The sequence below is a fragment of the Stenotrophomonas sp. ATs4 genome (assembly GCF_051861585.1).
GTDB lineage: Bacteria > Pseudomonadota > Gammaproteobacteria > Xanthomonadales > Xanthomonadaceae > Stenotrophomonas > Stenotrophomonas maltophilia_AS.
This window is the reverse complement of the sequence record NZ_JBLYPK010000009.1, coordinates 1-55978: the sequence shown is the minus strand read 5'-3', so window position 1 is coordinate 55978 and position 55978 is coordinate 1. Positions and strand designations below refer to the sequence as shown.

53 protein-coding genes (1 of these 53 cut by a window edge) are annotated in these 55978 nt (G+C 66.4%); 27 read left to right on the top strand and 26 right to left on the bottom strand.

Annotation, left to right across the window (positions count from 1 at the left end; all coding sequences use genetic code 11):
- A protein-coding gene (locus ABR323_RS16350) for a hybrid sensor histidine kinase/response regulator (protein WP_439450058.1) crosses the window boundary here: on the top strand, positions 1-2600 show its 3' portion. 49 nt of this gene lie to the left of the window's left edge; only the last 2600 of its 2649 coding nucleotides appear in the window; the start codon falls outside the window, past its left edge; the stop codon is at positions 2598-2600.
- Between the two features lie 91 nt (positions 2601-2691).
- The gene (locus ABR323_RS16345) at positions 2692-3528 is read left to right on the top strand and encodes an ankyrin repeat domain-containing protein (RefSeq protein WP_439450057.1); all 837 of its coding nucleotides are present in this window, start codon (positions 2692-2694) and stop codon (positions 3526-3528) included.
- A gap of 99 nt (positions 3529-3627) precedes the next feature.
- Here ABR323_RS16345 and imm9 (ABR323_RS16340) read toward each other — a convergent pair whose 3' ends face one another.
- Positions 3628-4134: an Imm9 family immunity protein gene (gene imm9 / locus ABR323_RS16340; RefSeq protein ID WP_439450056.1), complete on the bottom strand. Its 507-nt coding sequence runs from the start codon at positions 4132-4134 to the stop codon at positions 3628-3630.
- A 308-nt stretch (positions 4135-4442) separates the two neighbouring features.
- On the opposite strand from imm9 (ABR323_RS16340), the gene ABR323_RS16335 reads away from it, so the two are divergent.
- The gene (locus ABR323_RS16335) at positions 4443-4658 is read left to right on the top strand and encodes a DUF6891 domain-containing protein (protein WP_439450166.1); all 216 of its coding nucleotides are present in this window, start codon (positions 4443-4445) and stop codon (positions 4656-4658) included.
- Positions 4659-4756: 98 nt separating this feature from the next.
- On the opposite strand, the gene imm9 (ABR323_RS16330) is transcribed toward ABR323_RS16335, so the two are convergent.
- The 6 genes from imm9 (ABR323_RS16330) to ABR323_RS16305 form a co-directional block, all read right to left on the bottom strand.
- Positions 4757-5278: an Imm9 family immunity protein gene (gene imm9, locus ABR323_RS16330; RefSeq protein ID WP_439450055.1), complete on the bottom strand. Its 522-nt coding sequence runs from the start codon at positions 5276-5278 to the stop codon at positions 4757-4759.
- A 520-nt stretch (positions 5279-5798) separates the two neighbouring features.
- The gene (locus ABR323_RS16325) at positions 5799-6251 is read right to left on the bottom strand and encodes a DUF695 domain-containing protein (RefSeq protein WP_439450054.1); all 453 of its coding nucleotides are present in this window, start codon (positions 6249-6251) and stop codon (positions 5799-5801) included.
- A gap of 3 nt (positions 6252-6254) precedes the next feature.
- Positions 6255-6902 (bottom strand): response regulator, encoded by a 648-nt coding sequence (locus ABR323_RS16320; protein ID WP_439450053.1) that lies wholly within the window; start codon positions 6900-6902, stop codon positions 6255-6257.
- Positions 6903-6930: 28 nt separating this feature from the next.
- Positions 6931-7986, bottom strand: a complete 1056-nt coding sequence (locus ABR323_RS16315; protein WP_439450052.1) for an ABC transporter substrate-binding protein — start codon at positions 7984-7986, stop codon at positions 6931-6933.
- Entirely contained in the window at positions 7983-9374 is a 1392-nt protein-coding gene (locus tag ABR323_RS16310) for a sensor histidine kinase N-terminal domain-containing protein (protein WP_439450051.1), read from the bottom strand. The genes ABR323_RS16315 and ABR323_RS16310 overlap by 4 nt, the downstream gene beginning before the upstream one ends.
- Complete coding sequence (locus ABR323_RS16305) at positions 9367-10056, bottom strand: response regulator (RefSeq protein ID WP_439450050.1); 690 nt, start codon at positions 10054-10056, stop codon at positions 9367-9369. The genes ABR323_RS16310 and ABR323_RS16305 overlap by 8 nt, the downstream gene beginning before the upstream one ends.
- 335 nt (positions 10057-10391) lie before the next feature.
- On the opposite strand from ABR323_RS16305, the gene ABR323_RS16300 reads away from it, so the two are divergent.
- From ABR323_RS16300 to ABR323_RS16280, 5 genes are all read left to right on the top strand, one after another.
- Entirely contained in the window at positions 10392-11531 is a 1140-nt protein-coding gene (locus tag ABR323_RS16300; protein WP_439450049.1) for an OprO/OprP family phosphate-selective porin, read from the top strand.
- A 75-nt stretch (positions 11532-11606) separates the two neighbouring features.
- Positions 11607-12935 carry a CitMHS family transporter gene (locus tag ABR323_RS16295; RefSeq protein ID WP_439450165.1) on the top strand — a complete coding sequence of 443 codons (1329 nt, stop codon included), beginning with the start codon at positions 11607-11609 and terminating at the stop codon, positions 12933-12935.
- A gap of 24 nt (positions 12936-12959) precedes the next feature.
- Positions 12960-13700, top strand: a complete 741-nt coding sequence (gene phbB, locus ABR323_RS16290) for an acetoacetyl-CoA reductase (protein WP_012481221.1) — start codon at positions 12960-12962, stop codon at positions 13698-13700.
- 208 nt (positions 13701-13908) lie between these two features.
- Positions 13909-14433 (top strand): hypothetical protein, encoded by a 525-nt coding sequence (locus ABR323_RS16285; RefSeq protein WP_439450048.1) that lies wholly within the window; start codon positions 13909-13911, stop codon positions 14431-14433.
- Positions 14434-14593: 160 nt separating this feature from the next.
- Entirely contained in the window at positions 14594-16891 is a 2298-nt protein-coding gene (locus ABR323_RS16280) for a TonB-dependent receptor (protein ID WP_135275042.1), read from the top strand.
- Between the two features lie 439 nt (positions 16892-17330).
- Here ABR323_RS16280 and ABR323_RS16275 read toward each other — a convergent pair whose 3' ends face one another.
- Together ABR323_RS16275 and rsgA are read right to left on the bottom strand one after the other, a co-directional pair.
- Positions 17331-18584 carry a flavohemoglobin expression-modulating QEGLA motif protein gene (locus ABR323_RS16275; protein WP_439450047.1) on the bottom strand — a complete coding sequence of 418 codons (1254 nt, stop codon included), beginning with the start codon at positions 18582-18584 and terminating at the stop codon, positions 17331-17333.
- Between the two features lie 172 nt (positions 18585-18756).
- Complete coding sequence (rsgA, locus tag ABR323_RS16270) at positions 18757-19866, bottom strand: ribosome small subunit-dependent GTPase A (protein WP_135275047.1); 1110 nt, start codon at positions 19864-19866, stop codon at positions 18757-18759.
- 114 nt (positions 19867-19980) lie between these two features.
- Between rsgA and ABR323_RS16265 the strand changes: the two genes are divergently transcribed.
- From ABR323_RS16265 to grxD, 3 genes are all read left to right on the top strand, one after another.
- Positions 19981-21255 carry a pyridoxal phosphate-dependent aminotransferase gene (locus tag ABR323_RS16265; protein WP_032972151.1) on the top strand — a complete coding sequence of 425 codons (1275 nt, stop codon included), beginning with the start codon at positions 19981-19983 and terminating at the stop codon, positions 21253-21255.
- Positions 21256-21258: 3 nt separating this feature from the next.
- Complete coding sequence (locus ABR323_RS16260; protein ID WP_439450046.1) at positions 21259-21876, top strand: SGNH/GDSL hydrolase family protein; 618 nt, start codon at positions 21259-21261, stop codon at positions 21874-21876.
- Positions 21877-22050: 174 nt separating this feature from the next.
- Positions 22051-22977 carry a Grx4 family monothiol glutaredoxin gene (grxD, locus tag ABR323_RS16255; protein ID WP_439450045.1) on the top strand — a complete coding sequence of 309 codons (927 nt, stop codon included), beginning with the start codon at positions 22051-22053 and terminating at the stop codon, positions 22975-22977.
- Between the two features lie 111 nt (positions 22978-23088).
- On the opposite strand, the gene ABR323_RS16250 is transcribed toward grxD, so the two are convergent.
- Complete coding sequence (locus ABR323_RS16250; protein WP_135275052.1) at positions 23089-23628, bottom strand: DUF924 family protein; 540 nt, start codon at positions 23626-23628, stop codon at positions 23089-23091.
- Positions 23629-23671: 43 nt separating this feature from the next.
- Positions 23672-24448 (bottom strand): AMP nucleosidase, encoded by a 777-nt coding sequence (locus tag ABR323_RS16245; RefSeq protein ID WP_135275053.1) that lies wholly within the window; start codon positions 24446-24448, stop codon positions 23672-23674.
- 153 nt (positions 24449-24601) lie between these two features.
- Between ABR323_RS16245 and ABR323_RS16240 the strand changes: the two genes are divergently transcribed.
- From ABR323_RS16240 to ABR323_RS16220, 5 genes are all read left to right on the top strand, one after another.
- Complete coding sequence (locus tag ABR323_RS16240) at positions 24602-26011, top strand: amidohydrolase (RefSeq protein WP_439450044.1); 1410 nt, start codon at positions 24602-24604, stop codon at positions 26009-26011.
- A complete protein-coding gene (locus ABR323_RS16235) occupies positions 26011-27273 on the top strand; it encodes an amidohydrolase family protein (protein ID WP_439450043.1) in 1263 nt (420 codons plus the stop codon). Before ABR323_RS16240 ends, ABR323_RS16235 begins: the two co-directional genes overlap by 1 nt.
- Positions 27274-27293: 20 nt before the next feature.
- Positions 27294-27926 (top strand): 2-hydroxychromene-2-carboxylate isomerase, encoded by a 633-nt coding sequence (locus tag ABR323_RS16230; protein ID WP_439450042.1) that lies wholly within the window; start codon positions 27294-27296, stop codon positions 27924-27926.
- Between the two features lie 95 nt (positions 27927-28021).
- Entirely contained in the window at positions 28022-28963 is a 942-nt protein-coding gene (locus ABR323_RS16225; RefSeq protein WP_439450041.1) for a DegV family protein, read from the top strand.
- Between the two features lie 77 nt (positions 28964-29040).
- The gene (locus ABR323_RS16220) at positions 29041-29379 is read left to right on the top strand and encodes a hypothetical protein (protein ID WP_439450040.1); all 339 of its coding nucleotides are present in this window, start codon (positions 29041-29043) and stop codon (positions 29377-29379) included.
- Between the two features lie 174 nt (positions 29380-29553).
- Here the strand turns inward: ABR323_RS16220 and ABR323_RS16215 are convergent, their stop codons facing one another.
- The 4 genes from ABR323_RS16215 to ABR323_RS16200 form a co-directional block, all read right to left on the bottom strand.
- A complete protein-coding gene (locus ABR323_RS16215; protein WP_439450039.1) occupies positions 29554-30966 on the bottom strand; it encodes an efflux transporter outer membrane subunit in 1413 nt (470 codons plus the stop codon).
- On the bottom strand, positions 30963-32045 hold the full coding sequence (locus ABR323_RS16210; protein ID WP_439450038.1) for an HlyD family secretion protein: 1083 nt from the start codon (positions 32043-32045) through the stop codon (positions 30963-30965). Before ABR323_RS16210 ends, ABR323_RS16215 begins: the two co-directional genes overlap by 4 nt.
- 21 nt (positions 32046-32066) lie before the next feature.
- A complete protein-coding gene (locus ABR323_RS16205; RefSeq protein ID WP_439450037.1) occupies positions 32067-33596 on the bottom strand; it encodes an MFS transporter in 1530 nt (509 codons plus the stop codon).
- A gap of 154 nt (positions 33597-33750) precedes the next feature.
- Positions 33751-34668, bottom strand: coding sequence for a LysR family transcriptional regulator (locus tag ABR323_RS16200; RefSeq protein ID WP_135275063.1), 918 nt, complete (start codon positions 34666-34668; stop codon positions 33751-33753).
- A 141-nt stretch (positions 34669-34809) separates the two neighbouring features.
- Between ABR323_RS16200 and ABR323_RS16195 the strand changes: the two genes are divergently transcribed.
- Both ABR323_RS16195 and ABR323_RS16190 read left to right on the top strand, forming a co-directional pair.
- Positions 34810-35256, top strand: a complete 447-nt coding sequence (locus tag ABR323_RS16195) for a universal stress protein (RefSeq protein WP_439450036.1) — start codon at positions 34810-34812, stop codon at positions 35254-35256.
- A 5-nt stretch (positions 35257-35261) separates the two neighbouring features.
- The gene (locus tag ABR323_RS16190) at positions 35262-35732 is read left to right on the top strand and encodes a hypothetical protein (RefSeq protein ID WP_439450035.1); all 471 of its coding nucleotides are present in this window, start codon (positions 35262-35264) and stop codon (positions 35730-35732) included.
- Positions 35733-35784: 52 nt separating this feature from the next.
- Here ABR323_RS16190 and ABR323_RS16185 read toward each other — a convergent pair whose 3' ends face one another.
- From ABR323_RS16185 to frmR, 5 genes are all read right to left on the bottom strand, one after another.
- The gene (locus ABR323_RS16185) at positions 35785-37230 is read right to left on the bottom strand and encodes a GGDEF domain-containing protein (protein ID WP_439450034.1); all 1446 of its coding nucleotides are present in this window, start codon (positions 37228-37230) and stop codon (positions 35785-35787) included.
- A gap of 148 nt (positions 37231-37378) precedes the next feature.
- Positions 37379-38209 (bottom strand): S-formylglutathione hydrolase, encoded by an 831-nt coding sequence (gene fghA, locus ABR323_RS16180; protein WP_439450033.1) that lies wholly within the window; start codon positions 38207-38209, stop codon positions 37379-37381.
- A gap of 63 nt (positions 38210-38272) precedes the next feature.
- Positions 38273-38632 carry a YqcC family protein gene (locus ABR323_RS16175; protein ID WP_439450032.1) on the bottom strand — a complete coding sequence of 120 codons (360 nt, stop codon included), beginning with the start codon at positions 38630-38632 and terminating at the stop codon, positions 38273-38275.
- A gap of 8 nt (positions 38633-38640) precedes the next feature.
- Entirely contained in the window at positions 38641-39750 is a 1110-nt protein-coding gene (locus ABR323_RS16170) for an S-(hydroxymethyl)glutathione dehydrogenase/class III alcohol dehydrogenase (RefSeq protein ID WP_439450031.1), read from the bottom strand.
- Between the two features lie 59 nt (positions 39751-39809).
- Positions 39810-40085 (bottom strand): formaldehyde-responsive transcriptional repressor FrmR, encoded by a 276-nt coding sequence (frmR, locus tag ABR323_RS16165; protein ID WP_005411009.1) that lies wholly within the window; start codon positions 40083-40085, stop codon positions 39810-39812.
- A 210-nt stretch (positions 40086-40295) separates the two neighbouring features.
- Between frmR and ABR323_RS16160 the strand changes: the two genes are divergently transcribed.
- Both ABR323_RS16160 and ABR323_RS16155 read left to right on the top strand, forming a co-directional pair.
- Positions 40296-43385 (top strand): TonB-dependent receptor domain-containing protein, encoded by a 3090-nt coding sequence (locus ABR323_RS16160; RefSeq protein WP_439450030.1) that lies wholly within the window; start codon positions 40296-40298, stop codon positions 43383-43385.
- A 212-nt stretch (positions 43386-43597) separates the two neighbouring features.
- Positions 43598-44017 carry an Imm70 family immunity protein gene (locus ABR323_RS16155; RefSeq protein ID WP_439450029.1) on the top strand — a complete coding sequence of 140 codons (420 nt, stop codon included), beginning with the start codon at positions 43598-43600 and terminating at the stop codon, positions 44015-44017.
- Positions 44018-44027: 10 nt separating this feature from the next.
- On the opposite strand, the gene ABR323_RS16150 is transcribed toward ABR323_RS16155, so the two are convergent.
- Positions 44028-44933, bottom strand: coding sequence for a LysR family transcriptional regulator (locus ABR323_RS16150; protein WP_439450028.1), 906 nt, complete (start codon positions 44931-44933; stop codon positions 44028-44030).
- A gap of 128 nt (positions 44934-45061) precedes the next feature.
- Here ABR323_RS16150 and ABR323_RS16145 point away from each other — a divergent pair, with 128 nt between their 5' ends.
- Positions 45062-46165, top strand: a complete 1104-nt coding sequence (locus ABR323_RS16145) for an alkene reductase (RefSeq protein WP_439450027.1) — start codon at positions 45062-45064, stop codon at positions 46163-46165.
- Between the two features lie 46 nt (positions 46166-46211).
- Here the strand turns inward: ABR323_RS16145 and ABR323_RS16140 are convergent, their stop codons facing one another.
- The gene (locus tag ABR323_RS16140) at positions 46212-46781 is read right to left on the bottom strand and encodes a hypothetical protein (protein WP_439450026.1); all 570 of its coding nucleotides are present in this window, start codon (positions 46779-46781) and stop codon (positions 46212-46214) included.
- 34 nt (positions 46782-46815) lie between these two features.
- Positions 46816-47346, bottom strand: a complete 531-nt coding sequence (locus ABR323_RS16135) for a hypothetical protein (RefSeq protein ID WP_439450025.1) — start codon at positions 47344-47346, stop codon at positions 46816-46818.
- A gap of 135 nt (positions 47347-47481) precedes the next feature.
- On the opposite strand from ABR323_RS16135, the gene ABR323_RS16130 reads away from it, so the two are divergent.
- Positions 47482-47898 carry a VOC family protein gene (locus ABR323_RS16130; RefSeq protein WP_439450024.1) on the top strand — a complete coding sequence of 139 codons (417 nt, stop codon included), beginning with the start codon at positions 47482-47484 and terminating at the stop codon, positions 47896-47898.
- Between the two features lie 12 nt (positions 47899-47910).
- On the opposite strand, the gene ABR323_RS16125 is transcribed toward ABR323_RS16130, so the two are convergent.
- A complete protein-coding gene (locus tag ABR323_RS16125) occupies positions 47911-48606 on the bottom strand; it encodes a DAPG hydrolase family protein (RefSeq protein ID WP_439450023.1) in 696 nt (231 codons plus the stop codon).
- Between the two features lie 76 nt (positions 48607-48682).
- Here ABR323_RS16125 and ABR323_RS16120 point away from each other — a divergent pair, with 76 nt between their 5' ends.
- On the top strand, positions 48683-49345 hold the full coding sequence (locus tag ABR323_RS16120; RefSeq protein ID WP_439450022.1) for a TetR/AcrR family transcriptional regulator: 663 nt from the start codon (positions 48683-48685) through the stop codon (positions 49343-49345).
- A 72-nt stretch (positions 49346-49417) separates the two neighbouring features.
- On the opposite strand, the gene ABR323_RS16115 is transcribed toward ABR323_RS16120, so the two are convergent.
- On the bottom strand, positions 49418-50302 hold the full coding sequence (locus ABR323_RS16115) for a LysR family transcriptional regulator (RefSeq protein ID WP_135275078.1): 885 nt from the start codon (positions 50300-50302) through the stop codon (positions 49418-49420).
- 107 nt (positions 50303-50409) lie between these two features.
- Between ABR323_RS16115 and ABR323_RS16110 the strand changes: the two genes are divergently transcribed.
- The gene (locus ABR323_RS16110) at positions 50410-51468 is read left to right on the top strand and encodes an NAD(P)-dependent alcohol dehydrogenase (protein ID WP_439450021.1); all 1059 of its coding nucleotides are present in this window, start codon (positions 50410-50412) and stop codon (positions 51466-51468) included.
- Positions 51469-51559: 91 nt separating this feature from the next.
- A complete protein-coding gene (locus tag ABR323_RS16105) occupies positions 51560-52816 on the top strand; it encodes an NnrS family protein (protein ID WP_439450020.1) in 1257 nt (418 codons plus the stop codon).
- Positions 52817-52883: 67 nt separating this feature from the next.
- Here ABR323_RS16105 and ABR323_RS16100 read toward each other — a convergent pair whose 3' ends face one another.
- Entirely contained in the window at positions 52884-54248 is a 1365-nt protein-coding gene (locus ABR323_RS16100; protein ID WP_135275081.1) for a glutamate--cysteine ligase, read from the bottom strand.
- A 151-nt stretch (positions 54249-54399) separates the two neighbouring features.
- Between ABR323_RS16100 and ABR323_RS16095 the strand changes: the two genes are divergently transcribed.
- Positions 54400-55104 (top strand): VIT1/CCC1 transporter family protein, encoded by a 705-nt coding sequence (locus ABR323_RS16095; protein WP_439450019.1) that lies wholly within the window; start codon positions 54400-54402, stop codon positions 55102-55104.
- The gene (locus ABR323_RS16090) at positions 55101-55925 is read left to right on the top strand and encodes a helix-turn-helix transcriptional regulator (protein ID WP_439450018.1); all 825 of its coding nucleotides are present in this window, start codon (positions 55101-55103) and stop codon (positions 55923-55925) included. The genes ABR323_RS16095 and ABR323_RS16090 overlap by 4 nt, the downstream gene beginning before the upstream one ends.
- Positions 55926-55978: the final 53 nt, after the last annotated feature.

Below are 55978 nucleotides of genomic sequence, written 5' to 3'. Positions count from 1 at the left end.
TGGTGGGTGGCACCGTGCTGTGCGCGGTCGCCGCCGGCCACTACGCCTGGCGGCGCGCCCTCGGCGAGGAAAGCAGCCAGGTGCAACGCCAGCTGCAGTTGTATGGCCAGGGCCTGCAGCAGCGCATCGACCGCTTCGGCACGTTGCCGCAGGTGCTGGCGCTGGATCCGGATCTGCTGCACGCGCTGCGCGTGCCGCCCTCGCCCACCGAACGGCAGCGGCTGAACCTCAAGCTGCAACGCGCCAATGAAGTCACCCGTGCCTCGACCCTGACCCTGGTCGGCCACGACGGTGTGGCGGTGGCAGCCAGCAATTGGGACCAGCCAACCACCAACGTCGGCGAGAACTACAGCTACCGCCCCTACTACCGCCAGGCGCTGGCGCAGGGCCGTGGCCGCTTCTACGGCATCGGCATGACCACCGGCGTGCCCGGTTACTACCTGTCGCAGGCCATCGAGGAAGACGGCAAGCGGCTCGGCGTGGTGGTGATCAAGGTCGAGCTGTCGGCGCTGGAACAGGAATGGCTGAGCAGCCCGGACGTGGTGCTGGCCAGCGACGACCACGACGTGGTGTTCCTGGCCAACCGTGACAGCTGGCGCTACCGGCTGCTGCGTCCGCTGGGCGCCGATGAGCGCCGCGAGATGCTCGATGCCCGCCAATACGCCGACCGCGCATTGCAGCCATTGCGCGCGCGTACCGAAGACGTGCTGGCCGATGGTGGCCGCATGGTGCGCCTGCTGGATCCGGCACTGCCGCAGCCGATGCTGTGGCAGAGCCTGCCCTTGCCCGCCGAAGGCTGGAACCTGCATCTGCTGCACGACGCCAGTGCCGCCACCGCCGCCGGCCGTGCAGCCGCGCTTACCGGAGGTGCCGCGTGGTTGGCGCTGGGCTTCCTGGTGCTGTTCGTGCAGCAGCGCCGACGCTTGGCCAAACATCGCCTGCGCAGCCGCCGCGAACTGGAAACCCTGCTCAAGCAGCACGCACAGGAACTGCGCACTGCACAGGATGGCCTGCTGCAGGCGGCCACCGACGCCGACAGCGGCCTCAGCCGCAGCCTCGAACACCTGCCACAAGGTGTGGTGGTGATCGACCGGGAACTGCGACTGGTCGCGTGGAATTCGCGCTACCTGGAACTGTTCCGTTTTCCGCTGGACCTGGTGCGCGTGGGCCGGCCGATCGAGGAGCTGTTCCGCTTCAACGCACGCCGTGGCCTGCTGGGTCCCGGCCCGGTGGACGAGGCCATCGAGCGCCGCCTGAACCACCTGCGCAGCGGTCGCCCGCACATGCGCGAGAGCGAGAAGGACGACGGCACCGTGCTGGAGATTCGTGGCAACCCACTGCCCGACGGCGGCTTCGTCACCAGCTACGCCGACATCACCAGCTACAAGAACGCTGCGCGCGAACTGCGCTCGCTGGCCGACGCGCTGGAACACCGCATCGCCGAACGTACCCACGACCTGGACGAAGCTCGCCGCGAAGCCGAGCAGGCCAACCGCTACAAGACCCGCTTCGTCGCCTCGGCCGTGCACGACCTGCTGCAGCCGCTGAATGCCGCGCGCATGTTCGTCTCGGTGCTGCGCGGCAAGCTGAGCGACCCGGCGCAGCAGCAGACCAGCGACCATATCGATGCCGCGTTGGCTGCGCAGGATGCAATTCTCAACAGCCTGCTGGATATCTCGCGGCTGGAGTCAGGATCGTTGCAGCTACGTGTGCGCGCTTTTGCGATTTCGCCACTACTGGAAATCCTGGCGCGTGAGTTCGGCATCGCCGCACAGAGCCGTGGCCTGCAACTTGACTGGGTGGACACCCGCGCAGTGGTGGTCAGTGACGAAGCGCTGCTGCGCCGTATCCTGCAGAACTTCCTGTCCAACGCGCTGCGCTACACACCACAGGGACGCGTACTGATCGGCTGCCGGCGTGCAGGCGACCAGCTGCGCATCGAGGTGCATGACCAGGGCCCGGGCGTTCCGGAAAGCCTGCAGGGTGAGATCTTCGAAGAGTTTCGCCGCCTGAACGATGGCGTGGAGCAGGAACGTGGCGCCGGCCTGGGCCTGGCCATCGTCGAACGCATCGGCCGCTTGCTCGGCCACCGCATCAGCCTGCGTTCCACCCTGGGCAAGGGCAGCGTATTCGCCGTGAGCGTGGCACTCGGGCGCGCCGACGATGTGATCGCACCTGCCGCAGCGCCGATCATCGCGAGCGAACCCGCCGACGACAGCCCGCTACGACAATGCTGTGTGTGGAGCATCGACGATGATCCCCACGTCTGTGCGGCGACCCGTGCGCTGCTGGAGCGCTGGGGTTGCCAGGTGGACCTTGCCGATGGCCCGCAGGGTGCGTTGGAAATCGCCAGTGCGTTGAACGTACCGCAGTTGCTGCTGCTGGACGTGCGTATGGGGCAATGGCACGGACCGGACCTGTATGAAGCGCTGTGCACGCTGTGGAAGGCGCGACCGCCTGTGATCCTGGTGACCGCCGAGCGCGATGAGGCGCTGAAGACGCATGCCGCCGAGAACGGCTGGGGCTTCCTGCTCAAGCCCGTGCGGCCGCCTGCGTTACGGGCATTGATGACACAGATGTTGTTGCGACATAGGGGGTAACGGAAATTGACGTTGCTCGTTGTAGAGCCGAGCCCATGCTCGGCTGCCTTGTCTACAATCGACAGCCTTCCCTGTGCCAGGATGGCGGACCATGCCGAAATCCCCGAAGACGGAAATCCCTGCTGATCTGTCTACCGCTGCGTGGGCCGCCGATGCGCGGGCCACGGCGGCGTTCCTCGCTGCAGGTGCGGATGTACACGCAGTGGATGCCTTTGGATTCACTGCGCTGGAAAGAGCCGCATCCAGCCAGGACTGTGCGCCAATGGAAGACACCCTGGCCACCCTGCGCCTGCTGATCGATGCCGGCAGCCCGCTGGAACACGTAGGCGCCGGCGGACGCACAGCGTTGTACCTGGCGGCAGAGTTCTCGCCCGATGGCCCCGAGGCGGTGCAACTGCTGATCGATGCCGGCGCACAGCCGGATGTCTGCGACGCGCATGGCAACCACATCGTGGAGAACGCCTGGTCGCCGCAGGTGAAGGCCTTGCTGGCCGCGCTGACCGGCCACGCCATTCCCGCAGTTATCGTGCGCAAGCCGGAGCGGAAGATGTCCGCCGCTGTGTGGAAGCTGGCGCGAGCGAAGATTGATGCGGCTTTCGCAGTTCTGGAAGCCGCAGGCATCGTCACCGCCCACGCGCAGGGCGATACCCAGGACGACGGCCATGACGACACCCATGAGCACTTCGTCGAACGCGGCGGCACCGCTGCCGGCCTGAAGGGTTTCTGTTTCTATTCCGGCGATGACATGAAGCGCGCCAGGCGCACCAGTGATCTGGCGATTGGCTTCTGGGGTCCGCCCGACAGCGCCGCCATGGAGCGGATCGGCCAGGCCATCGTCGACGCCTTCGCCAGCGTGGGTCTGCCTGCCGAGTGGGATGGCACGGAGCGCATGCGGCCCTGCATCGACCTGCGTTCGCTCAGCGCCTGACGGGAATCAGCCGAGCGTGGGCTCGGCTCTACAGCACCTTGAGTGCTTTGGCATCGACCTTTCCGAGCGGACCAGCGGTGGAGCGAGACCCTTCACCGCTCAACCATCTACTTGCCTGAATCGAACTTTCCGGCCGTGGCACGTAATTCCGACTTCGAACAGCCTGTCTATAGCAACCTTGATGCTTTCGACGAAATACTCCTTGATGTCACCATACCGCGAGTATTCTGGGATGATGACATGAAATTTTTCTTCACTCACGGGAAGGAAAAAGCCGGAATTTTCCCTACACAATCCGTATGGCGCCACTCCCTCCTCCGGAGCCGGCACCGAAATAGAAAACTCAAACTCTTTATCTGACGGGTATCGCGTTGCTCGTTTGAATACTCCGATATTGTCAGTATTCCTGACTACCACCACTATCAGAATATTCCACCCATCGAGATGATCAATGTCTATTTCGGGGATTATATGTTCGACATAGCTGTTAACCAATCGACTGACCTCGAACAGATCAACCACACCGTTTACATTTGGCGATTCATTTGAGACCGAACATCTTACTGGCGGGTGCACTACGTTCCTCCCGAAGAATGGATTTTGCATACGTGTTCCGCCTCAACGTCGATTGATCCGGCATCAGTGGAAGTGCGTGGACGCATTTGGAAACAGAGCTGCAGCGAACAAACTGGCGGCGACGCGATTGCCCGTCAAGCTCAACCCAAGCAAGTTCACGCCGATGATGCATTTATTTGCACGACCGGGCACTGGAATTAGCGCAGAGAACCAGCCGCACACCACGATTGGGCGGCCACTTGACGAACACCCGTCTTCAAACAGGAGGCGAGCCAAATGCGACAACAATGCAACTGACTTGAGCACCTGCCGCAGGACATGGCGGTACCGCTGCCGGCCTGAAGGGTTTCTGTTTCTATTCCGGCGATGACATGAAGCGCGCCAGGCGCACCAGTGATCTGGCGATTGGCTTCTGGGGCCCGCCCGACAGCGCTGCCATGGAGCGGATCGGCCAGGCCATCGTCGACGCCTTCGCCAGCGTGGGTCTGCCTGCCGAGTGGGATGGCACGGAGCGTATGCGTCCCTGCATTGATCTGCGTTCGCTCGTCGCCTGACAGGAATCGGCCGAGCGTGGGCTCGGCGCTACAACACCTGACGTTTCTTGGGATCTACCTTTCCCAGGAACAGCGCCGGAGCACCCTCCCTTCACCGCTCAACCATCTATTTTCCTGAATCGAACTTTCCGGCCGTGGCAAGTAATTCCGACCTCGAACAGCCTCTCAATAGCAATCTTGATGCTTTCGACGAAATACTCCTTGATGTCACCATAGCGCGAGTATTCCGGGATCATGACATGAGACCATTCCTCATTCACAGGAAAGAAGAAGCCCGAACCCTCCTGAGACAATCCATATGGCACCACTTCCTCGTTCGGGACTGGCACCGAAATTGAAAATTCAAACTCCTTGTCTGACGGGTATCGCCCCGCTCGCTTGAATATCCCAATCTGGTTGGTGTTCCTGATTGTCACAAGTATCAGAATACGCCACCCATTGAGATGATCAATGTCCACCTCAGGAATTCGATACGCGATATGGCTGTTAACCACGAGCGTCAGCTCGTTCAAATCAACTGCGCCATTTACGTTTGGCGACTCATTTGAAATTATGCACCTTACCGGCGAATACATTACCCCTCCTAAATCATCAACTTGGCGCACATGAATGCCAGCCATAGCCTCATCCCATTGCCCGGCGCAGTTTGACGTCCCTTCTCTGCCGCCAGCCTGCGCACCCGCTCAACTTCGATTTATCTGACATCACTGGGAGAGCATGGACGGAATGGGAAACAGAACTGCAGCGAACAAACTGACGACGACACGATCACCCGTCAAGCTCAACCCAAGCAAGTCCACGGGCAATTAAGTTTTTATTTGCACGGCAGGCCACTGAAATCAGCGCAGAGAACCAGCCGCACTCGACGACTGGGAGGCCACCTGCCGGACACCCGCCTTAAAACAGTGGGCGAGCCAAATGCGACATCAATGCCACTAACTCGAGTCCCTGCCGCAGGGCGTCGTCACCATGGCCCCCAAACTGCGCCTGGCAATGGAACCGGCGATCTGTTGAGTGCATGTGAACCGGGGGCCGATACACGCGGCCAGTAGTGCAATGACAATCCACGCCTCGCATCGACCTGCGCTTGATCGGCGACGGATGAAGAATCAGCCGAGCGTGGGCTCGGCTCTACACGGATCACTTGACCCGGGGATCCTGCAGCGGCAGGTCAAGCTCGGGCTGAGCCAGAGCCCAGTCGAGGTCATATTCCATCTGGAACGCCCATTCCCGCAGCTGTGCGGGTGCAGCGAGCAGCCGCTGCAGGCGGTCATTCGCCTGTTCGGGATCATCTACCCGATACAGCAGCACGCGCTCGCCACGGGCGGTGATGCGCGCAAGGAAAACGGCATTACCGTCCGCTCCAATGCTTGATTCGAGCTGCCCTTCCAGGCGCGTGACCACCTCCAGTTCCTCCGGGGTGGGCATGCCGTTGTCACCCAACTCTCTGCACCTGATGCCGATCCGCAGGTGCCAGGGAAATGCGTCCCGGCCTGCAAAGCTCCGCAGCGCCGTGTTGACCACCACCACCGCAGGAGCCTCGCCGAGGGTCGTGTTGATGAGGGCGTAGAACGGCGCCGGGGTTTCCCGCATCGGTCAGATCCCGCCGGCGTCGCCTTCCGGCTCCAGCGCCTTCACCAGCACTGCGGCCTGTGTGCGGCTATGGCACTCAAGCTTCTTCAGGATGGCGGTCACGTGCACCTTCACCGTGTTCTCGGCCAGGCCAAGTTCGTAGGCGATCTGCTTGTTGAGCAGGCCATCTGCCAGGCACAGCAGCACGCGGAACTGCTGCGGGGTGAGCTGGGCCAGACGTGCGGCCAGCAGCGCGTCGGACTCGCTGCGCTCCGGCGCCATCGCCGGGAACCACAGTCCACCATCGAGCACCGCCTGCACTGCCTCGCCGATGGTCTCGGCCGGGGCCGACTTCGGGATGAAACCGGCCGCGCCGAACTGCTGGGCACGACGGATCACCCGCGGATGGTCGTTGGACGAGAGAATCACCACCGGGATGTCCGGATGCGAGCCGCGCACGTGCAGTAGCGCGGAAAAACCGTGTGCGCCGGGCATGGTCAGGTCGAGCAGCACCAGGTCCACGTCCGGGTGCGCGTCGAGTGCTTCGGCCAATGCCTCGGCGCTGGCGACCTCGCGCACCTGCGCCAGCCGCAGGCTCTGCCGCAGTGATTGCACCACCGCCGAACGCAGCAGCGGGTGGTCATCGGCGATCAGGATGGTGTATTCGCTCATGCCGCCATTGTACGGGCAGGCCGCCGCATCAGCGCCCTGCCGGCTCCACGCTGCTGCGCCAGGCATCGAGGAACTGGCGGCGCTTGAGCGCGTCCAGATACACCAGCAGGCCCGGGCCGAGCTGGATCGGACGGCGGCTGCGGCCGGGCGCATCGTCGCCACGTGCGTTGCCGGTCACGATCGGCATCAGCCGCGCCTCGCGCGACAGGACCTGCTGGCCTCGCGGTGACAGCAGGTAATCGAGGAAGCGCCGGGCTTCTTCCGGGTGTGGGCCGGTGCGCGGGATCACCGCGGTGCGCAGCACCACCAGCGTGTAGTCCTCGGGTTCGACAATCGCCAGCGGTGCACCGGCATCGACACGTGCCTGCGCATAGGAGCCGAGCACGTTGTAGACCAGCGACAGCTGGCCGCTGGCCACCTTGTCCAGCAGTACACCGGTGCGCTCCTCGCGCACCACGTCGTTGTCGCCCAGCGCGCCCAGCAACGCACCCGCGATGCTGCCACGCTGCGCATCCTGGGTCGCCAGCAGGTAGCCGACGCTGCTGCGCTCGATGTCATAAGTGCCGACCCTGCCGCGCAAGGGTGCACCTTCGGCGCGCAAACGGTCCAGCAGCTGCCGGCGCGTGTGCGGCACCTTCGCAGCCGACAGTACGCGGGTGTTGTAGACCATCACCACCGGCTCGTAGCTGATGCCGAATGCCTCGTTGCGCCACTGTGCCCAGGCCGGCAGTGCGGCGGTCTGCGCCGAACGATGCGGCAGCGCGTGGCCGTCATTGACCAGTTTGGTCTGCAGGTCCATGCCGCTGGAGATCAGCAGGTCCGGCGATGCCGGTCCGCCGCGGTCGTGCAGGTAACGTGCGTACAGATCCTGGGTGATGATGTCCTCGTACACCACTTCAGTGCCGGGGTGCAGCCGCTGGTAATCGGCAATCACTACCGCGAACACTTCGATGTCGGTGGTGCCGTGGATGCGCAGCTGCGCGGTGACCGCTCCCTGTGCGGGAAAACGGCGCACGTCGCCCGGCGCGGCCTGCACCGGCAGGGCCAGCAGCAAGGCAACGGCAGCAGCGAACAGGCGGATCATGAACTGCTCCGTGGCAGGCGGATGGTGGCGACCAACCCGCCCTGCGGGCGGTTGCTGAGGTCGATGCGGCCGCCATGGCTGTCGACCACGCGCTTGACGATGGCCAGGCCCAGCCCGGCGCCTCCCGAGGGCGCACCCTCGCCACGGGCGAAGCGCTCGAATACGCGTTCCGCGTCAGCAGGCGCGATGCCGGCGCCATGGTCGGCAATGGTCAGCACTGCCTGCCCGCCGTCCACGGTCAGCGCGATCTGCAACGGGCCGTCACCGCCGTACTTCAGTGCGTTGTCGACCAGGTTCTTGATCGCCTCGCGCAGCAGCAGTGCATCGCCGTGCACCTGCACCGGTTCGGCGGTCATCGCCAGTTGTACGCGCGGCGCCGGGCTGGCCTGCGGCAGCGCTTCATGCAGGGCTTGGTGCACGGTCTCGGCCAGGTCCACCGCCGCAAAGCGCTGCAGATGCGAACGATGGATCACGCTGGCATCGCTGAGCAGCTGGTTGAGCAGCCGGCTCATATGCGTGGCGTTGCGCTCGATCGCCTGCAGGCTGCGCCGCATGTCTTCGGGGTCGTCGTCATCCAGCGCCAGCTGTGCCTGCGCGCGCAGGGCAGCCAACGGTGTGCGCATCTGGTGGGCAGCTTCAGCCATGAATGCACGCAGGGTTTCATTGCTGCTGGACAGGCGTTCCATAAAGCGGTTCAAGGCCGCCACCATCTGGTCCATCTCGCGCGGCACGCGCGCATCCAGTGGCTTCAGGTCGGACGGCTCGCGGCGCGACAGCTCGCGTTCCACCCGCACCAATGGCCGGAACGCGCGATGTACGCCAAACGCCACCAACGCCAGCAGCAGCCCGGACAGCACACCGATCGCCAGCAATGCACGGTTGACCAGGTCCTGCGCGACGGCTTCGCGCGCGCGCCGGGTCTGGCCGACCTGCACCTGTACTTCACCCAGTGCCGAGGCGGCAGCGAAGCTACGGCCGACCACCACGAAGCGCACGGTCTCATCGCTGTACGCCGCATCAAACAGCTGCGGTTGCGTGCCGGGCCGGCGCGGCGGTGCCGGCAGGTCGCTGTAGCCGGTGATCAGCGTGCCGCGGCTGTCGGCCACCCTGTAGAACACGCGGTCTTCCGGTGCCATTGCCAGCAGGTCCAACGCGGCATAGGGCAGATCGACCTGCCACTGGCCATCGACCAGGGCGACCGAATCGGCGATGGACAGCGCCGAAGACACCAGCAGATGGTCGTAGGATCGGTTCGCGGCCCGCTGGCCATAGTCGCGTGCGGCAAACAGCAGGGCCACCGCGAACACTGCCAGCAGCGCGCCGAGATAGAGCAGCAGCGTGCGCCGCAATGAACCCGGTGCGGCGTTCGCAGCGCGTGCGTCAGCCATCGGTGTCGCTGCCGCCATCGCAGGCTTCCAGCAGGTAGCCGACGCCGCGCACCGTGGTGATGCGCAACGGCGCACTGGCCAGTTTTTTTCTCAAGCGACCGACATACAGCTCGATGGCATTCGGGCCAGCCTCATCGTCAAAGCCGAACAGGCCATTGCCGATCTCGTCCTTGCCGACCACCTGGCCGAGGCGCCCGACCAGAATCTCCAACAGCCGGTATTCGCGGTTGGGCAGTTCGATCGGTTCACCGTCGAGACTCACCCGATGCGCGGCATTGTCGAACTGGAACCCGCCAATCTGCACCACTTCGCTGGCCTGGCCACGCGCACGCCGTAGCAGCACGCGGCAGCGCGCCTCGAATTCGCGGAAGTCGAACGGCTTGCCGAGATAGTCGTCGGCGCCGACATCCAGCGCCTGCACACGGTCTTCAATGCCATCGCGCGCGGTCAGCATCAGTACCGGCGTGCTGTCGCCGCGCTCGCGCATGCCGGCCAGCACGCGCAGACCATCGAGCTTGGGCAGGCCGATATCCAGCACCACCAGGTCGAAGCTCTGGTAGCGCAGCACGCTGGCAGCGGCCAGGCCATCGGCCTGCCAGTCCACGGCGTGCCCGCTGCGGCGCATGCGGCGGATGATCGCATCGGCCAGATCCGGGTTGTCTTCGACCAGCAGCAGGCGCATGGGCACGGGGGTGGGAGGGGAACCGAATGCTACCGCATGCCGCTGCCGCGCTCGCCGGGCACGGCCCGGCGCTACCGGGCGCTGCGGCGTCGATGCATCCGCCGGGCATGGGCCCACACCAACGGGGGCACCGTCGCAGGGTAGCGCCGGGCCATTGCCCGGCGAGCGCAGCGGCCCGCTTTACGCTGCACCGCACAATCCGTTGACAGGACGATGACAGCTTGCCCGACCCAGACTGCGGCCGCGCACCGTCCGGTGCCCACGATTGCCGCGCGCCCGGCGCGCACCTGGGAGGGTTTGTGGAATTCACGTTTGCCTGGCGGCGTCCTGCCGCCATGATGGCTCTGGCCGCCCTGTCGGCGCCGGCCTTTGCCGCCGAAGATGACCGTCCGGTCACGGCCTCCCTCGGGGGCCGCCTGCACCTGGACTTCGCCACCTTCGACAACGACAACCGCGGTACGCCGAACAAGGACGACACCGAGATCCGTCGCGCCTGGCTGGATGTGTCGGGCAAGTTCTTCGTGGTCGACTACAAGCTGGAAGCCGATTTCTCCGGCGACCGCGTCGAGGCCAAGGACGTGTACCTGGCACGCAGCTTCGGCAAGGCCGGCAAGCTGACCGTGGGCCAGTTCAAGCAGTACTTCTCGCTGGATGACCGCACCAGTTCCAACTACGGCAGCTTCCTGGAGCGCGGCAACGCTGGTACCACGCTGGCGCCGCTGTACCGCCTGGGTGCGTCATGGCAGGCCAACCCCGGTGACTTCACCTGGGCGGCCAGCATCTACAGCCTGGAGAGCATCGACGCCTGGCAGGTGAAGGGTCGCGCCGCCGGTGGCCGCGTCACCTGGGCACCCTCGCCCAGCGACGGTGACGTGCTGCACCTGGGCCTGTCGCTGGCCCGCGAGGCCTACGACAACCCGGGCAGCAACGGCACCCCCGGCCTGAAGATCCGCCCGCGCCCGGCCGGCCACCTGTCCGACGAAAGCCGCCTGACCCTGGTCGACTTCTCCGCCGGTCGCGATACCGACGTCAACAAGTGGTCGCTGGAGTACGCGCAGGTGCGCGGCCCGCTGTCGTGGCAGGGCGAGTTCAGTGGCGCCACCTTCGATGACGGCGCGCAGCGCGGCGACGTGATGGCCGCCTACGGCATGCTCAGCTGGTTCATGACCGGCGAAAGCCGCGCCTACGACCGCAAGACCGGCCGCTTTGCGCGGGTGAAGGACATCCGGCACAAGGCTGGTGCCTTCGAAGTGGCGCTGCGCTACGACCAGATGTGGGGCGCACAGCACCTCGATGGTGCGCCGGATCTGCGCCGCGGCAGCACTGAAGCCTGGACGCTGGGCGGCAACTGGTACCTGCGCGACAACCTGCGCTTCATGCTCAACGTGATCGAAAGCCGCAACCGCGACCGCTTGGCCGGGGTCACGGTGGACCGTACACGCGCGGTCACCGGCCGCCTGCAGTACGACTTCTAAGCCCGACATCCCGGGCATGCCGCCCGGGCCCCTTCCACTCCCCCACGTCCTGTTTTCGCAAGGAGTCCGCAGATGATGCTGAGCATCCTCGGCTTTGGCATGGTCATTACGTTCATGTACTTGATCATGAGCAAACGACTGTCGCCGCTGGTCGCCCTGATCACCATTCCCATCCTGTTCGCACTGATCGGTGGCTTCGGCGCCGGCCTCGACGAGATGATGCTGGAGGGCATCAAGAAGATCGCGCCCACCGGCGTGATGCTGATGTTTGCCATCCTCTACTTCGGCGTGATGATCGATGCGGGCCTGTTCGATCCGCTGGTGCGGATCATCCTGCGCTTCGTCAAGGGCGATCCGATGAAGATCGTGCTCGGCACCGCGGTGCTGGCGATGCTGATCTCGCTCGACGGCGATGGTTCAACCACCTACATGATCACTGTCTCGGCGATGCTGCCGCTGTACCAGCGGCTGGGCATGAACGCGCTGAACATGACCTGCGTGACCATCCTCGCCGGCGGCGTGATGAACCTGACCCCGTGGGGCGGCCCGACCGCACGCGCGGCCACCGCGCTGCACGTGGATCCGGCCGATGTGTTCGTGCCGCTGATCCCGTCGATGGTGATCGCCTGTGCCGGCGTCCTGCTGCTGGCCTGGTACCTGGGCCTGAAGGAGCGCCGCCGCCTGGGCGTGGTGACCCTGCCCAAGGGCGGCAGCTGGATGGACAACAGCGTATCCGACGACAGCAATGCGCTGCCGACCGTGGAAGACGCCGAAGACATCAAGCGCCCGAAGCTGCTGTGGGTGAACCTGGCCCTGACCGTGGCGCTGATGACCGCGCTGATCATCGGCGTGCTGCCGATGCCGGTGCTGTTCATGGTCGGCTTCGCCATCGCCCTGGTGATCAACTACCCGAACCTGGCCGAGCAGCGCCGCCGCGTGGTCAACCATGCAGGCAACGTGCTGTCGGTGGTGTCGCTGATCTTCGCCGCAGGCATCTTCACCGGCATCCTCAACAACACCGGCATGGTCGAAGCGATGTCGCACAGCTTCCTGGCCGTCATTCCGGAATCGTGGGGCCCGTACCTGGCGGTGATCACGGCTGTGGCATCGATGCCGTTCACCTTCTTCATGTCCAACGACGCGTTCTACTTCGGCGTGCTGCCGATCCTGTCCGAGGCCGCCGGCAACTACGGCATCACCCCGGTGGAAATGGCGCGCGCCTCGCTGGCTGGCCAGCCGGTGCATCTGCTCAGCCCGCTGGTGCCGTCCACCTACCTGCTGGTCGGCCTGGCCAAGGTCGAATTCGCCGACCACCAGAAATTTACCCTGAAGTGGGCCATCGCCATCTCCATGCTGCTGATGGTCGGCAGCCTGCTGTTCGGCCTGTACCCGCTCGCTGCCTGACCTCTTACCAAGGAGCCTTCTGCAATGACGCTTCGAATCGCTTACGTCACCAGCGGCATGGGCAGTGTCGGTACTGCCATCTGCCAGAGCCTGGCCCGCAGCGGCCACACCGTGGTCGCCGGTTGCGCGCCGAACTCGCCGCGCAAGGCCAACTGGCTGCGCGAGCAGCGCGAACAGGGCTTCGACTTCATCGCCTCCGAAGGCAACGCGACCGACTGGGCCTCGACCAGCGCCGCGTTCGCCAAGGTGCGCGCTGAAGTCGGTGAAGTGGACGTGCTGGTCAACAACTCCGGTGGCAGCCGCGACCTGCTGTTCCGGCAGATGACGGTGGAGGACTGGAACGCGGTGATCGCCTCCAACCTCAATTCGCTGTTCAACCTGACCAAGCAGGTGGTCGATGGCATGGCCACGCGGGGCTGGGGCCGCATCATCAACATCGGCTCGGTCAGTGCCCACAAAGGCCAGATCGGCCAGGTGAACTACGCCACCGCCAAAGCTGCGATGCATGGCTTCAGCCGTGCGCTGGCCGCGGAAGTGGCCTCGCGTGGCGTTACCGTCAACACGCTGTCGCCGGGCTACATCGCCAGCCAGGCGATCAGCAGCTTCCCCCCGGATGTGCTGGACCGGCTGGCCGCCTCGGTGCCGGTGCGCCGCCTCGGTCGCCCGGAAGAAGTGGCCGGCCTGTGCGCCTGGCTGGCTTCGGATGAAGCCTCGTACGTGACCGGCGCCGACTATCCGGTCAACGGTGGCCTGTACATGGGTTGAGCCCGTCTCCACGCAACGCGTGGACCGCCTCCCCCACGGAGTGCGCGGGGCCGGTGAACCTTCGCTTGCGAGGGGGATCCGGCCCCATTTTTGTTTCTGCATTTTCGGGACGCATTGCCCGATACATCGGCAGAACCGGTGCTATACCTGCCAACGCTCGCTGAGCCCGATGGATGAACGGCCGGAATCGCGGATCAAGGAGGTTGGCATGCGTGCATTGCTGATGGCGCTTCTTGTAGTCGTCACCCCGCCACTGGCGGCCACACCACCCACTGCCACTGCGGAAGAGGCGGATGCAACTTGGCGGCTCGTGGAGCGCTGGTCCTTGCAGCTGGCACGCTCTGACCTTGTCGCGCAGCTATCACCCCTGGCCCCGGCCGGCTCGCGCTCGGAAGCAAGAAGGGGCCGGGGCGACAGCGCCACCATCGATCTGGCGCCCTTCGTGGTCGCCGGGAGGATCAAGGGGCCTTCTGGCCAGATCTACACCGATGCATCGGGACGAATCATCAAAGGCATTGCGCTGTCGCTGGGCGGCGCCTGCATCTCGCGAAAGCAGATGGGTCGTCGCTATCCCGACTTCAATGTCCTTTCCGTGCCGTCAGGGCATAGCCTGGACGAGTCGACGGTGTTCGGCACCGTAGTAAACGGCATCCAGATCGGCTTCTCATTCTCCGAACATGACCGTGACTGCATGGACCAACTCAAATTGAGCTGGCCAGGGGAGCGCTTCTGATTCCCCCCGACATACCACCATGACGAACATGTTGCAGGACGCGCACCACTGCCCTGCCACCTTCGTTGGTTTTTCGTAAAGAAGGTTTCATGTTCCGTTCGCATAGTGGCCATGCACCGCGCACGCGTGCCGGTGACCACCCCCAATGCAACGGACCATCATGCAGACCCGACACCTGACGATCGCCGTGGCGATCGCGCTCTCCGCCGCCGCCAGCGCCCATGCCGCCACCGCCGCCGATACCGGCGCCAGCACCGATGCCGCGCTGAGCGCGCAGACGCTGGATACCGTCTCCGTGATCGGCCAGGGCGAGACCCGCCAGGTGCAGCGCATCACCGCCGTCGACAAGCAGGTGCTGCCGCCGGGCACTAGCGGCCAGAAGATCCTCGACCGCCTGCCGGGCGTGTCGGTGCAGTCCAATGATGCCTTCGGCGCCAACGAGGAATCGCAGACCATCAGCCTGCGTGGTTTCGACAAGAGCCGCCTGGGCTACACGCTGGACGGCATCCCACTGGGCGACAACAGCTACGGCAACTACAACGGCTTGAGCGTCTCCCGCGCGATCATCGCCGAGAACCTGGCCGGTGCCGAGCTGTCGCAGGGCATCGGTTCGCTGGGCGTGGCCTCGACCAGCAACCTGGGCGGCACCATCCAGTACTTCTCGATGGACCCGTCCACCGAATTCGGTGGCCGTGCCAGCGTCACCGTCGGCGACAACAGCCAGCGCCGTGGCTACCTGCGCGTGGATACCGGTGACATCAACGGCTTCTCGGCCTATGTGTCCGGTGTGCACCAGGACCAGGACATGTGGGCCGCGCCGTACCAGAACCAGACCACGCGCCAGTTCAACGCCAAGGCGGTGTGGAATGTCGGCGACCACCGCTTCGGTGCGTTCGTGGCCACCTCGCGCGCCAGCCAGGCCAACTACGCCTACCTGTCCAAGGACATGCTGGCACGTGGCATGGGCTATGACTGGAACATCTACGCACCGGACTGGGACCGCGCCGTGGCCGCCGCGTACTGCGCGCCCGGCACGCTGGACCGCAGCAAGTGCAAGTTCAGCGGCGGCGTCAACAGCATCGACGACGCCTACTACCAGAGCCGCGCACTACGTGACGACAACCTGTATTCGGTGGATGCCGACCTGCGCCTGGGCGAGCAGGGCCGCCTGAAGCTGCTGGCCTACCACCACGACAACCGTGGCCAGGGCCACTGGTGGGCACCGGGCCAGCCGTCCTACCCGGGCACCGACAAGATGCTGCCGATCTCGATCCGCAGCACCAACTACACGATCAACCGCGATGGCCTGACCGCCGCGCTGTCGTGGACGGTGGGCATCCACGAGCTGGAAGCCGGCCTGTGGTACGAGCAGAACGACCACAACGTGTCGCGCAACTTCTACTACATCAGCGGCCCGTTCCTGGACGACCTGTACCTGAAGAACCCGGACCGCCTGCTGTTCAACCAGGACTTCGACATCCGCACGCGCCAGTTCTACGTGCAGGACCGCATGCGCTTCCTGGACCAGCGCCTGACCGTGGACGTGGGCATCAAGAGCCCGAACACCCGCATGCGCGCCACCGCACAGCCCGGTGTGGAAACCAGCATCGCCTCGGGCACGCTGACCGCCAAGGAATCGGTGCTGCCGCAGGTGGGCGTGGGCTTCAAGATCAACGCCAACAACGAGCTGTTCGCTTCGTATGCCGAGAACATCGCGGCGTTCGTCGGCGGTGGCAGCGGTGGCCCGCTGCAGGTGTCGCCGGAATCGTTCGCGGCCAGTGCCGGGCTGGAGCCGGAGAAGTCCAAGAGCCTGGAGGCCGGCTTCCGTACCTTCGGCGAGAAGTACCAGGCCTCGATCGCGGCCTACAACGTGAAGTTCGACAACCGCCTGCTGTCGTTGAACCCGTGCTCGAGCATCGAAGTGGGTACGCGCCCGGAGTGCGTGACGCGCTTCATCAACGTCGGTTCGGTGAAGAGCCATGGTGCGGAGCTGACCTTCATCCTCAAGCCGATCGACGGCCTGCAGTGGTACAACGCGCTGTCCTGGAACAAGACCACCTACGAGGACGACTACCTCTCCGGCGGCGCAGTGGTGCCGGTGGCCGGCAAGATCACGGTGGATACGCCGCAACGCATGGCCTCCAGTGAAATCAGCTGGAACCGCGACGGCTTCTTCGCCAGCCTGCGTGCCAAGTACACCGGCAAGCGCTACTACACCTACACCAACGACCAGTCGGTGCCGGGCGTGACCACCTTCGACGCCGGTGCGGGCTACGACTTCGGCCCGGGCCTGGGCCTGCGCAACGTGCGGGTGTCGTTGAACGCGACCAACCTGACCAACAAGCGCTACGCCGGCCAGCTGAGCTCGTTCGCACCGACTGATCCGGAAGGCAAGCGCTATGCGATCCATGCGAGCGCACCGCGGCAGTTGTTCATGACGGTGGCGGCGGAGTTCTAAATCAGAAGCGGGCGCTGCGGCGCATCAGTACCGCAGCGGGGCGAGGTGGGACGGGCCGAGGCAGGACACGCCGCAAGTACGTCCATGTAGGCTCGGTCGGCGCATCCATGCGCCTCACGGTCCTGCCTCGGCCCGTCCCACCGCGCTCGACAATTCCTTGCGCCGGCGCGGAGGCAATGGAAAGCAAGAGCAAAAGCATACAGCCGGGCATTGCCCGGCTCTTTGCTTTTCAAGCGCAATCCCTTCGGCGCGGTGATGTGCTGCCGCCCGCGCGGGAAACTGTCTGGCGGCGGTGGGGCACCCTGGCCAGGACCGTGAGGCGCATGGATGCGCCGATCGAGCCCCCATGGATGGGTTTACGGCGTGTCCTGGCCAGGGTGCCCCACCGCCGCCCAGCGATATCAATCGAGGCGCCAGCGCATCATCCCGCCAACGCATTTCATTCCGGCGCCAGCTGGTCCATCCGTATCCGGTTGGCAAACAGCGAGAACGCCAACATGCCCGCGAGGCCGTTCGCCCGGCTCATCCAATGCGGCAGCCAACGCGGTGGCTTCAGCACACCCGCCTCGAACAACGGCGCGAACGCGATCGCGTCGGTCAGGCTCATCTTGCCGGCGAACAGCCAGCGGCAGACCTGCAGGCGATCCTCGGCCAGCATGTGGCGGAAGAAGGTATGCACCGACACCAGCCCGCGCAGGTACACCGTGTCCTTGGTAAACGCCAGGCCGCCGCTGGGCGGTACACCGCGGAACACGCGCTGCGCCGAGGCGAAACTCTCTTCCGGGTTCTGCCCGGCGTCGCAGAAGTAACGGAACACCTCGATGAAATCAGCACCCTCGCGCGCCATTGCGATCGCTTCGGTACGCAGGCTGATGCGCTTCAGGCGCTCGATGTCGATGCTGCCGGTGATCTGTTCGGCGAAGGTGGCCAGCCCTTCCTGGGTGGCCGTCACGCGCGGCGAGGACAATGCCAGACTCGGCAGCACCGGCTGTTCACGGCCGTTCAATGCGGTCAGCGAATGCACCAGCGCTTCATGGTGGAACAGCTGCGCGCGGTCGTAGGCGCTGAAGCGTGCACTGGTGCGCAGACGGATGCGGGTCGGGCCTGCGGCCGCTTTGGAAACCAGTTCCGGGTCGAGCTGCACCTGGATCATGCGCGATTCAAAGAAGGCATCCAGGTCGTTCTGCAGCTGCAGCTGCAGGGCAATGGCCGAAATCGGCACCTGCTCTTCCGGGGCCAGCAGTTCATGGTCCAGTTCGGCAGCAATCTGGATGAAGTGACGCGCCGCCTCGCGCGTGCTTGGGCCACTGCCCGGCAGGGGCTGCTCGGGGGCGCCGAACAGCTGCACAGAACAGGTATCGACCGCAGGGGTGCCCAGACCCTCCAGCAGCTGCGCGGCCAGATCCCAGCTCTGCGCCGATTGCCGCACGTAATGACCCAGCGGATGACTGTCGTCGCAGTTGGCGGCGATCGTGGCCAGCGCGCGGCGCTCTTCGCTGAAGTCCAGCCGTGGGTAATCCACCTTCGGCAGCACCGGCTGGCCACGCGCCACGCTGGCCAGGAACGGCGCCTGCAGCGTCGCCGGCCAACTGGTCAGGCCCAGCAGGCGGATGCCTCCCACGGCCTCGACCAGGCGCGCATCGAGCGCTGCATGGTGGGCCACGTCACGGTCCAGCGTCGCAGTCGGTTCCATGCGCGGACTATAGCGCCCTGCCCGCGCGTTGGTAGGTGCCAACCTCGGTTGGCACAGATATGCATCCGCGGAACGCATCCACGCATGGCGTGGATCTACTGGGCTGCTCCCTGCCCTGACAGTGCCAACCAAAGTTGGCACCTACCAGAAGCGGGCTTCCGGCACCGCGGGTTCAGCGCCGGCGTGGCTTGCCGGCGGGGCGGAATTGCTGGCCCTTGCCCTTCCTGCCGCCACGCTCCTGCGCGGTCTCGGCCTGGCGTACCGCCAGCTTGGCGGCCGCTGCGGCCACTTCTTCCTTCAGCTTGAAGTAGTTCAGCAGCCGGCTCTCTTCGATCTCACCGGCATCGATCGCCGCACGCACGGCACAGCCCGGTTCCTGCTGGTGCATGCAGTCGTTGAAGCGGCACTGCGCGGCCAGCGCTTCGATATCGGCAAAACCACCTTCAGCCAGCGTCTCTTCACCGGTCGGCTTCAGTTCGCGCATGCCGGGGGTGTCGATCAGACAGGCACCCATCGGCAACGGCATCAGCGCGCGGTGCGTGGTGGTGTGGCGGCCGCGCGAATCGTTGGCGCGCACTGCGTTGGTCTTCATCCGCTGCTCGCCCAACAAAGTGTTGGTCAGCGTGGACTTGCCGGCACCGGAGGAGCCCACCAGCACCACGGTGCGGCCCGGGCCCAGCCAAGGCTGCAGCACCGCCACGCTGTCGGCATCCAGGCCGTTGATCGCATGCAGTGCGATGCCCTGCATCTCCAGCTCTTCCAGCACCGCCAGCGCATCCTCGCTGTACTCGGTCTGGTCGGCCTTGGTCAGCACCACCACCGGTTCGGCACCGCCACCGCCCACCAGCAGCAGGTAGCGCTCGATGCGGCGCGGATTGAAGTCGGCATCCAGGCCACAGACGATGAACACCGTATCGATGTTGGCTGCGATCACCTGCTGGTGGTAATGCTCGCCGGCCGCGCCACGCTTGATCGCGGTACGCCGCGGCAGCAGGGCGACGATGCGGATGCCGTCCAACAACACCCAGTCGCCAACCGCCGGCCGTTCGTGGCTGGGGAAGCGTGGGCGCTGCCATTCCGGCAACGACTCGGCCTTGATCGACGCGTCCGGGCCATCGGCCACCACATAGTGGGTGCGGTGCTGCTCGATCACCCGCGCCGGGCGGGCCTGCGGGTGTGCGGCCATCGCGGCCTGCCAGTCGGCCTGCTGCGCCGGGCCCGGCCAGGGCCAGCCGATGGTCTGCAGGGCGGTGAAATCGGGAGTCTGGGTCATCGCCGCCATTCTACCCGTGCCAGTGCCCCGCCAGCCCAACAGCGGCAGGCGCTGAGGCCTTGCCATGCGCTGCAGCAATTCCGCTACCATGGAAGCCCCATGCCATTCGACGGCCCACCGCCCATGTCCACCCCCTCGCCCAAGCCCCTGGTCATCCGCGAGCGCCTCTCGGAAGTGCGCTACGAAATCCGCGGAGAACTGGCACGGCGAGCGCGGGAGCTGGAGGCTCAGGGCCGCAAGCTGATCAAGCTCAACATCGGCAACCCCGGTGCGTTCGGCTTCCGCGCACCGGAACACCTGCAGCGCGCGATCGCCGATGACATGGGCCGCACCGACCCCTATACCCATCAGCAGGGCCTGCCGGTCGCACGCGAAGCCATCGCCGCCTACTACGCCCGTCGTGGTGCGCCTGATGCGCATCCGGACCGCGTGTTCGTCGGCAACGGCGTCAGCGAGCTGATCGACCTGTCGCTGCGGGCACTGCTCAATCCGGGCGACGAGGTGCTGGTGCCCTCGCCGGACTACCCGCTGTGGTCGGCCTCGACCATCCTCAACGACGGTCGCCCGGTGTATTACCGCTGCGCCGCCGAAAACGGCTTCCAGCCGGACCCGAGCGAAATCGAGACGCTGGTGTCCTCGCGGACCCGCGCCATTGTGCTGATCAACCCGAACAATCCCAGCGGCGCCAGCTACCCGCGCGAGCTGCTGGAGCGCGTGGTCGAGATCGCGCGCCGCCATAATCTGTTGCTGCTGGTCGATGAGATCTACGACCAGATCCTGTACGACGATGCGGTGTTCCAGCCGGTCGCGCCGCTGGCCGGCGACCACCCGTGCCTGACCTTCAGTGGCCTGAGCAAGGTGCACCGCGCCTGCGGCTGGCGCGTGGGCTGGGCCCACCTCAGCGGCGACGACGCACGCCTGGGCGACTTCCGCGCCGCGCTGGACCTGCTGGGTGCGCTGCGCCTGTGTGCCAACGTGCCCGGCCAGTACGCCATCGATGCCGCGGTGAACGGCCCGGACACCATCTCCGAACTGTGCACGCCGGGTGGCCGCCTGTACGAAACCCGCCGCGCGGTGATCGAGGCCTGCGAAGCCAGCGAGCACCTGTCGCTGGTCGCCCCCGCCGGTGCGCTGTACGCGTTCCCGGCCGTGGTCGGCGCCGCCGCCAAGGGCTTCGACGACCACAATTTCGCGCTGGACCTGATGAACAACGAAGGTGTGCTGGTGGTGCCGGGCTCGAGCTTCAACGTGCCCTACCGCCATCATTTCCGCGTGACCCTGCTGCCGGAAGCCTCGGTGATGCGCGATGTGTTCGCGCGTATCGACCGCGTGCTGGCCCGCCGCGCCGAGGACGCCACCAAGGTCGTGCCGCTGAAGCCGCGCCGCTCGGTGGCCTGAGCCGTGGCCCTGTCCTACCTGGCGCTGGGCGATTCGTACACCATCGGTGAAGCGGTTGCAGTCGAAGGCCGCTGGCCGTACCAGCTGGCTGCCGCGCTGCGTGCGCAGGGCATTGAGCTGTCCGACCCGCAGACCATCGCCACCACCGGCTGGACCACCGATGAGCTCGACGCCGGCATCGATGCGGCTGCGCCGCAGGGGCCGTTCGATTTCGTCAGCCTGCTGATCGGCGTCAACAACCAGTACCGCGGGCGCCCGCTGGACGAGTACCGCGACCAGTTCCAGGCTCTGCTGCAGCGGGCGATCGGCTTCGCCGGCGGGGATGCCGGCCGCGTGCTGGTGTTGTCCTTCCCGGATTGGGGCGCGACCCCGTTCGGTGCCGGCAGTGGCCGTGACCTGGCCGCGGTCGAAATCGAAACCGACGAGTTCAACGCGACCGCCGAAGTGATCAGCACCCGGCTGGGCGTAGCCTTCGTCGATATCACCGATATCAGCCGTGACCGCGGCACCGATCCGGCGATGATCGCCGAGGACGGCCTGCACCCCTCGGCGCGGATGTACGCGCTGTGGAGCGAACGGGCGCTGCCTCAGGCCGCGCACCTGCTCGGCGGGACGGCCTGAGGCATACCCAACGGACCGCGGCCTGGACCAGGATCAGGCCCCGCTGCGACGCCCCACCTGACAGGACCCGCCCGCGCTGCGACGGGCTGCGACGCAATGTTCCTGTGCTGCTCATCCCCCACGTTGCCGTGGGGGTTAGAATTGACGATTCGAATTCCCGGAACCCCGACGTCCATGTCCCTCGATCCCGCCCTGCGTTCGCGCATCGAAACCATCCTCAACGACAACCGCGTCGTGCTGTTCATGAAGGGCCAGCCGTCGATGCCGCAGTGTGGTTTCTCGGCCAAGGCCGTGGGCGCCCTGCAGGACCTGGGCGTGGAGTTCGCCCACGTCAACGTGCTGGCCGACGCGGAGATCCGCGAAGGCATCAAGGCCTATGGCGACTGGCCGACCATCCCGCAGCTGTACATCGACGGCGAACTGGTCGGCGGCAGTGACATCGTGCTGCAGATGGCCGCCAGCGGCGAACTGAGCAGCGTGCTCGGCCTGGCCGCGCCGGACCGCACCCCGCCGAGCATCACCGTTACCCCGGCCGCGGTGGAAATGCTCAAGGGCGCGCTGGCCGACGCCCCGGGTGCCGCCCTGCAGCTGAGCATCGACGCCGGCTTCCAGCCGAACTTCCAGCTGGCCCCGCACGACGAAGGCGCGATTGCCGCCGAGTCCAACGGCCTGCGCGTGCAGTTCGACCTGGCCAGCGCGCGTCGCGCCAACGGCATCACCATCGACTGGGTGGACGACATCCGCGGCAAGGGCCTGGCGATCGACAACCCGAACGCGCCCAAGCCGGTGCAGGAAATCAGTGTGCGTGATGCCGACGACCTGGTGCGTGCCGGCAACATCACCCTGGTGGACGTGCGCCCGGCCGACGAGCGCGCCATCGCCGCCGTGGGCGTGCCGTTCAAGAGCTTCGACGGCAATGGCCGTGCCGAGCTGGAAGCCCTGCCGAAGGACACCGCGCTGGCCTTCATGTGCCACCACGGTGGCCGCAGCGCACAGGCCGCCGAGCAGTTCCGCGTCCTGGGCTTCACCAAGGTGTTCAACGTCACCGGCGGCATCAATGCCTGGTCCGAAGACGTGGACAACGGCGTACCGAAGTACTGATCGGCTGCGATCGATGACCACGACAAACGCCGGCGCAAGCCGGCGTTTGTCGTGTACAGCATCGGAAGTTTCCAGTAGATCCACGCCATGCGTGGATGCAGCGGAATCCGCCTAGCCGGCAAACCCGCCTTCGGCCAGGTAATCCAGTTCTTCCGGCGTCGGAATGCGGCCAACCACCGCGTTGCGGTGCGGGAAGCGGCCGAAGCGGCGGATGATGTCGCGGTGCAGTTCGGCGTACTGCAGGTATTCCTTGTCACCCAGCACGTCGAACATCGCCACTGAGCGGTCCTGGTCCAGCGGATCCTCGGAATGCTCGAACGGCAGGTAGATGAAGGCGCGCAGCTTGGGCACCAGCTGCAGGTCCAGGCCTTCCTCGATGGCACGCATGGCGTAGTGCCGGGCGAGGCCGTCGGTGGCATAGGAATGCGCAGTCCCGCGGAAGCAGTTGCGCGGGAACTGGTCCAGCAGCAGCATCAGGGCCAGCGCCCCTTCGGCACTGCCCAGCCAATGCTCGCGCGCGCGCGCGGCCGCTGCGAAATGCTCATCCAGAAACAACTGGCGGAACTGCGCGTCGAACGCGTCGTCGCGGGCGAACCACTTCGCAGGGCCCGCCTCCTTCCAGAATTCCACCACTTGCGCGGCAACGTCCATTACCTACTCCTGGGCCTGGACGCCCCGCGCCCGGCCTTCATCATCATTCGTCGAAGCGCAGGTGGCGGACCGACTTGCCGTTGCGCCGGATAAGCTTAAGCGCCTCGATACCGATCTGGATATGGTTTTCCACGAACTGCGAGCTGACCTTGGCATCGGAGGCCTCGGTCTTGACCCCGTCGGGGATCATCGGCTGGTCTGAAACCAGCAGCAGCGCGCCGCTGGGTATGTGATTGGCGAAGCCGGCAGCGAACACGGTGGCCGTTTCCATGTCGATGGCCATGCAGCGCATCGCCCGCAGCCGCTCCTTGAAGGTCTCGTCGTGCTCCCAGACCCGGCGGTTGGTGGTGTAGACGGTGCCGGTCCAGTAATCGTGGCCGAGGTCGCGGATCATGGTCGAAACCGCGCGCTGCAGCGCAAAGGCCGGCAACGCCGGCACTTCCGGCGGCAGGTAGTCGCCGGAGGTGCCCTCGCCGCGGATCGCCGCGATCGGCAGCACCAGGTCGCCCAGCTGGTTCTTGCGCTTGAGGCCGCCGCACTTTCCCAGGAACAGCACCGCCTTGGGCATCACCGCCGACAGCAGGTCCATGATGATCGCGGCATTGGGACTGCCCATGCCGAAGTTGATCATGGTGATGCCATCGATGGTGGCACTGGCCATCGGCCGGTCCAGGCCGATGACCGGTGCACCGGTCAGCTCGGAGAATGCATGCAGGTAGCCTCCGAAGTTGGTCAGCAGGATATGCTGGCCGAACTGGTCCAGGGGCACGCCGGTATAGCGCGGCAGCCAGTTGTCGACGATTTCCTGCTTGCTCTTCATGGACGGTCCGGTACGGCGGGGTGCCGGCTATTTTCGGCCAGCGGGGCGATGCCGTCGAGACGCCGCGTGCCGCCCTGTGAAGAAGGTCACTTGGCAAGCACGCCGTCGCCCGGCTAGCGTCGGCGGCTGGACTACGCCGCGAGGGGGAACTGCATGGCATCGACGTTGTTGCGCGCCGGGGTGGCATTGGCGCTGCTTTCATTGAGCACGGCACCGGCGGTGGGCGCCTCGCGCTTCGTGGCCGATCCCTACCCCAGCACCTACCAGGCACATCCCGATGCGCCGGTGCTGATCCAGAACGCCACCGTGCTGACCGGTACCGGCCAGCGCCTGGACAACGCCGACGTGCTGCTGCGCGAGGGCCGCATCGTGGCGGTCGGCCGCCAGCTGCAGGCCGACGCCGGCGTCACCCGCATCGATGCACAGGGCAAGTGGGTCACCCCGGGTCTGATCGATGTGCATTCGCACCTGGGCGTGTACCCCAGCCCGGGCGTCGGCGCGCACAGCGACGGCAACGAGATGACCGCACCGGTCACCGCCAACGTCTGGGCCGAGCACTCGGTCTGGCCGCAGGACCCGGGCTTCGCCACCGCGCTGGCCGGCGGCGTGACCAGCATGCAGGTGCTGCCCGGCTCGGCCAACCTGGTGGGTGGCCGCGGCGTGACCCTGAAGAACGTCCCCGCCATCACCTACCAGGCGATGAAGTTCCCCGGTGCGCCATGGGGACTGAAAATGGCCTGCGGCGAGAACCCCAAGCGGGTCTATGGCGAAGGCAAGGGCGTGACCCCGGCCACGCGGATGGGCAACGTGGCCGGCTACCGCGCGGCCTTCATCGATGCCGCCGATTACATCGCCAAGAACAAACCCAAGCCGGCCAAGCGCACGGGCTGGTTCGGCAGCGACAAGGGCGACAGTGCCGGTGATGCCGGCGGCAAGCGCGATCTCAAACTGGACACGCTGGCAGGCGCCATCGAAGGCGATATCCGCGTGCACATCCACTGCTACCGCGCCGACGAGATGGCCACCATGCTCGACCTGGCCAAGGAGTTCGGCTTCAAGGTGGCCGCGTTCCATCACGGTGTGGAGGCCTACAAGCTGGCCGACCGGCTGGCCGCCGACGGCGTCTGTGGTGCGCTGTGGGCCGACTGGTGGGGCTTCAAGATGGAAGCCTTCGATGGCATTCCGGAGAACATCGCGCTGGTCGACCGGCCGAAGAACAGCTGCGCCATCGTGCATTCCGATTCGCCCGAAGGCATCCAGCGCCTCAACCAGGAGGCGGCCAAGGTGATGGCCTCAGCGCGCCGTGCGCGCATGCCGGAGATCACGCCCGAACACGCCATTACCTGGATGACTTCCAACGCCGCCAAGGCGCTTGGCATCGAAGGCCAGACCGGCACCCTGGAGGTCGGCAAGATGGCCGATGTGGTGGTGTGGAACGGCAACCCCTTCAGTTCCTACGCGCTGGCCGAACAGGTCTTCATCGACGGCCGCCGCCTGTACGACCGCAGCGCGCCGGCAGCGACGCCGCGTTCTGATTTCCAGCTTGGCCAGGAGGTGCGCTGATGGGCGCGTTGAACGAACGTCGCCGGGCATGGCCCGGCGCTACCGTGGTGGCGCTGTTGTTGCTGGCAACCACGGCATCGGCGCAGGACCTGCTGGTCCGCAACGCCACGGTGCATACCGCCAGCACCCGCGGCAGCCTGCACAACGCCGATGTGCTGGTGCAGGGCGGCATCATCCGTGCGGTGGGCACCGGCCTGTCAGCGCCCGCTGACGCCACCGTGGTCGAAGCCAACGGCCGGCCGCTGACACCGGCCCTGTTCGGCGGCATCACCGAGACCGGCATCGAAGAGGTCTCGGGTGAATCAAGCACGGTGGACAGCTCGCTGAAGATCGGTGAGCAACCGCTGCGCCCGGAGTTCGACGTCACCCTCGCCTACAACCCGGCTTCGGTGCTGATTCCGGTAACGCGCCTGGAAGGCATCGGCTTCACTGCATTGGGCGCCGCCATCGGCGGTGGCTTCGTGGCGGGCCAGGGCGGCGTGATGCGGCTGGACGGCAGCGCCGACCCGATTGGCCCGCGTGCCCTGTTCCTGCGCATCGGTGCGGCAGCCTCCGAGCTGACCGGGCATTCGCGCGCCGCGCAGTGGATGCTGCTGCAGCAGATGATCGACGAAGCACGCGGACAGGTGGCTGCGGACTCGCCGCACGCGCTGCTGACGCCGGCCGGGCGCCGCACGCTCAGCCGCTATCTGGCCGGCCAGGGCCGCATCGTGGTGGAGGTGGATCGCGCCGCCGACATCCGCCAGCTGCTGCGTTGGGCCGCTCGCGAGAAGGTGAAGATCGCCATCGCCGGGGCCAGCGAAGCCTGGCAGTTGGCACCGGAACTGGCCGCGGCGCACGTGCCGGTATTCGTCGACGTACTGGCCAACCTGCCGGCCAGCTTCGACCAGATCGGAGCCACGCTGGAAAACGCCGCGCGGCTGCAGCGTGCCGGCGTGGCGGTCTCCTTCGTGCAGCGCGGCGATGCCTCGCACAACGCACGCAAGATGCGCCAGCTGGCCGGCAACGCGGTGGCCAACGGATTGCCCTGGGCCGACGGCCTGGCCGGGCTGACCCGAGTACCGGCGCAGGCCTTCGGCGTGGCCGACCAGATCGGCAGCATCGAACCCGGCAAGCGTGCCGACCTGGTGCTGTGGGAAGGCGACCCGCTGGACGTGGCGCACTATGCCGAACAGGTGTGGCTGGGCGGCCGCGCAATGCCGATGCGCTCGCGGCAGACAGAACTGCGCGACCGCTACCTGCAGCGCAACGCGCACCCCTGACCGCACACGAGGACCGATCCATGGCCGCTTTGCGTTGGTATTTCGACTTCGTTTCGCCCTATTCCTACCTGCACTGGCAGAAGCTGAAACAGCTGCCGCAGTTCGCGCAGATCCAGTCCGTGCCGATCGCCTTCGGTGCAGTACTGCATCACCTTGGCAACCTCGGGCCAGCGGAGATTCCGGCCAAACGCCGCTTCATCTACCGCCAGCTGCTGTGGACCGCACAGGCCGAAGGCACGCCGCTGCGGTTCCCGCCGGGCCATCCCTTCAACCCGCTGCCGGCACTGCGCCTGTGCCTGGCCGCCGGTGCCAGCGTGCAGGCAGTGGATGTTCTGTTCGACTGGATCTGGCGCGACGGCAATACCGCCGACAGTGCTGATGCCCTGCGCGAGCCGGCTGCGCGGCTGGGTGTCGAGGATGTCACCTCAGCCATCGCCGAACCATCGGTCAAGGAACAGCTGCGGCGCAACACCGAGGCCGCGATCACCGCCGGGGTGTTCGGCGTGCCAACCCTGAGCATTGACGGGGAGCTGTTCTGGGGCAATGACGCACACCCGCTGATGGCCGCGGTGCTGGCCGATCCGGGCCTGCTGCAACAGCCGGAATGGGAGCGCGTGGCCAGCCTGCCGGTGGCGGTGCAGCGCAGTCGCTGAACAGGGCGTGGCGCGTTTCCCTCGCGCGCCGGGCTGGGATTTGAGATAGATTTCACGTTTCCGAACCTACAACCGCCCTGGAGGGGGAGCCGCGGATGCGCATCGGAATCGTCGTCGACTCGGCCTGCGACCTGCCGCAGGACTTCATTGCCGCCCACAACATCGTGCTGCTGCCGATCACCGTACGGATCGGTGAAGCCGTGCTGGCCGATCATCGCGATGAGCAGGCCACGCTGAGCTTCCTGCATGCGCATGTGGCCGAACACGGTGCTGAAGCGGAGACCATCCCCTTCAGCGTCAACCAGATCCGCGACCTGTTCCTGCAGCAGCTGGTGATCGACTACGACCACGTGTTCTGCATGACCATCACCAAGACCCGCAGCCCGATCCACGACAACGCGCTGCAGGCCAGCTTCGCTATCCTCAACGACTACAAGCCAGTGCGACAGGCGGCGGGCTACAATTCGCCGTTCGCGCTGCGCGTGCTCGACACCCAGAACCTGTTCGCCGCGCAGGCGGTGACCGCGGTGGAAGCCGTGCGCCTGCGCGACAGCAACGCCAGCGTGCAGCAGATCCGTGAGCGGCTGGAGGAACTGGCCAGCAACGTGCACGGCTACATGGTCACCCGCGATCTGTACTACATGCGTGCGCGTGCGCGGCACAAGGGCGACCGCAGTGTCGGCCTGCTCAGCGCCGCACTGGGCAGCGCGCTGGACATCAAGCCGGTGCTGCATGGCTACCGTGGCGAGACTGGGCCGGTGGCCAAGATCAAGGGGTTCGACAATGCCGTGCAGAAGCTGTTCGCGGTGGTCGGCCAGCGCGTGCGTGCCGGGCTGATGACACCGACCGTATGCATCAGCTACGGCGGTGAGCTGGAAGAGCTGCGCACGTTGCCCGGCTACGCACAGCTGAAAGAGGTCTGCGCCACCCATGGCGTGACCGTGTACGAATCGGTGATGAGCCTGACCGGCATGGTCAACGTCGGCAAGGGCGCGGTCACCGTGGGCTTCGCCGATGGGCCGCATCGGTTCGAGTGAGAGCCAACCGCGTTGGGAATCTGCACATCGATTCCACCGCGGTTGTGCCAGTCTTCCCGCACTTCAAGGAGAACTCCATGCCTGCGCAGTACCACATCAGCCTGCCCGACCCGTCCAAGGCCCGCGGCAACGACCCTGACCTGTCCTTCCATTCGCAGGGCGCCGCCGGTTTCGCCGAAGAGCTGCAGGACGCCCTGCGCAGCGGCACGCTGTTCGAGCGCTGGAAGGCCAAGCAGGCCGACCCCGATGCGGTGGAACCGCAGTGGGGCGTGACCGACCCGGATGCCACCGTGACCGGCGAGCAGAAGGACCTGCGCATCAACCTGGTGGCCACCACCCGCATCGACAGTGACGTGTTCAAGCAGCGCCTGCGCCTGCTGGCCGGCAGCCACTGGGAACTGCGCGACGTACGTTGAGGCACCCGCCCGCCGGGCATGGCCCGGCGCTACCGTGCCCGTGTCGTGATGGACCCGGTGCCGATGACCATGCTCTGGTAGACGCCAACCTTGGTTGGCACTTCAAAAAAAGCCGCCAACCAAGGTTGGCCACTACCGACGAGCCGCCGGGCATGGCCCGGCGTTTCCCTATCCCTACCAGCCACCACCCAGCGCGCGGTACAGCTCCACCCGCGCGATCGCGGCCGTGGCCTGGCTGTTGGCCAGTGCGGCCTGGTTGTCCAGCGCGATGCGCTGGGTGGTCAGCACATCCAGCATGTCGACCACGCCGGCCTGGTACTGCCGGCGCGCTGCGCCCAGTGCGGTCTCGCTCTCGTCCACCGCCACGTGCAGCTGCACCGTGCGCTGCTGTTCGGCACTGTAGCCATCGATGGCGTCGTCCACTTCATGCCAGGCCTGCAGCACGGTACGGCGGAACTGCAGCGACGACTGTTGCTGCTGCAGCCTGCTCAGCGCGAGGTTGGCCTTCAGTCGCCCACCCTGGAAGATCGGCACGCTGATCGACGGCCCGATGCTGAAACGGTGCGCGTTCCAGCCATCCAGGTCATCGAGCTGCTTGGCCTGGAAGCCCGCGTCGCCATTCAAGGTGATGCGCGGCAGGAAGCTGGCCTTGGCCACGCCGATGCCAGCCGTTGCCGCATGCAGTGCCGCCTCGGCACGACGGATGTCCGGGCGGCGCTCGGCCAGTTCACTGGGCAACCCCACCGCTACGGCCGGCAACGCCGGCCAGTCGCGGCGTGCATCCTGCAGCTGCGCGTCCAGCGCCTGCGGCGGCTGCGCCAGCAGGAACGCCAGCGCATTGCGCAGCTGCGATTCGCGATGCCGCAACGGCGCGATGCGTGCCTGCAGCGATGCCACCTGTGCGGATGCGCTGGACACCTGCAGCGTGCTGGCCACGCCCTGCTGCTGGCGCGCCTCGGTCAGGCGCTTCATGTCGAGGGCGATGCTGAGGTTGTCCTCGGTGATCACCAGCAGCTGCCGCGTCGCACGCAGCTGCAGGTAATCACGCGCGGTTTCCGCCAGCAGCGCGATGCGCACGGCGTGTGCATCCTCCTCGGCCATCTGCACGCGCGCGTCGGCCGCTTCCACCTGGCGCCGCACGCGGCCCCACAGGTCCAGCTCCCAGCTCAGGCCGATACCGGCCTGGAACAGCCCGTAGTCATCACGGCCACCGTTGCCGGACGGATCATTCAGGCCCACTTCGCTGTTGCGTGCACGCACGCCACTGGCGTTGGCGCTGACGCTGGGCAGGCGATCGGCGGAGGTGATGCCGCGTGCGGCGCGGCTCTGCTGCACACGGTTGGCCGCCAGCTGCAGGTCCAGGTTGGCCGCCAGCACCTGGCTGGCCAGCTGCCCCAGCAGCGGATCATCGAAACCGGCCCACCAGCCTGCGTCCTGGTCGATGGCGTTGCCGGCGACAGCCTCACCCTGCCAATGGCCGGGCAGTTCCGCCTGCGGGCGTACGAAGTCCGGGCCCATCGTGCAGGCCGCCAGGGCCGTGCACAGGGTGGCCGCAACGATGGTACGGAACACGGTGACTGCGCTCATGCACCCTCCCCGCTCTTGTGGCCCGGGCGGTGCTGCACGCTCTGCGCGCGCGCGCGGCTGCCCAGGTCAACGCTGGCTTCCACTGACATGCCAGCACGCAGCTGGTCCAGCAGCGGCTGGCCCGGCTCCAGCACGATCTTCACCGGAATGCGCTGCACCACCTTGGTGAAGTTGCCGGTGGCGTTCTCCGGTGCGACCGCAGCGAAGGTGACGCCGGTGGCCGGTGCGATGCTGTCGATGTGCCCGCGCAGCGGCTTGCCCGGGAACACGTCCACCTTCAGTTCGACCTGCTGGCCGGCCTGCATGCGGGTCATCTGCGTTTCCTGGAAGTTGGCGACCACGAAGGCGCGCTTCAGCGGCACCACCGCAGCCACCGGCGTACCCGGGGTCAGGTAGGCACCCACGCGCACCGCACGGCGACCGACCATGCCGTCGATCGGTGCACGCAGCACGGTGTGCGACAGATCCAGTTCGGCGCGTGCCTGCGCCGCTTCTGCACGCTGCACCGCCGCCTGCGCCGCCTGCACGCCAGCACTGAGGATGTCGGTGCGCTGGCGTGCGGTCGACAGCGCGGCCTGGCCCTGCTGCAGATGGGCACTGGCCACGGCCTGCTTCGACTGCGCCTGCTGCGCGTTCTGCACGGTACCGGCACCGTCACGGGCCAGCTCGCGGTAACGCTGCTGGTCGGCACTGGCCAGGGTCAGCTCGGAACGGCTGACATCAACACTGGCCCTGGCCTGTTCAATCAGCGAGTCCTGCTGGGCCAGTGCGGCCTGTGCGTTGGCCAGCTGTGCTTGGGCATTGGCGAGGTCGGCACGGGCCGCCTGCAGGGCGACCTGGTAGTCGCGGTCGTCGATGCGGGCAAGCACGTCGCCGGCCTTCACCGACTGGTTGTCTTCTACTTCCACGGCACTGACGAAGCCGGGAATCTTCGGCGCCACCAGGGTGTAGTCCGCCACCACGTACGCATTGTTGGTGGACTGGTGGCCGCCATCGCGCAGCAGCAGCCAGGCGCCGATGGCCAGGGCCAGCACGCCCAGGCCCAGGCCGGTATTGAGAGTGGTTCGATTGATCGTCATGAGGGGGTTCCTGCGAAAGGTTCAGGCCACGGCACGTGGCGGATGGATACGGGTAGGCATCCAGGCAATGAGGGGAATGAAGGCCAGCGCCACCAGTGCGACCACCCAGTACAGGTCGGCCGAGGTCAGTGCCTGTACCTGTGCATGCAGGCGCGCGCCCAGCTGCGGGCCATCGGCCAGCCACGGTTGCTCGCCAAGGCGGTCGACCAGCACGGTGGAATGGAAATGACGGCGGCCCTGGGCCACGGCATCCAACACGCCGCTGGCGAGCACTGCAGCGAAGCCCTTGACCGTGTTGAACCACGCCGAGGCAAACGGGCCGTCCTGTGGCGGCAGGCCGTTGGTTGCCAGCATCAGCAACGGCAGCACGGCCATCGGCTGGGCAAACACCTGCAGCAGCTGCACCCACAGGAAGTTGTCGCGGATCCAGGCCACATCCAGGTGCGAGCCCAGCCAGCAGGCCAGCGCCAGCATCGCCAGCCCCGTGGCCTGCACCCAGCGGCAATCCACCGCGCGGATGTTCAGCAGCGCCGCCACCAGCGGCAACGCGATCACCTGCGGCAGCGCCACCCACAGCAGCATCGGTGCGGTCTGCAGTGGACGGTAGCCCTGCACGCTGGCCAGGAAGCCGGAGGGAATCGAGATCACGGCCAGCAGCACGAACAGCACCCCGCCCAACGTCACCAGCGAGTAGCTGAGGTTTCGGTTGGTCAGCAGCTGCAGCTTGAAGAATGGCAGCGGGTGGAACCATTCATTGATCATGAACAGCACCATCAGGCCGGCACCGCCACCGATCATCAGCGTGATCATCGGCGAGTCGAACCAGTTCAGGCGCGGGCCCTGCACCAGACCCAGCACCAGCAGCACCAGCGCCGGCAGGCCCAGCAGCAGGCCGACGCCATCGAACTGGGCGAAGCGTTCCAGCCGCAGCGGGTCCTGTGGCAGGCCCCAGCTGACCATTGCCATCGCTGCCAGGCAGTACGGCACGATCTGCCAGAACGCCCAGTGCCAGCCCACCTGCTCGACCCAGAACGCGGCCAGCGGCGTGCCCATGCTCGGGCCGAACGTGGCCGTGAGCGCGTAGCCGGCCAGGCCGTACAGCTTGATGCCGGGCGGCAGGAAGCGCAGCGCCACGCTCATCAGCAGCGGCGGCAGCGCGCCACCGCACAGGCCCTGCAGCGCGCGCAGCAGCAGGAACACCTGCAGGTTCGGGGCCAGCGGGCAAAGCACGCCCAGCACCATGAAGCCACCGATCATCGCCAGCGCGAAACGGCGCAGCGAGAAGGTGGCGGCACACCACGGTGCGAAGGCCATCGCGCTGACCGACATCGCGCTGTAAAGGGCGACGATCCAGCTGCCGTCATCGACGCTGAAACCCATCGCGCCACGGATGTCGGCCAGGGCGACCTTGGTGATGTTCTCGTTGAAGCCCGATACCAGCACCGCCAGCAGCACGCCACACAGGCCGACCAGGACGCGACGGTCGAGCCCGGGGGCGGCGGCAGGGCGAGGCGCTGCGGCGGCTGGGACAGTGGCGGCCGGCGTACTCATCGCCGGGCACCAATCCGTGCATTGCACGGCATGTTGGGGGTCATTGGAATGCGCTCAGTGAAACTCCGGGGAGCGCAGTCTAGGGAGCCGGTAACCTGCGAAAAATGGCGTTCCCGGCATCACAGGCATGCGTCAGGCGCACGCCTCCGGATCATCAGCGGCGGCCATCCTCGCTGGCATCGCACATGTCCTTGATCGCACGACGCAGCCACTGGTGCGCCGGATCGTTGTCCATGCGCGGATGCCAGGCCTGCACCAACGCCACCGTACGCACCGGCACCGGCAGCGGAAACATGCGCAGCGGCAGACCCATGTAGGCGATGCGCTCAAGCATCACGCTCGGCATCTGCGGCAATACCAGATCGGAATCGGCAGCAGCGAAGATCGCACCGTGGAAGGTGGGAATGACGACGGCCACGCGCCGCTGCAGGCCGAGGATCGCCAACTCTTCGTCGATCGGCCCATGGGTCAATCCACGCCGGGAAACAGCGATGTGATCGCATGCCGCAAAGCGCTCGGCGCTGATTTCGCCATCGAACAGCGGGTGGTCCGCACGGGCTGCGCCCAGCAGCGACGTGGTGAACAGGTGCTGCACCTTGGTCTCCGGGCTGTGTCGGCCCGCCGTGCTGATGTACAGGTCGATTCGCCCCTGCACCATCGCGTCATCGTCGGTGTCGCCCTCGGGAACGAAGCGCAACGTGCAATGGGGTGCCTGCTCGCGGAAGACTTCGCGCAGGCGTCCACCGTAGCTGCCAACGAACACATCATTGGCTCGCACGCTGAAGGTGCGCTCCAGCACCTGCATGTCCACTTCGCGACCTGCGTTGAACACGCGGTGGGCCTGTTCGATCACGTCGCGGACCTGCTCACGTAGCTGCAGCGCACGCGGCGTGGGGGCCAGCCCGCGGCCGGCACGCACCAGCACCGGGTCGCCCAGCGCGGTGCGGATCCGGCCCAGGGTGCGGCTCATCGCCGGCGCGCTGAGGTTCATCCGTCGCGCGGCAGCGGCCACGCTGCATTCGTCGATCAGCACGTCCAGTGCCAGCAGCAGGTTCAGGTCGGGCAGGGGCATGACAGTCTCCAGTAAATCAGATGACTCTACGACACTTGTAATCACGGTTAATTGCGTTTGACGCATTCATTGACTGCGGTGCACGGCATGGGTGCGCGCGGTGACATCGGCGACCATCCCCGTCCTGCCAAGGAGACATCCATGTTTACTACCCTGCTGGTCGCCCTGGACGGTGGCCCCCAGCACGCACGCGTGCTGGACCTTGCTGCGGCCATCGCCGGCCCCCGCAGCCGACTGCACCTGCTGTGCGTGCTCGACCCCGAATTCGCACTGGCCGCCGATGCCAGCGAAGCCGACCGCATCGAGTACCCGCAAGCCGCCCGCCAACGCTCGCGCGCCGAGGCGGTGCTGGCAGGAGCACTGGCTGAACTGCGCGAACGCGGCGTCGACGCCATCGCCCAGATCCCCTCCGGCGACCCCGGCGAAGTGATCAGCGACCAGGCCCGCCGCCTGAAATGCGACCTGATCGTGATCGGCCACCGCCACCTGTCCCGCCTGGAGCGCCTGTTCGAACCCTCGATCGGGCAATGGACCATCGACCACGCGCCCTGTCCGGTGCTGGTGGAAACCCGCGACCCACAACCCTAGCTGCCATGGCCTCCCGTTCCCCGTTGTTCCCCACCCGGGTCAGTTACCGCGCCTTCGGCCGCCAGTTCAGTGGTAGCGAACAGGCGCTGCTGGTGGCCATACGCCTGCTGCGCGACCCTGACCATCGAGCCGATGGACTCGCACAGTTGAGCGGCCTCGGCCTCGACCCGGAAGGTTGCGATGCCTTCATCGGCCTATTGCCGCTGCTGGCCACGCCCACCGCCCCGATCGACCTGCTGCCGCCCGGCTCTCCGTTCATCGCCGCCGCCGAGCTGGACCTGCTGGTCTGCCTGCTGCGCATTGCGCAATGGCGGCACGCACGCCCACGCGAAGACGACGCGCTGGCACCACTACGCCGGCAGCTGGCACGCTGCGCCGCTGCCGTGCAGGCGGCGAACCTGCCGTTGCGGCAGCGCTCGTTGTCCCCGGTTGGACTGAGGTTGCTCGACCCGGCCGGATGGCAACGGCCGCGCTGACCCGCGCCCGCGGCACTCCGGGATCTCGCGCAGGGATGAGCGACCATGGCATTCAGCAGTCGATCGTGCCGTGTGCGCCGCCTTCGTCATCGAGCACATGTACATGCAGGACCACCCGGTTGCGGCCGGCGCGCTTGGCGGCGTACAGGCCAGCATCGGCATCGGCCAGCAGCTGGTCCGCGCTGGCCAGTGCCGGTGGATGCAGGTAGCTCACACCAACGCTGATGCTGACCCGCCCCTCCGGCAACGGCAGCACTTCCACTGCCTCGCGCAGGCGTTCGGCCAGTGCCAGCACACCCGACAGCGGGCTTGCCGGTACGATCACCGCGAATTCTTCGCCGCCATAACGCGCAACGCTGTCGCCAGCACGACCGGCGATGCCCTTCAACACCGCAGCCACGGTCTGCAGGCAACGGTCTCCGGCGGGATGACCGTGCTGGTCGTTGAACGCCTTGAAGTGATCGATGTCCACCAGCAGCAGGCCCAGCTCGCTGCCACTGCGCCGCGCGCGGTTCCACTCGGCCAGCAGCAGTGCATCGAACTCGCGGCGGTTGGCAACACCGGTCAGGCCGTCCTGCCGCGCCAGCTGGTCCAGGCCAGCCTGGCGTTCCATCAGATCGGTCTGCAGCAGGATGCTGCGCAGGCCGAAGCCCAGCGTCGCCACCACGAACCCGCTGAGCGCCAACGGTCGGGCGTGGTCCACCACCAGCGTACCAACCACCAGCAGCAGCAACGGCAGGATCATCGGACCCGCGGCCTGTACTGTGCGCGCCAGCCGTGGGTGCGGCACTGAGCCGGGCACCGGTGCCTGGCTCAGCGCCAGCAACGCCAGCAGCAGGAACGGCAGGTCGATCAACAGATCGTTATAGGCACCGAAAGAATCTTCCGAGGTGTAGTGGTTGATGTAATAGGCCACCAGCAGGTAGGCCACCGCATACAGCGCCAACGCACGGAAGAAGCTGCGCCGCTCGGGTACATCGCCAGCCAACCAGCGCACCACCGCGAAGCCGGCAATGCACAGGTTCTGGATATCGAACATGCGTTGCATGTTGGACAACGCGTGGTCGTCGATGTCCACGCGGGCGGCGAACGACTGCGCGTGCACAAAGAACAGCACGCCCAGCAAGGCGGCCATCGCCGCATCGATCAGGCTGATGCTCGACCGCTCGCGACGCGCACGGGCCAGAATGAACACCAGCGGCACGCCGTACAGCACATACAGGAACAGGCTGGCCTGCGGCGTGACGTCGGCACGGCCGGCACCGAGCGCGTCGACCATGTTGACCGCCATGCCCCCCGCCCATAGCAGCAACGCCAGCGCCGTGGCGCGCCAGCCCAGCGCGGCGCGGTCGCGGCGTGCCCGCCACAGGCAGGCGGCCGCCGCCAGCAACGGGGCACCGGTCAGGAACACGAAGGAGCCCGCACCAGCGGGGTCCGGCCAAAGGGCCACGACCAGACCGTGGCACAGCACATACAGCAGCGCCAGCACTACCGGCATGCATCCCCCGATCCGCAAGGCCGTATGGGCGCACGATAGCCCTGCCCGCGCCACGGCCACGTAAAAAAAGGGGACGGAGGGGATTAAGTCGTTTGCGGCACAGCGGCAAATGCGACTTAATCCCCTCCGTCCCCTTTTCCGGAGGCCGTCAGCCGTGCAGGGCGCGGGCGTGGTGGGCGATGTGCTCGCCGATGAAGCTGGCGATGAAGTAGTAGCTGTGGTCGTAGCCCGGCTGCAGGCGCAGGGTCAGCGGGTGCCCGGCCGCATCGCAGGCCTGCTGCAGGCGCTGCGGCTGCAGCTGTGTCTGCAGGAACTCATCGGCGTCGCCTTGGTCGACCAGCAACGGCAGTCGCTCACTGGCTATGGCGATCAGTTCGCTGGCATCCCACCGTGCCCAGTCGGCCGGGTTGTCCCCGAGGTAGGCATGGAACGCCTTCTGTCCCCACGGCACATGACTGGGCGCAACGATCGGCGAGAACGCCGACACGCTGCGGTACCGCCCCGGGTTGCGCAGGGCGATCACCAGCGCACCGTGACCACCCATCGAGTGGCCGCTGATGCCACGCGCATCGGTGACCGGGAAACTCGCCTCGATCAGTGCCGGCAGCTCCTGCGCCACGTAGTCGTGCATGCGGTAGTGCTTCGCCCACGGCGCACGGCTGGCATTGAGGTAGAACCCCGCGCCCTTGCCGATGTCATAGCCGTCGGCGTCGGCCACGTCATCGCCGCGCGGGCTGGTGTCGGGCGCGACGATGATCACGCCGTGCTCGGCCGCATAGCGCTGCGCGCCGGCCTTGGTAATGAAATTCTGCTCGGTGCAGGTCAGGCCGCTCAGCCAGTACAGCACCGGCAGCGTCTGCGTTTCCGCCTGCGGTGGCAGGTACACGGCGAACTGCATGTCGCAGCCCAGCGTGGTGGAATGATGGCGGTAGACGTCCTGCCAGCCGCCGAAACAGGCGCGGTGTTCGATGCGTTCCATGGTGCTCTCCTGCGCGGCGCGTCAGCGCACGCGTGCTTCTGGTAGATGCCGACCGTGGTCGGCTTATCCACGCGCGGCGTGGATGCCTTTGTTGATCAGTTCATCCAGCTGCGCCAGCAGGCGCAGCAACGGTTCCACGCCAGGCTGGCCATCCAGATTGCGATAGGCCGCCACGGCCACATCGCTGCGCGGCGGCCACTGCCCGGCCGCGCGCGCCTCGTAAAGGCGCGGCAGGAATACCTGCGCAAGCCACTGCTCGAACGGCATGCCATCGTCGCTGCCGAAGGCCGAGGTCACCGCACGCGGAGGCCCCACCTCGCCCACTACCCAGCCCAGCGCACGCAGCGCCTGCTCGATCGGGGCCACCAGGGCCGCGCGCGGGTCTTCCGCACGCGGCCGGCGCAGGGCATCCAGCCAGCCCATGACGCGGCTCAGTAGTGGACCACCGAACGGATCGACTTGCCTTCATGCATCAGGTCGAAGGCCTCGTTGATCTTGTCCAGGTCCATGGTGTGGGTGACGAACGGGGCCAGTTCGATATCGCCCTTCATCGCGTCTTCCACCATGCCTGGCAGCTGGCTGCGGCCCTTCACGCCGCCGAAGGCGGTGCCCATCCACTTGCGACCGGTCACCAGCTGGAACGGACGGGTGGAGATTTCCTGGCCCGAACCGGCCACGCCGATCACCACGCTCTGGCCCCAGCCACGGTGCGCACATTCCAGCGCCGCGCGCATCACGTTGACGTTGCCGATGCACTCGAAACTGTGGTCCACGCCCCAGGTGGTCATTTCAACGATGACCTGCTGGATCGGCTTGTCGAAGTCCTTCGGGTTGATGCAGTCGGTGGCACCGAATTCGCGCGCCAGCTCGAACTTGGACGGGTTGGTGTCCACCGCGATGATGCGGCCGGCCTTGGCCTGGCGCGCACCCTGGATCACCGCCAGGCCGATGCCACCGAGGCCGAACACCGCCACGCTGTCGCCTTCCTGCACCTTGGCGGTGTTGTGTACCGCACCGATGCCGGTGGTGACGCCACAGCCGAGCAGGCAGACGTGCTCCGGGTTCGCTTCCGGATTGATCTTGGCCAGCGAGACTTCGGCCACCACGGTGTATTCGCTGAAGGTCGAGCAGCCCATGTAGTGGTACAGCGGCTCGCCGTTGTAGCTGAAGCGGCTGGTGCCATCAGGCATCACGCCCTTGCCCTGGGTAGCGCGCACCGACACGCACAGGTTGGTCTTGCCGCTCTTGCAGAACAGGCACTCACCACACTCGGCGGTGTACAGCGGAATCACGTGGTCACCGGGCTTGACGCTCGTCACGCCCTCGCCCACGTCCACCACGATGCCGGCGCCTTCATGGCCCAGCACCACCGGGAACAAGCCTTCCGGATCATCGCCGGACAGGGTGAACGCATCGGTGTGGCAGACACCGGTGTGGGTGATCTTGACCAGCACTTCGCCGGCCTTCGGCGGGGCGACGTCGATCTCGACGATCTGCAGCGGCTGGCCGGGACCAAAGGCGACGGCGGCACGGGACTTCATGGTGGACTCTCCAGAAACGTAAGGAAAACAGGATGCACGGCGAGCGGTTGCGCCGTCGTTTACTTCAGGTAGGAGCGGATCAGCGCGCTCATGTCGCGCACGCGTTCGGCGCGCTGTTCATCGGAGGCCGCAGGCTGGCCGAACTCCTCGCGCAGATGGGCCTCCATCACCTCGGACATCAGGCCGTTGACCGCTCCACGGATGGCGGCGATCTGCTGCAGCACCGGCCCGCAGTCGGCGCCGGCTTCCAGCGCGCGGTCCAGCGCATCGCACTGGCCGCGGATGCGGCGCACGCGGGCCAGCACCTTCTTCTTCTCTTCGGGCGAATGCGGCATGCCAAGCCATCCAGAAACTATACTGGGGGATAGTATACACACGACACTGGAGGAAGCCACGCAGCGCGGCGGCCCGACCTTTGATGACGCCAGTGATGGAAACGTGAATGAATCATAAATAGATGCAAATGTTACTTTTCCATGACGTAGGGTGTCGCTTATGCCTCTGCGTTTATCCCTGAGTCACATTGGCGTGACCAGGGAGAGATCATGTACCGACCGTTGTTCGCACGCAGTCGCTTGTCTGTCGCACTGGGTTCGGCGCTGATGCTGGTGGCGGCCTCGCCGGCCATGGCGCAGCAGGCCACCGCGCAGGAACAGAAAGCCGAGCCTGCCAGCACCAAGACCCCCGTGCAGTTGGACAGGGTGACCGTCACCGGCTCGCGCATCTACCGCGCCGGCTTCGACACGCTGGAGCCCGCGGCGGTGGTCAGCCGTGAATCGATCGAGAACTATGGCGACACCAACCTCATCGATGCGGTAACCCGGATTCCCGGCGTCAGCGCGGGCGTCAGTTCGCGTGGCGACCAGGCCGGCTTCGGTGCCGGCGTCAATTTCGCCAGCAAATTCGGCCTGGGCAGCAATCGCCTGCTCACCCTGGTCAACGGCCGCCGCTTCGTGACCTCCACGCCGCCCACCATCTTTGGTGCGGGTGGCGGCTCTGGCATCCAGGTCGACATGAACGCCATTCCCAGCGTCATGGTGCAACGCATTGAAAGCCTGAGCGTGGGCGGCGCACCCACCTACGGATCGGATGCCATTTCCGGCGTCAACAACATCATCCTGCGCGACAAGTTCGATGGCGCCGAAGTGGAACTGGGCTACGGCAGAACCAGCAAGAACGACAACGAACGCTACTCCTGGTCGGCCATCTTCGGTACCGACTTCGCCGATGGGCGCGGCCATATCGTGGTCGCCGCGGAGTTGGACAACGCCGACGGTGTGAACGCCCTGCAACGCGACTTCTACCGCCAGGGCTACAGCCTGCAGGCCAACCCTACCGCAGCCAATGCCAGGAACTTCCAGTCCTGGCGCCAGCCGACCAATGATGGTCGCATCGACGGCAGCATTCCATTCAACACCGGGCCGGCCGACGGCATCCCCGACCAGGTCTGGATCCGCAACCGGCGCATCGCCAGCATGACCTTCGGTGGCCTGGTGATGCCGGCCACCGGCAGCTACACGCGCAACGGCCTGGGCGACATCCTCGGCTTCGGCCCGAACAACAAACTGTGGCAGTTCAACAACGAGGGCAAGCTGGTCGAGTTCAACCCCGGTACCAGCTACGCGGGCGGCAACGCCTCCGGCGGTGACGGCCTGAACCTGTTCGAGACGGTGCCGCTGATTGCCGACCTCGAACGACGCTCGGTGTACTCCACCGGCAGCTTCGACTTCACCGACAACGTGCGCGGCTTCTTCGAGCTTTCCCGATATGAAGCAACCGCCCGCGAAACCCTGGACCAGAACGTCTACAACGCTGTGTCCTTCGGCAACGCGCGCCTGGACGGCGGTGGTGCCGCCAGCGGTGCACTGACCTTCAGCGCCAGCAATCCGTTCCTGAGTGCGGAAACCCGCAAGATCCTTGCCGACAACGGCATCACCTCGTTCCGCCTGTCGCGTTCCTCACGCGACCTGTCGATGAACAACGCCAGCACTGAAACCCGCCTGACCCGTGCGGTGCTCGGCCTGAACGGCTTCTTCGAGGTCGGAAAGCGCAGCTTCAACTGGGAAGCCAGCGTCACCCATGGCCGGGGTGACTTCGACTACCTCGGCACCGGCCTGATCCAGCAGAACTTCATCAATGCGATCAACGTCACCACCGACGCCAGCGGGCGCATCGTCTGTGATGCCACCCGCCCGGGCACCACGACCGATGCGAACTGCCGCCCGCTGAATCTGTTCGGCGAGAACCAGGCGTCGCGCGAAGCCCTGGACTATGTCTCCACCCGGACCGTGGCCAAGGCGCAGACCCGACAGACGGTCATCAACGCGTCGGTATCCGGTGGCCTGTTCGATCTTCCGGGCGGTGAGCTGTCCGCGGCGGCCGGCTTCGAACACCGCCGCGAAGAAGGCTCCTTCACCCCCAGCGAGTACCAGCGCCTGGGCCAGGGCCGCTCGGTGCCGACCCAGGCGGCGGAAGGCAAGTACCACACCAATGAAGTGTTCGCCGAAGTGCTGGCACCGCTGTTCAATCCCGACTGGGATATTCCGGGCCTGCATCGCCTGGACCTGACCGCCAAGTTCCGCCGCGTCGACAATTCCGTCGCCGGCGCGTTCAATGCGTTCACCTACGGCATCCAGTACGAGCCGATTGCCGGCCTGCAGCTGCGCGGCAACAAGACCCAGTCACTGCGCGCGCCCTCCATCGCCGAGCTCTACACCACCCAGCAGCCGGCCTACTACAACATCCCGGAAGTGTGCTCGCTGGACAATATCAGCGGCGGCTCCAATCCTGCGGTGCGGCGCCGCAACTGCCAGGCGTTCTTCGCGGCCTACCCGGGGGCTGACCCGAACACCTTCCGCCAGCAGCCGACCAATACGCTGGGCTCGACCAACGGCAGCACCCGCCTGCAGAACGAAACGGCGAAGTCGTGGACGGCCGGCATCGTGTTCGCACCGGAATGGATCCCGGGCCTGCGCGTGGCCGCCGACTGGTATGACATCAAGATCAGCAACGTGATCACGTCGCTGAGCGCCAATGACATCATCACCGGCTGCTTCGACAATGCCGATTTCAATGCTGCCAACGTGCCCAACGCCAACCGCTTCTGCGGCCTGGTGACGCGGGATCCGAGCACCGGCGTGGCCACCGACATCAAGACCGAGTATGGCAACGGCCCGGTGCTGATGTTCCGCGGCTGGACCGCCGAAGTGGGCTACCGCTGGGACCTGTCGCGCTTCGGTGTGCTGGACCTGGACTTCTACGGCTACATGCCGAAGAACCGCGGCCAGGCTGCGAACCGGGACGTGCCGTTTGTCGAACAGGCGGGCAGCTTCAACGAACCCAAGCGCCAGTTCCGCTGGACCGCCCAGCATCGTATCGGCAACTGGAATTATGGCGTGGCCTCCAACTACACCAGCCGTGCCCAGTACACGATGACCGATACCCCGGAAAGCCGTCAGTACTTCTACCGCGACAGCTGGACCACCTGGGACGCCAACGTCACCTACCGCATCACCGACGCCGCACGCGTCACGTTGTCGGTGATCAATGTGGGCGACGACATTGGCCCGTTCCCCTATGTGCTGGATTCACTGGGCCGTCGCTACATGGCCAGCCTGCGCTACAACTTCAAGTAGGCCAGGCGCAGCGGTTCCACAGGCGGGGCCCGGTGTACGGGCCCCGCTCTTTTTCAATGCGCCGTTGGATTCTGCAATGTTTCGTATGGACGTCTCCTCTATCGGAGCCGACCATCAAGAGAACATCAAGCGGAATTGAAATCGATGAAGCACCATCAGGACAGCGCCAATACCCTGCGTGCAGCTCCGGCCAGTCATTGGGGTTCACGCGCATGACGGTCGGCATCCGGCTTGGACAGATCACCGATGAAATAGGAAGTCGCAACGTCCTGTACGCATTCTTCTCAACCATCGCAGGAAATCTCGAACCGGATGGATGGGGAAGCCGATTCCCTATCCTCATGAGGCAGCTATATGCGGGTAGACTGCAGCAATCAGATGCTGCCGAAGCGCTGGCCGAACTGCATAGGGTCCGTTGCGAGCTGGCCGAGCTTCCGCCGGCCCGTGTCATCTGGTCGTTCGAGGAACGAATCCAGCGTCCACCGTGTGGAGACGATATCGCTCCCGACATCGAAAGCCTGGCGACCTACTTCGTCACCGCACATGGGCGCGATCTGATTGCGCTTCTGGCTGAGGTGTTCGAAGCACTTCAAGAAGGCGAAGACACGTCCGCACGGATCGTTGCCTATTGATGCCATCGGCTCAATCAAACAGGCCTTGTTCCGCCAACCGGGTCAACTCATCCACCACGTAGCGCACCTTCGGCCGCAGGTGCCGGGTTGGCGGCCACAGCGCATGGATGTCGATGTGCCGCTGCATGTGCGCGTCCAGCACCGATTGCAGCGCGCCGGAATCCAGATGGCGGCGTACCAGTGAAATGGGCATCTGGCAGATACCGAGGCCAGCGATGGCCGCTTCGATCACCGCATCGCCATCATTGAGTTGATAGGGCGCACTGGGAATGAACGTTCCGTCGTCCTGCTCGCTGCCGATCCGCCACCAGACCGGTTGGCCATGGCGGAAGCCGACGATGCTGCGGTGCTGCGCCAGTTCTTCCACCGTGCGCGGCACGCCGTGTGCCTGCAGGTACTCCGGTGATGCGCAGGTGACCAGCCGCTGGCGACCCAGCCGCCGCGCGACCAGGTGCTCTGCATGATGCAGCCCGCCGAAGCGGATCAGCAGGTCGATGCCCTCTTCGACCGGATCGACGAAGTGATCGGTGAAGGTCATCGTCAACTGCAGGTCCGGGTACTGCCGGCACAACCGCAGCAGCACCGGCAACACCACCAGCCGCCCGAACGAGGACGGCATGTCGATGCGCAGCCGCCCGCTGGGCAGGCCGGCCGAACCCAGGCAGGCCTCGGCCGCGGAGATCTCTTCCAGCGCCGCCGCACACGAGGCGTAGTACGCCTCGCCGTCGGTGGTCAGCGCGATGCGCCGCGTGGTGCGGTGGAACAGGCGCACCCCCAGCCGCGTTTCCAGCCGAGCGATGGCCTTGCCCACTGCCGAGCGCGAGATGCCCAGCGCGTCGGCAGCTTCGGTGAAGCTACCCGAGCGTGCGGTGGTGACGAAGGTCACCAGGCCATTCAAGGATTCCAGCGGCAGCATCGTTCGCACCCTATTGGGGACAAATAGTCCCGCACAAAGGGAGATCGAAGCGCTTTATGCATCCACATGTCAACTCCATCCTGTGTGCATCGCGCCGCTGGCGCCTCCCCCGCACCGAGATGACCGATATGACCGCCGCCCTCTTCCGCCCGTTCGACCTGTCAGGAACCGCCCTGCGCAACCGCATCGCGATGGCCCCGATGACCCGTGCCCGCAACCCCGGCGCCGTGGCCAACGCGCTGACCGCCCAGTACTACCGTCAGCGCGCCAGCGCCGGCCTGATCATCAGCGAAGGCACCCCGGTCTCGCCGCAGGGCCAGGGCTACATCGACGTGCCGGGTATCTGGTCGGCCGAGCAGGTCGCCGGGTGGAAACTGGTCACCGAGGCCGTGCATGCCGCGCAGGGCACGATCTTCGCCCAGCTCTGGCACGTCGGCCGCATGTCGCATTCCTCGCTGCAACCCAACGGTGGCCAGCCGGTCAGTGCCGGCACCCGCCCGGTCGCCAGCGCACCGAAGAACACCTCGTTCGTCTATCTGGACGACGGCAGCCGCGGCCACGCCGACCCCACCCCGGCGCGCGCACTGGAGACCGCGGAGATTTCCGGCATCGTCGACGATTTCGTGCGCGGGGCGGACAACGCCATCGCCGCCGGTTTCGACGGCATCGAGCTGCACGCGGCCAACGGTTACCTGTTCGAACAGTTCCTCAACCCGCTCATCAACCAGCGCGATGATCGCTACGGCGGTTCGCTGCCCAATCGTGCGCGCTTGATCCTGGACACCGTCGATGCAATGGCCCAGCGCATCGGCGCGCATCGCATCGGCGTGCGTCTGGCACCGAACAACCTCACCTTCGACATGCCGTTCTACCCCGACAACGAAGCCACGTATCTGTACCTGGCCGAGGAACTGGGCAAGCGCGGCTTGGCCTATGTGCACCTCAACGACAACCTGCAGGCGGGGCAGTCGGTGCTGGGCGAGGCGTTCCTGCAGCAGTTCAAGCAGGCCTACGGTGGCACCGTGATCCTGGCAGGTGGCATGACCCGCGGGCGCGCAATGCAGCTGGTCGAAGCCGGCACCATCGACCTGGCCGCGTTTGGCCAGCCATTCATCGCCAACCCGGATCTGGTCGAGCGCCTGCAGCACGACGTCGCACTGGCCATGCCCGACCGCAGCACCTATTACGGTGGCGGCGAAGCAGGCTACCTCGACTACCCGCGCGCGCAGTAGTTCCACGCCATGCGTGGAAGCGGTGCGCCCCTCGCCGCGGAACGCGTTACGGCGCCTTCTCGACCTTGGTCGCATCCGAGTCGAAGGTCAGCACACGGGTGCTGATCTCACCCTTGGCCGAGTCCTTGCGGCTCAGCTCCAGCCGCCCCTGGTTGCCCTGCGCCACCAGGCTGGCGGCAAAGCTGCCCTCGTTGGAGAGCGCCGTGATCACGGCGGTGCCATCGGGCGCGACCCTCATGCCCGCCCGATCGCGAACCTTGTAGCCCACGCCAACCGGTGCATCCAACGCCATTACCGCGCTGCCATTGGCCATGGTGCCGATGCCACCGCGCTCATCGCCCTTCGCGTCGTAGATCGTCATGCCCGTTGCGCGTGAGTTGCGGGCAATGTCACTGGCATCCTCGGCAATCTGCACGCGCGTGCGCCCTTCACTGTCGAGCACGGTCAGCTTGTAGGTACGGATCTCCGGCACCACGCTGGCATCGGGCGTGGCCACGCTGGTCCCGATCAGGGCCAACGATGCGCCGAGCACGAGCATCGAGGCCGCCAGCAGATTCCTGTGGCGCAGCCTGTGCTCCAGGCGTTCCAAGCGTACGGCTATATCCTGCTCACGCATGTTGCGCTCCTTGGTTGGGTCTGTGGTTGTTCCGTCACCTGCCATGAGCCTCTACGTGGATCACACGGGTGGATGCTCCGCCTTCGGCGGCGTCCACACGGCTCAGTTCCAGCTGCCCTTCCGCTCCCTGCGCGACCAGCCTGGCGGCAAAGCCTCCGGCGTTGGAGAGGACACCAATGAGTGCCGAACCGTCCGCTCCCACCTTCATCCCGGCGCGATCAGACACGCGATAGCCAACGCCGCGCGGCGCATCCAAGGCAACCGTGGCACTGCCATCGTCGGCGGTGACCATGCCCCCGCGCTCCTGTTCATTGCCATCGAAGATGATCAACCCCGCCACCCGGGCGTTGCGCTTGATGTCCAGGTCCGGCGCGTCCTCGCCGATTTCCACGCGCTTGCGTCCTTCGTGATCAAGCACGATCAGGCGTTGGGTGCGAATCTCGGGAACGATGCCGGCCTCCGGGCTGGCAAGACCGCGACCGGCCAGCACGGTCGATACCAACAGAACGGGCGTTGCCACCAGCAGCCAGGGCCATCGGCCTGCCCGCTGCTCCAGCGTGCGCACTCGTGCTTCCAGGTCCCGCATGGAATCCTCCCTGGCATCGAGGCCACCGTTCGAAACGACGATGGCACTCCGGTTTGGGACTACAGTTCGATCCTAGACGGCATATCCGTGCCCAACAACATGACGAAAGTCCCCATGAACTCCGTCACCGCTCCGTTCATCATCAATATCGACGTGCCCGACCTTGCAGCGACGGAAGCCTTCTACACCGAAGCCTTCGGCCTGCGCATTGGCCGCCGTCTCGGCCCGGGCGCCGTGGAGCTGCTCGGCGGGCCCACCCCGCTGTACCTGCTGCAGAACGCGGCCGGCAGCGCCGCCACCGAAGACGGCGACGTGCGCGACTACGAGCGTCATTGGACGCCGCTGCACCTGGATTGGGTGGTGGATGACATCGACGCCGCGCTGGTACGTGCGGTTGCGGCCGGGGCAACGCTCGAACAGCCCATGCGCGAGCGTCGTTGGGGGCGCATCGCCGTGCTGGCCGATCCGTTCGGCCACGGCTTCTGCCTCATCCAGTTCAGTGGCGAAGGCTACGACGCGCTGGTCGAATGACCGGCGCATCGTTCACCACGGCAACGGCACCGCTTCGCCGTTGGCGCGCTCGCCGTAGTACAGCGACGGCAACAGGCGCGAGAGGAAACTGAACTCCGTGTAGCAGTGCTTGAGCAGGCCCAGGCCGACCGCATCGCCGGCATCGCGGTGCGGATCGGCGCTGTCCAGGCCGAGCACGAAGCGGCTGCGCAGCACACAGCCAAACGGCGTATCGCGCGCCACGTGCAGCATCTGCCCGTCGCAGGGATCACCGTTTGCATCCAGGCGTACGTGGTCGCCAAAGCCGATGCGCGCGGCGATCACCGCCGATACATCGCCTGCATCCTGTGCCGCCTGCAGGCGCTCGGGCACCAGCAGCGTGCGCGGGTCATGGAACTTCAGGCGCGCCGCCACCGGCGGAATGTCGGCCAGCGATTCCACGGCATGGATGCTGGCGCCGTGGTAGCTGCGTCCACGCTGCCAGGCCGCGTCCCAGCCGCGATGCTCGACATGATCGACCGGATGCCACCAGCGGATGTGCTGGGTGGTCTCGAAGAAGGTGAACCACCAGTCCAGCATGCGGCCCTTGCAGCCGTGCAGATCGGTGCGCACCGCCACCAGCAGGGTGCCGTCTTCGCGGCGCTGGATGCCGGTTTCCAGGCGCATCGGTGCCGGCTCCAGCAGATCGTGGTGGTCCAGCCAGGCGCGGGCGTTCACAGCGGTATCCATCGGGGTCTCCTGCGGTGTTGGGAGGCCTGATAATATGGAAACGATAAACGTTTCGCAATTAGCCGGATGCGGTAAGATGGGCGCAATGAACAGCACCACCCTGCCCGAGCCCACAACACCAACCCGTCGCCGCGGCCGCCCTGCGCGCCCCGAAGCCGAGGTGCGCCACGCGGTACTGCAGGCCACCCTGGAACTGCTGCTGGCACAGGGTTACGAGGCGACCACCATCGAAGCGGTGGCGGCGCACGCCGGGGTGGCGAAGAAGACCGTGTACCGTCACGCCAGCAACCGCGAGGAACTGGTTGGGCTGGCGGTGCGCGAGTGGACCGACGGCTTCGCGCCACAGTTGCAGCGCGATGCGCGCAATGCCGAAGAGGTCGTGCCACTGCTGGAGGACATCCTGCACGCAGTGTGCGCACAGGCGCTGTCGGCGCAGGCGGTGCAGGTGTTCCGCCTGCTGGCCACCGATTTCCCCGGCAAGGACGCGCTGCTGCAGGCCTATCTGGACAACGGCATTGAACGCGGCCGTGCGCTGCTGGCCGACTGGCTGGCGCGCCAGCAGCAGCGTGGGCTGCTGCGCGAAGGAGACCCCGTGCGCATGGCGCGATTGCTGCTGGCGATGGCCGTGGCCGAGCCGTTGCGCGAACGCGTGATCGGTGTGGTGGCCGAGGATGCGCCGGTGGAGGTGCATCTACGTGATTGCCTGGCGTTGTTGGGGCCGGTGTTGCAGGGGGCGTAAGGTTGCTCCATCCACGCGTGGCGTGGATCTACCGGCCGATCCCGATTCGTTGGTCGGCACTCCTGCAGCAACTCACTCCCGCAGCATATCCACGAACGCACGCAGCGCACCGGGCATCTGCCGCTGTTTCGGGTAGTACAGCGCGAAGCCGGCAAACGGTTCGCTCCAGTCTTCCAGCACCGCCACCATCTGGCCCGAATCGATGTACGGCCTTGCCGTGTCTTCCAGCACGTAAGCCAGGCCGATGCCATCGAGCACCGCGCCGACCACGGTGCCTTGCTCGCCCAGCGTGAGCCGTCCGGGTACGTCGATCTCCAGCGCCTGCCCACCGCGCTCGAACTGCCACTTGTACAGATGCCCGCTGGCGAAGCGGAAGCGGATGCATTCGTGCGCAGCCAGGTCCCGCGGATGCTGCGGTGCCGGGTGTCGCCGCAGGTAGTCCGGCGAGCCGACAATCAGCCCGCGCAGCGGTGGCCCCATCGGCACCGCCACCATGTCCTCGGGCACGAACTCGTGCAGGCGCACGCCGGCGTCGTAGCCCTCGGCGACGATGTCGACCAGGCCATCGTTCTCGGTCAGCTCCACCCGCACATCGGGATGGGCGTGCAGGAAGCGCGCCAGCCGTGGTCCCAGCTGTGTTGCCACCGCCGCACGGGTGGCGTTGATGCGCAGCAGGCCGGCCGGGACGGCGCGGAACTGGTTCATCTCTTCCAGCGCGTCGTGCACCTGGCCCAGCGCGGGCTGCAGGCGTTCCAGCAGGCGCTGCCCGGCCTCGGTCAGGGCCACGCTGCGGGTGGTGCGGTGGAACAGGCCCACGCCCAACCGTTCTTCCAGCGCGCGGATGGCATAGCTCACCGCCGAGGTCGACAGCGCCAGCTCGGCGCCGGCACGGCGGAAGCTGCGGTGACGGGCGACCGCAGCAAACGCGGCCAGGTGGGTGAGATTGTCAGTGGCCATGATTGTGCAGTTTCACTTGATGAATCATGCCGATATCCGCGCTTCTGGCTACAGGGTACGCGGCGTATTGTAAAACGCCTTTCGACAAACCCTGCCAAGGATTCCCCATGTCCCTCGCCCGTGGTTACGCCGCCCATACGCATACCGACCCGCTGGTGCCCTTCGAGTTCGAACGCCGCGCGGTCGGCCCGGACGATGTGCGCATCGAGATCCTCTACAGCGGCATCTGCCACTCCGACCTGCACCAGGCCCGCGACGACTGGGGTGGCTCGATCTACCCGATGGTGCCCGGCCACGAGATCATCGGCCGCGTGACCGAGGTCGGCAGCAACGTCACCCGCTTCAAGGTCGGCGACCACGCCGGCGTCGGCTGCATGGTCGACTCGTGCCGCCACTGCGACGCCTGCGAGCACGACCTGGAGCAGTACTGCGCCGAAGGCGCGACCTGGACCTACAACGGCCGTGAACGCGAAAGCGGCGCGCCGACCTACGGCGGCTATTCCGACCACGTGGTGGCCGAACAGCGCTTCGTGGTGAAGGTGTCCGAGACCCTCGACCTGAAGGCCGCCGCGCCGCTGCTGTGCGCCGGCATCACCACCTGGTCGCCGCTGCGCCACTGGAAGGTCGGCCCGGGCCAGAAGGTCGGCGTGATCGGCCTCGGTGGCCTCGGCCACATGGGCGTGAAGTTCGCCAAGGCACTCGGCGCGCACGTGGTGATGATCACCACCACGCCGGAAAAGGGTGCCGACGCCAAGCGCCTGGGCGCCGACGAAGTACTGGTCTCGCGCGATGCCGCCCAGATGAAGGCGCATGCCGGCAGCTTCGATTTCCTGCTCAACACCATCCCGGTCGGCCATGACACCAACCCGTACATGGGCCTGCTCAAGCGCGAGGCCACCATGTGCCTGGTCGGCGTGCTGACCGAGCTGGACCCGCCGCTGACCGGCGGCAGCGTGATCTTCGGCCGCAAGCACCTGACCGGCTCGGCGATCGGCGGCATGGCTGAAACCCAGGAAATGATGGACTTCTGTGCCGAGCACGGCATCGTCAGCGACGTCGAGATGATCGACATCCAGAACGTCAACGAAGCCTGGGAACGCATGGCGAAGAACGATGTGCGCTACCGCTTCGTGATCGACATGGCGACGATGAAGAACGCCACCTGATCGATCGGCGACGGTAAACGAGGAACCCCGGCCTGGCCGGGGTTTCTTATGGTCGTGCCGGCCGCTGGCCGGCACGACCCATGCATTGGGCATGACGAAGGTCAAGGAAGCGGCCACCGCCCGGGCGCAGACTCCCCGCATGGCCCGCCTGCCCTCCCCTGCGATGCTGATGCGTGCGCCGCACCGGCTGTTGTTCTTCATCGGCGCCAGCAACCTGCTGCTGGCGATGCTGTGGTGGGCGCTGTGGCTGGGCGCACTGCGCGGGCTGTGGACACCGCAGGCGCCGCCGCTGCCACCGGCCTGGCTGCACGCGCTGCTGATGCAGTACCTGGTGCTGCCCAGTTTCATCTTCGGCTTCCTGCTCACCGTGTTCCCGCGCTGGATGGGGCAACCGGAACTGCCGCGCCGCCGCTATGCGCCGGTTGGCATCGGCCTGTTCGGCGGACAGGCGCTGCTGATTGCCGCCGCCTGCGGATGGACACCCGGGCTCTGGCCCGGCCTGCTGCTGGCACTGGCCGGCTGGAGCACCGGGTTGATCGCGCTTGGACGCGTGCTCAAAGCCGCCGGCCCCAACCGCAACTGGCATGCGCGCGCCTGCTATGCCGCACTGCTGCTGGGGTGGCTGGGGCTGCTGCTGTTCATGGCAGTGGCGCGCGGCCACGCCACGTTGATGCCCGTCACTGTGGCGCTCGGCACGTTCGGCGTGCTGCTGCCGGTCTACCTGACCGTCGCACATCGGATGATCCCGTTCTTCGCCAACAACGTGGTGGACGGCTATGTGCCGTGGCGGCCACTACGTTGGCTGGCCGCGATGTGGGCGCTGTTGATGCTTCGCCTGCTGTTGACCGCGTTGCAGGTGGACAACGCGCTGTGGCTGGCTGATGCACCACTGTTGATGCTGTCGCTGCAGGCGCTGTGGCACTGGTGGCCACGCGGGCCGATGCCGGGCCTGCTTGCCGCCCTGTTCCTGGCGCTGGCGTGGCTGCCGATCAGCTTCGGGCTGTACCTGCTGCAGGATGTCGGTCATCTGCTCGGCCATCCGCAGCTGCTCGCCCGCGCGCCGCTGCATGCCCTCGCCGTGGGCTTGTTCGGCAGCCTGCTGGTGGCGATGGTGACCCGGGTCACTCAAGGCCATTCCGGGCGACCGCTGGTGATGCCGGCAGTGGCCTGGTTCGCATTCGTCGCGCTGCAGGCGGTGGCGATCATGCGCATCCTCGCCGAGCTGATGCCCGATGCCTACGCCTGGCATTTCGCCGCCGCCATCGGCTGGCTGCTGGCCTTGGCACCGTGGGTGGCACGGCTGGGCTGGATCTACCTGAGCCCACGGCGCGACGGCAAGCCGGGCTGACTGCATCGCCAGGCAGGCCACGTCCATCGGTAGCGCCGGGCCATGCCCGGCGTCCAGAACACTCCAATCAGTACGCGAACTCGCGGAACACCGGGTCAACGTCGCCATGCCAGCGCCCATGGAACAGCGCCAGCTTGCGTTCGGCCGGGGTCAGGCCGGACTCGACGATCTCCTGCAGCACGTCCAGGAACTTGCTTTCGTCCTGCCCATCGGCATTGCGCGCCGCACGACGCTTGAGGCCTTCCACGGAAATCTTCACCGCTTCGCGGGCCAGGTCGCGCACGCTGCCAGTGCGGAACGGCAGGTTCATCGCATGCTTCGGCACCCCGTCGCGCAGCGCATGGCGCTCGGCCAGGCTGAAGTCACGCACCAGGTCCCAGGCGGCATCCAGCGCAGTGTCGTCGTACAGCAGGCCGACCCAGAACGCCGGCAGCGCGCACAGGCGGCTCCACGGACCGCCATCGGCGCCGCGCATTTCCAGGTACTTCTTCAGGCGCACTTCCGGGAATGCAGTGGTGGTGTGGTCCGACCAGTCGCGCAGGGTCGGCAGCGCCCCCGGCAGCACCGGCAGCTTGCCCTGCATGAAATCACGGAAGCTCTGCCCGCTGGCATCGTGGTAGATGCCGTCGCGGTAGGAGAAATACATCGGCACGTCGAGCAGGTAATCGACATAGCGCTCGTAACCGAAGCCATCCTCGAAGACGAAATCCAGCATGCCGGTACGGTCGGCGTCGGTATCGGTCCAGATGTGCGAGCGGTAGCTCAGGTAGCCGTTCGGCTTGCCTTCGGTGAACGGCGAATCAGCAAACAGCGCGGTGGCAATGGGCTGCAGCGCCAACGACACGCGGAACTTCTTCACCATGTCCGCTTCGCTGGCGTAATCCAGGTTCACCTGCACCGTGCAGGTGCGGGTCATCATGTCCAGGCCCAGCGAACCGACCTTGGGCATGTACGAACGCATGATCTTGTAGCGGCCCTTCGGCATCCACGGCATCTCATCGCGCGTCCACTTCGGCTGGAAGCCCATGCCGAGGAAGCCCAGCTGCAGTTCGCCAGCCACCTGTGCCACCTCATTGAGGTGCGTGCCGGTTTCCACGCAGGTCTGGTGGATGGTCTCCAGCGCCGCTCCGGACAGTTCCAACTGACCGGCAGGTTCCAGCGTCACCGAGGCGCCATCGCGCAGCAGGGCGATCGTGTTGCCATTCTCCTGCACCGGTTCCCAGCCGAAGCGCACCAAGCCCTTGAGCAGCGCTTCGATGCCGCGCTCGCCCTCGAAGGTCGGTGGGCGCAGGTCGTCCAGGCGGAACCCGAACTTCTCGTGCTCGGTACCGATGCGCCACCGCGAACGGGGCTTCTCGCCGGAAGCGATCTCCGCCACCAGCTGCGAGCGGTCGGTAATGGGTGTATCGGCGACGTGGCTGGGGCTCGACAAAGGGAGGACTCGCTGGACAGTGGCAGGGGATGTGGGGCTGAGGGCCTTGCATCGCAAGGGCGCACTATAGCGTGGCACTCCGCCACGTCATGCGACGGTGACGGGTTTCAGCATCCTACCGACGCCCTCTTGACCCTCGTACACTCAAGGCATGAGCCGCCATTCACGACACCCCGAACTGCACCGCTCCGAGCGCGTCGGCTGGCTGCGCGCCGCGGTACTGGGAGCCAACGATGGCATCGTCTCGGTGGCGGGTCTGGTCGTCGGCGTGGCCGCCAGCGGTGCCTCGGCCAGCACAATCCTGGCCACCGGCGTGGCCGGTACCGTGGCCGGCGCGATGTCGATGGCCGCTGGCGAATATGTCTCGGTGCAGACCCAGGCCGACACCGAAGACGCCGACCTGGCCATGGAGAAGCGTGAACTGCACGAAGACCCGCACAGCGAGCTGGAGGAGCTGACCGCGATCTACCGCCATCGCGGGCTGGAGCCGGCGTTGGCGCGCCAGGTTGCCGAACAGCTGACCGCCCACGATGCGCTGGGTGCCCACGCACGCGACGAACTGGGGATCACCGAAGAGCTGCGCGCCCGTCCGCTGCAGGCGGCGATGGCCTCGGCCGGCGCCTTCACCTGCGGCGCCGCGCTGCCGGTGCTGACCGCGCTGCTGGCACCCATCGACAAGGTGGCGATGATGACCACGGCCAGTACCCTGCTGGGCCTGTGCCTGACCGGCGCAATGGCCGCCCAGGCCGGCGGCGCTTCGCCTGTGCGCGGCGCGATCCGGGTCATGTTTTGGGGCGCATTGGCGATGGCTGCGGCCGCCGGCGTCGGTCGCCTGCTCGGTGCGCACGTGACATGACCAGCATGCTGCCCCCGGCCACCGCACTGCTGGCCGAGATGGCCAGCCTGGCGGGCTGCGAGCGCGCCGAAGGCTATGCCTGCATCACCGCACGCCGTGAGCATGGCGCCAGCTCGGTGGAGATTCCGCAACCGCAGTTCGCGATCCTGCTGGAGGGCCGCAAGCAGGTGCGTACCGCACACCAGTCTCTGGAGTTCGTTCCCGGCGACATCCTGCTGCTGACCCAGCGCTGCCGCATCGACGTGGTCAACAGCCCCGACCCACGCAGCGGCCGTTACCTCAGTGCCATCGTGCCGCTGTGTGCCGAAGTGCTGGCAGCCGCACGCACGCTGTGGAGCGAGGAGCTTCCCGCCCCCGGCCAGGCGATGGCGCGACTGCCGTTGATCGACCATGGCGTGGTGCTGCGCCAATGGCGCCAGTCGCTGCAGGACGGCCGTTACAGCGAAGCACGATTGGCCTTGGCCTCGCTGGTACTGACCCTGTGCCGGCAGGGCCACGGCAACCTGCTGCTGCCGCAGGCACCGAGCCTGGGCGAACAGATCCGCGACCGCATCGCCGCCGAGCCGGCACGCGACTGGCAATCACGCGATGTGGAAGCGCAGTTCGCGTTGAGCGGCGCGACCCTGCGCCGCCGCCTCGCTGCCGAGGACACCAGCCTGCGCCAGCTGCTTACCGAGGCACGGCTGGCGCATGGCATGCAGCTGCTCTACACCACGGACCTGCCGTTGAAGACCGTGGCCGCACGTGCGGGTTACCGATCTGCGGCGAGTTTCAGCAAACGCTTCGCCGAGCAGTACGGGCTGGCTCCCACAGACATTTGAGGGTGTTCGGCAGGGCTGCGCCCTGCACCCGCCGAAGCGAGTGCAAGAGCCGG

Excerpts from the sequence above, each read along its gene's own strand:
- ABR323_RS16095 (WP_439450019.1), top strand. The coding sequence starts at position 54,400 with ATGAGCCGCCATTCACGACACCCCGAACTGCACCGCTCCGAGCGCGTC.
- ABR323_RS16210 (WP_439450038.1), bottom strand. The coding sequence starts at position 32,045 with ATGACGATCAATCGAACCACTCTCAATACCGGCCTGGGCCTGGGCGTG.
- ABR323_RS16125 (WP_439450023.1), bottom strand. The coding sequence starts at position 48,606 with ATGGATACCGCTGTGAACGCCCGCGCCTGGCTGGACCACCACGATCTG.
- ABR323_RS16145 (WP_439450027.1), top strand. The coding sequence starts at position 45,062 with ATGACCGCCGCCCTCTTCCGCCCGTTCGACCTGTCAGGAACCGCCCTG.
- ABR323_RS16160 (WP_439450030.1), top strand. The coding sequence starts at position 40,296 with ATGTACCGACCGTTGTTCGCACGCAGTCGCTTGTCTGTCGCACTGGGT.
- ABR323_RS16285 (WP_439450048.1), top strand. The coding sequence starts at position 13,909 with ATGCGTGCATTGCTGATGGCGCTTCTTGTAGTCGTCACCCCGCCACTG.
- ABR323_RS16140 (WP_439450026.1), bottom strand. The coding sequence starts at position 46,781 with ATGCGTGAGCAGGATATAGCCGTACGCTTGGAACGCCTGGAGCACAGG.
- ABR323_RS16170 (WP_439450031.1), bottom strand. The coding sequence starts at position 39,750 with ATGAAGTCCCGTGCCGCCGTCGCCTTTGGTCCCGGCCAGCCGCTGCAG.
- imm9 (WP_439450055.1), bottom strand. The coding sequence starts at position 5,278 with ATGGCTGGCATTCATGTGCGCCAAGTTGATGATTTAGGAGGGGTAATG.
- ABR323_RS16320 (WP_439450053.1), bottom strand. The coding sequence starts at position 6,902 with ATGAGCGAATACACCATCCTGATCGCCGATGACCACCCGCTGCTGCGT.
- rsgA (WP_135275047.1), bottom strand. The coding sequence starts at position 19,866 with ATGGCGGCGATGACCCAGACTCCCGATTTCACCGCCCTGCAGACCATC.
- ABR323_RS16130 (WP_439450024.1), top strand. The coding sequence starts at position 47,482 with ATGAACTCCGTCACCGCTCCGTTCATCATCAATATCGACGTGCCCGAC.
- ABR323_RS16205 (WP_439450037.1), bottom strand. The coding sequence starts at position 33,596 with ATGAGTACGCCGGCCGCCACTGTCCCAGCCGCCGCAGCGCCTCGCCCT.
- ABR323_RS16155 (WP_439450029.1), top strand. The coding sequence starts at position 43,598 with ATGACGGTCGGCATCCGGCTTGGACAGATCACCGATGAAATAGGAAGT.
- fghA (WP_439450033.1), bottom strand. The coding sequence starts at position 38,209 with ATGGAACGCATCGAACACCGCGCCTGTTTCGGCGGCTGGCAGGACGTC.
- ABR323_RS16230 (WP_439450042.1), top strand. The coding sequence starts at position 27,294 with ATGGCCGCTTTGCGTTGGTATTTCGACTTCGTTTCGCCCTATTCCTAC.
- ABR323_RS16190 (WP_439450035.1), top strand. The coding sequence starts at position 35,262 with ATGGCCTCCCGTTCCCCGTTGTTCCCCACCCGGGTCAGTTACCGCGCC.
- ABR323_RS16195 (WP_439450036.1), top strand. The coding sequence starts at position 34,810 with ATGTTTACTACCCTGCTGGTCGCCCTGGACGGTGGCCCCCAGCACGCA.
- ABR323_RS16325 (WP_439450054.1), bottom strand. The coding sequence starts at position 6,251 with ATGCGGGAAACCCCGGCGCCGTTCTACGCCCTCATCAACACGACCCTC.
- frmR (WP_005411009.1), bottom strand. The coding sequence starts at position 40,085 with ATGCCGCATTCGCCCGAAGAGAAGAAGAAGGTGCTGGCCCGCGTGCGC.
- ABR323_RS16310 (WP_439450051.1), bottom strand. The coding sequence starts at position 9,374 with ATGGCTGACGCACGCGCTGCGAACGCCGCACCGGGTTCATTGCGGCGC.
- ABR323_RS16315 (WP_439450052.1), bottom strand. The coding sequence starts at position 7,986 with ATGATCCGCCTGTTCGCTGCTGCCGTTGCCTTGCTGCTGGCCCTGCCG.
- ABR323_RS16345 (WP_439450057.1), top strand. The coding sequence starts at position 2,692 with ATGCCGAAATCCCCGAAGACGGAAATCCCTGCTGATCTGTCTACCGCT.
- ABR323_RS16240 (WP_439450044.1), top strand. The coding sequence starts at position 24,602 with ATGGCATCGACGTTGTTGCGCGCCGGGGTGGCATTGGCGCTGCTTTCA.
- ABR323_RS16110 (WP_439450021.1), top strand. The coding sequence starts at position 50,410 with ATGTCCCTCGCCCGTGGTTACGCCGCCCATACGCATACCGACCCGCTG.
- grxD (WP_439450045.1), top strand. The coding sequence starts at position 22,051 with ATGTCCCTCGATCCCGCCCTGCGTTCGCGCATCGAAACCATCCTCAAC.
- ABR323_RS16250 (WP_135275052.1), bottom strand. The coding sequence starts at position 23,628 with ATGGACGTTGCCGCGCAAGTGGTGGAATTCTGGAAGGAGGCGGGCCCT.
- ABR323_RS16090 (WP_439450018.1), top strand. The coding sequence starts at position 55,101 with ATGACCAGCATGCTGCCCCCGGCCACCGCACTGCTGGCCGAGATGGCC.
- ABR323_RS16175 (WP_439450032.1), bottom strand. The coding sequence starts at position 38,632 with ATGGGCTGGCTGGATGCCCTGCGCCGGCCGCGTGCGGAAGACCCGCGC.
- imm9 (WP_439450056.1), bottom strand. The coding sequence starts at position 4,134 with ATGCAAAATCCATTCTTCGGGAGGAACGTAGTGCACCCGCCAGTAAGA.
- ABR323_RS16220 (WP_439450040.1), top strand. The coding sequence starts at position 29,041 with ATGCCTGCGCAGTACCACATCAGCCTGCCCGACCCGTCCAAGGCCCGC.
- ABR323_RS16215 (WP_439450039.1), bottom strand. The coding sequence starts at position 30,966 with ATGAGCGCAGTCACCGTGTTCCGTACCATCGTTGCGGCCACCCTGTGC.
- ABR323_RS16295 (WP_439450165.1), top strand. The coding sequence starts at position 11,607 with ATGCTGAGCATCCTCGGCTTTGGCATGGTCATTACGTTCATGTACTTG.
- ABR323_RS16115 (WP_135275078.1), bottom strand. The coding sequence starts at position 50,302 with ATGGCCACTGACAATCTCACCCACCTGGCCGCGTTTGCTGCGGTCGCC.
- ABR323_RS16300 (WP_439450049.1), top strand. The coding sequence starts at position 10,392 with ATGATGGCTCTGGCCGCCCTGTCGGCGCCGGCCTTTGCCGCCGAAGAT.
- ABR323_RS16225 (WP_439450041.1), top strand. The coding sequence starts at position 28,022 with ATGCGCATCGGAATCGTCGTCGACTCGGCCTGCGACCTGCCGCAGGAC.
- ABR323_RS16120 (WP_439450022.1), top strand. The coding sequence starts at position 48,683 with ATGGGCGCAATGAACAGCACCACCCTGCCCGAGCCCACAACACCAACC.
- ABR323_RS16305 (WP_439450050.1), bottom strand. The coding sequence starts at position 10,056 with ATGCGCCTGCTGCTGGTCGAAGACAACCCGGATCTGGCCGATGCGATC.
- ABR323_RS16150 (WP_439450028.1), bottom strand. The coding sequence starts at position 44,933 with ATGCTGCCGCTGGAATCCTTGAATGGCCTGGTGACCTTCGTCACCACC.
- ABR323_RS16275 (WP_439450047.1), bottom strand. The coding sequence starts at position 18,584 with ATGGAACCGACTGCGACGCTGGACCGTGACGTGGCCCACCATGCAGCG.
- ABR323_RS16245 (WP_135275053.1), bottom strand. The coding sequence starts at position 24,448 with ATGAAGAGCAAGCAGGAAATCGTCGACAACTGGCTGCCGCGCTATACC.
- ABR323_RS16280 (WP_135275042.1), top strand. The coding sequence starts at position 14,594 with ATGCAGACCCGACACCTGACGATCGCCGTGGCGATCGCGCTCTCCGCC.
- phbB (WP_012481221.1), top strand. The coding sequence starts at position 12,960 with ATGACGCTTCGAATCGCTTACGTCACCAGCGGCATGGGCAGTGTCGGT.
- ABR323_RS16185 (WP_439450034.1), bottom strand. The coding sequence starts at position 37,230 with ATGCCGGTAGTGCTGGCGCTGCTGTATGTGCTGTGCCACGGTCTGGTC.
- ABR323_RS16235 (WP_439450043.1), top strand. The coding sequence starts at position 26,011 with ATGGGCGCGTTGAACGAACGTCGCCGGGCATGGCCCGGCGCTACCGTG.
- ABR323_RS16105 (WP_439450020.1), top strand. The coding sequence starts at position 51,560 with ATGACGAAGGTCAAGGAAGCGGCCACCGCCCGGGCGCAGACTCCCCGC.
- ABR323_RS16200 (WP_135275063.1), bottom strand. The coding sequence starts at position 34,668 with ATGCCCCTGCCCGACCTGAACCTGCTGCTGGCACTGGACGTGCTGATC.
- ABR323_RS16265 (WP_032972151.1), top strand. The coding sequence starts at position 19,981 with ATGTCCACCCCCTCGCCCAAGCCCCTGGTCATCCGCGAGCGCCTCTCG.